The sequence below is a fragment of the Actinomyces radicidentis genome (assembly GCF_001553565.1).
Classification (GTDB): Bacteria; Actinomycetota; Actinomycetes; order Actinomycetales; family Actinomycetaceae; genus Actinomyces; species Actinomyces radicidentis.
Map to the genome: position 1 here is coordinate 2412715 of NZ_CP014228.1, position 57671 is coordinate 2470385.

At 72.2% G+C, this 57671-nt stretch carries 39 protein-coding genes and 8 pseudogenes (1 of these 47 running past the window's edge); 32 read left to right on the forward strand and 15 right to left on the reverse strand.

Features of this window, described 5'->3' with window-relative positions:
- Positions 1 to 112: 112 nt before the first annotated feature.
- From AXF14_RS10295 to AXF14_RS10310, 5 genes and pseudogenes are all read right to left on the reverse strand, one after another.
- A complete protein-coding gene (locus AXF14_RS10295; protein ID WP_067943012.1) occupies positions 113 to 1738 on the reverse strand; it encodes a cation:proton antiporter family protein in 1626 nt (541 codons plus the stop codon).
- Positions 1739 to 1810: 72 nt separating this feature from the next.
- The gene (locus AXF14_RS10300) at positions 1811 to 3493 is read right to left on the reverse strand and encodes a cation:proton antiporter family protein (protein ID WP_084355512.1); all 1683 of its coding nucleotides are present in this window, start codon (positions 3491 to 3493) and stop codon (positions 1811 to 1813) included.
- Positions 3494 to 3775: 282 nt separating this feature from the next.
- Positions 3776 to 6403: a DEAD/DEAH box helicase gene (locus tag AXF14_RS10305; protein ID WP_067943013.1), complete on the reverse strand. Its 2628-nt coding sequence runs from the start codon at positions 6401 to 6403 to the stop codon at positions 3776 to 3778.
- 391 nt (positions 6404 to 6794) lie between these two features.
- Positions 6795 to 7097 (reverse strand): annotated as a pseudogene (locus AXF14_RS14535) (integrase core domain-containing protein); the annotation flags it as partial.
- Between the two features lie 4 nt (positions 7098 to 7101).
- A pseudogene (locus AXF14_RS10310) lies at positions 7102 to 8079 on the reverse strand (IS30 family transposase); the annotation flags it as partial.
- Between the two features lie 54 nt (positions 8080 to 8133).
- Here AXF14_RS10310 and AXF14_RS10315 point away from each other — a divergent pair.
- A pseudogene (locus AXF14_RS10315) lies at positions 8134 to 9482 on the forward strand (IS256 family transposase).
- A 32-nt stretch (positions 9483 to 9514) separates the two neighbouring features.
- Here the strand turns inward: AXF14_RS10315 and AXF14_RS14540 are convergent.
- From AXF14_RS14540 to AXF14_RS10335, 4 genes and pseudogenes are all read right to left on the reverse strand, one after another.
- A pseudogene (locus AXF14_RS14540) lies at positions 9515 to 9898 on the reverse strand (helix-turn-helix domain-containing protein); the annotation flags it as partial.
- Complete coding sequence (locus AXF14_RS10325) at positions 9898 to 10629, reverse strand: IS3 family transposase (protein ID WP_067943018.1); 732 nt, start codon at positions 10627 to 10629, stop codon at positions 9898 to 9900. The pseudogene AXF14_RS14540 and the gene AXF14_RS10325, both read right to left, overlap by 1 nt.
- A 42-nt stretch (positions 10630 to 10671) precedes the next feature.
- Complete coding sequence (locus tag AXF14_RS10330) at positions 10672 to 11070, reverse strand: transposase (RefSeq protein ID WP_084355515.1); 399 nt, start codon at positions 11068 to 11070, stop codon at positions 10672 to 10674.
- A pseudogene (locus AXF14_RS10335) lies at positions 11036 to 11494 on the reverse strand (ISL3 family transposase); the annotation flags it as partial. The pseudogene AXF14_RS10335 and the gene AXF14_RS10330, both read right to left, overlap by 35 nt.
- 24 nt (positions 11495 to 11518) lie before the next feature.
- On the opposite strand from AXF14_RS10335, the gene AXF14_RS13755 reads away from it, so the two are divergent.
- Positions 11519 to 11743 carry a hypothetical protein gene (locus AXF14_RS13755; RefSeq protein ID WP_150118473.1) on the forward strand — a complete coding sequence of 75 codons (225 nt, stop codon included), beginning with the start codon at positions 11519 to 11521 and terminating at the stop codon, positions 11741 to 11743.
- 25 nt (positions 11744 to 11768) lie between these two features.
- On the opposite strand, the gene AXF14_RS13335 is transcribed toward AXF14_RS13755, so the two are convergent.
- Complete coding sequence (locus AXF14_RS13335; protein WP_084355516.1) at positions 11769 to 13469, reverse strand: ABC transporter ATP-binding protein; 1701 nt, start codon at positions 13467 to 13469, stop codon at positions 11769 to 11771.
- Positions 13470 to 13621: 152 nt separating this feature from the next.
- On the opposite strand from AXF14_RS13335, the pseudogene AXF14_RS10340 reads away from it, so the two are divergent.
- From AXF14_RS10340 to AXF14_RS13345, 4 genes and pseudogenes are all read left to right on the forward strand, one after another.
- Positions 13622 to 14809, forward strand: a pseudogene (locus AXF14_RS10340) (ISL3 family transposase); the annotation flags it as partial.
- A gap of 300 nt (positions 14810 to 15109) precedes the next feature.
- Positions 15110 to 16183: an IS110 family RNA-guided transposase gene (locus AXF14_RS10345; RefSeq protein ID WP_067938828.1), complete on the forward strand. Its 1074-nt coding sequence runs from the start codon at positions 15110 to 15112 to the stop codon at positions 16181 to 16183.
- 324 nt (positions 16184 to 16507) lie between these two features.
- The gene (locus tag AXF14_RS10350; RefSeq protein WP_236756285.1) at positions 16508 to 17860 is read left to right on the forward strand and encodes an IS30 family transposase; all 1353 of its coding nucleotides are present in this window, start codon (positions 16508 to 16510) and stop codon (positions 17858 to 17860) included.
- Positions 17861 to 17895: 35 nt separating this feature from the next.
- Positions 17896 to 18201, forward strand: a pseudogene (locus AXF14_RS13345) (integrase core domain-containing protein); the annotation flags it as partial.
- Between the two features lie 91 nt (positions 18202 to 18292).
- Here AXF14_RS13345 and AXF14_RS10360 read toward each other — a convergent pair.
- From AXF14_RS10360 to AXF14_RS10370, 3 genes are all read right to left on the reverse strand, one after another.
- Complete coding sequence (locus tag AXF14_RS10360; protein WP_067944328.1) at positions 18293 to 19180, reverse strand: ABC transporter ATP-binding protein; 888 nt, start codon at positions 19178 to 19180, stop codon at positions 18293 to 18295.
- 5 nt (positions 19181 to 19185) lie between these two features.
- Positions 19186 to 20241, reverse strand: coding sequence for an ABC transporter permease (locus AXF14_RS10365; protein WP_236755560.1), 1056 nt, complete (start codon positions 20239 to 20241; stop codon positions 19186 to 19188).
- A gap of 102 nt (positions 20242 to 20343) precedes the next feature.
- The gene (locus AXF14_RS10370) at positions 20344 to 21498 is read right to left on the reverse strand and encodes an ABC transporter substrate-binding protein (protein WP_067943025.1); all 1155 of its coding nucleotides are present in this window, start codon (positions 21496 to 21498) and stop codon (positions 20344 to 20346) included.
- Positions 21499 to 22239: 741 nt separating this feature from the next.
- Between AXF14_RS10370 and AXF14_RS13760 the strand changes: the two genes are divergently transcribed.
- From AXF14_RS13760 to aspS, 3 genes are all read left to right on the forward strand, one after another.
- The gene (locus tag AXF14_RS13760) at positions 22240 to 25443 is read left to right on the forward strand and encodes a hypothetical protein (protein ID WP_150118477.1); all 3204 of its coding nucleotides are present in this window, start codon (positions 22240 to 22242) and stop codon (positions 25441 to 25443) included.
- 40 nt (positions 25444 to 25483) lie between these two features.
- A complete protein-coding gene (locus AXF14_RS10380) occupies positions 25484 to 26245 on the forward strand; it encodes a hypothetical protein (protein ID WP_067943026.1) in 762 nt (253 codons plus the stop codon).
- A gap of 192 nt (positions 26246 to 26437) precedes the next feature.
- Positions 26438 to 28270, forward strand: a complete 1833-nt coding sequence (gene aspS, locus AXF14_RS10385; protein ID WP_067943028.1) for an aspartate--tRNA ligase — start codon at positions 26438 to 26440, stop codon at positions 28268 to 28270.
- 94 nt (positions 28271 to 28364) lie between these two features.
- On the opposite strand, the gene AXF14_RS10390 is transcribed toward aspS, so the two are convergent.
- Complete coding sequence (locus AXF14_RS10390; RefSeq protein WP_067943029.1) at positions 28365 to 28688, reverse strand: hypothetical protein; 324 nt, start codon at positions 28686 to 28688, stop codon at positions 28365 to 28367.
- Between the two features lie 374 nt (positions 28689 to 29062).
- Between AXF14_RS10390 and AXF14_RS10395 the strand changes: the two genes are divergently transcribed.
- Positions 29063 to 29680: an L-threonylcarbamoyladenylate synthase gene (locus tag AXF14_RS10395; protein ID WP_067943031.1), complete on the forward strand. Its 618-nt coding sequence runs from the start codon at positions 29063 to 29065 to the stop codon at positions 29678 to 29680.
- Between the two features lie 154 nt (positions 29681 to 29834).
- On the forward strand, positions 29835 to 30683 hold the full coding sequence (locus AXF14_RS10400; protein WP_236755562.1) for an SDR family oxidoreductase: 849 nt from the start codon (positions 29835 to 29837) through the stop codon (positions 30681 to 30683).
- Here the strand turns inward: AXF14_RS10400 and AXF14_RS10405 are convergent.
- Positions 30665 to 32947: an MMPL family transporter gene (locus tag AXF14_RS10405; RefSeq protein ID WP_067943033.1), complete on the reverse strand. Its 2283-nt coding sequence runs from the start codon at positions 32945 to 32947 to the stop codon at positions 30665 to 30667. The genes AXF14_RS10400 and AXF14_RS10405 overlap by 19 nt on opposite strands.
- 83 nt (positions 32948 to 33030) lie before the next feature.
- On the opposite strand from AXF14_RS10405, the gene AXF14_RS10410 reads away from it, so the two are divergent.
- The 21 genes and pseudogenes from AXF14_RS10410 to gmk form a co-directional block, all read left to right on the forward strand.
- Positions 33031 to 34464, forward strand: coding sequence for a replication-associated recombination protein A (locus AXF14_RS10410; RefSeq protein ID WP_067943034.1), 1434 nt, complete (start codon positions 33031 to 33033; stop codon positions 34462 to 34464).
- Positions 34461 to 35375, forward strand: coding sequence for a sulfite exporter TauE/SafE family protein (locus tag AXF14_RS10415; protein WP_067943036.1), 915 nt, complete (start codon positions 34461 to 34463; stop codon positions 35373 to 35375). The genes AXF14_RS10410 and AXF14_RS10415 overlap by 4 nt, the downstream gene beginning before the upstream one ends.
- A 211-nt stretch (positions 35376 to 35586) precedes the next feature.
- On the forward strand, positions 35587 to 36210 hold the full coding sequence (gene rpsD / locus AXF14_RS10420; protein ID WP_067943037.1) for a 30S ribosomal protein S4: 624 nt from the start codon (positions 35587 to 35589) through the stop codon (positions 36208 to 36210).
- A 163-nt stretch (positions 36211 to 36373) separates the two neighbouring features.
- Positions 36374 to 39088 carry an alanine--tRNA ligase gene (gene alaS, locus AXF14_RS10425; RefSeq protein ID WP_067943039.1) on the forward strand — a complete coding sequence of 905 codons (2715 nt, stop codon included), beginning with the start codon at positions 36374 to 36376 and terminating at the stop codon, positions 39086 to 39088.
- 10 nt (positions 39089 to 39098) lie between these two features.
- Entirely contained in the window at positions 39099 to 39575 is a 477-nt protein-coding gene (gene ruvX, locus AXF14_RS10430; protein WP_067943041.1) for a Holliday junction resolvase RuvX, read from the forward strand.
- The gene (gene mltG, locus AXF14_RS10435) at positions 39572 to 40819 is read left to right on the forward strand and encodes an endolytic transglycosylase MltG (protein ID WP_067943043.1); all 1248 of its coding nucleotides are present in this window, start codon (positions 39572 to 39574) and stop codon (positions 40817 to 40819) included. The genes ruvX and mltG overlap by 4 nt, the downstream gene beginning before the upstream one ends.
- Positions 40820 to 40826: 7 nt before the next feature.
- Positions 40827 to 41813 carry a shikimate dehydrogenase family protein gene (locus AXF14_RS10440; RefSeq protein WP_067943045.1) on the forward strand — a complete coding sequence of 329 codons (987 nt, stop codon included), beginning with the start codon at positions 40827 to 40829 and terminating at the stop codon, positions 41811 to 41813.
- A gap of 63 nt (positions 41814 to 41876) precedes the next feature.
- Entirely contained in the window at positions 41877 to 43097 is a 1221-nt protein-coding gene (aroC, locus tag AXF14_RS10445) for a chorismate synthase (protein ID WP_067943047.1), read from the forward strand.
- 28 nt (positions 43098 to 43125) lie between these two features.
- The gene (aroB, locus tag AXF14_RS10450) at positions 43126 to 45054 is read left to right on the forward strand and encodes a 3-dehydroquinate synthase (protein ID WP_067943049.1); all 1929 of its coding nucleotides are present in this window, start codon (positions 43126 to 43128) and stop codon (positions 45052 to 45054) included.
- Positions 45051 to 45590 carry a shikimate kinase gene (locus AXF14_RS10455; protein WP_236755565.1) on the forward strand — a complete coding sequence of 180 codons (540 nt, stop codon included), beginning with the start codon at positions 45051 to 45053 and terminating at the stop codon, positions 45588 to 45590. Before aroB ends, AXF14_RS10455 begins: the two co-directional genes overlap by 4 nt.
- 156 nt (positions 45591 to 45746) lie before the next feature.
- Entirely contained in the window at positions 45747 to 46310 is a 564-nt protein-coding gene (gene efp / locus AXF14_RS10460; RefSeq protein WP_067943050.1) for an elongation factor P, read from the forward strand.
- 382 nt (positions 46311 to 46692) lie between these two features.
- Positions 46693 to 47049 (forward strand): annotated as a pseudogene (gene nusB / locus AXF14_RS14800) (transcription antitermination factor NusB); the annotation flags it as partial.
- Positions 47050 to 47195: 146 nt separating this feature from the next.
- Positions 47196 to 48125 (forward strand): SDR family oxidoreductase, encoded by a 930-nt coding sequence (locus AXF14_RS10470; RefSeq protein WP_067943052.1) that lies wholly within the window; start codon positions 47196 to 47198, stop codon positions 48123 to 48125.
- A gap of 158 nt (positions 48126 to 48283) precedes the next feature.
- Positions 48284 to 48907 (forward strand): bifunctional pyr operon transcriptional regulator/uracil phosphoribosyltransferase PyrR, encoded by a 624-nt coding sequence (gene pyrR / locus AXF14_RS10475; RefSeq protein WP_067943054.1) that lies wholly within the window; start codon positions 48284 to 48286, stop codon positions 48905 to 48907.
- Positions 48904 to 49896: an aspartate carbamoyltransferase catalytic subunit gene (locus tag AXF14_RS10480; protein ID WP_067943056.1), complete on the forward strand. Its 993-nt coding sequence runs from the start codon at positions 48904 to 48906 to the stop codon at positions 49894 to 49896. The genes pyrR and AXF14_RS10480 overlap by 4 nt, the downstream gene beginning before the upstream one ends.
- On the forward strand, positions 49893 to 51212 hold the full coding sequence (locus AXF14_RS10485) for a dihydroorotase (RefSeq protein WP_067943057.1): 1320 nt from the start codon (positions 49893 to 49895) through the stop codon (positions 51210 to 51212). Before AXF14_RS10480 ends, AXF14_RS10485 begins: the two co-directional genes overlap by 4 nt.
- A gap of 5 nt (positions 51213 to 51217) precedes the next feature.
- Positions 51218 to 52507 (forward strand): glutamine-hydrolyzing carbamoyl-phosphate synthase small subunit, encoded by a 1290-nt coding sequence (carA, locus tag AXF14_RS10490; RefSeq protein ID WP_084355518.1) that lies wholly within the window; start codon positions 51218 to 51220, stop codon positions 52505 to 52507.
- A 1-nt stretch (position 52508) separates the two neighbouring features.
- Positions 52509 to 55898: a carbamoyl-phosphate synthase large subunit gene (carB, locus tag AXF14_RS10495; protein ID WP_067943059.1), complete on the forward strand. Its 3390-nt coding sequence runs from the start codon at positions 52509 to 52511 to the stop codon at positions 55896 to 55898.
- Positions 55895 to 56794, forward strand: coding sequence for an orotidine-5'-phosphate decarboxylase (gene pyrF, locus AXF14_RS10500; RefSeq protein ID WP_067943061.1), 900 nt, complete (start codon positions 55895 to 55897; stop codon positions 56792 to 56794). The genes carB and pyrF overlap by 4 nt, the downstream gene beginning before the upstream one ends.
- A 193-nt stretch (positions 56795 to 56987) precedes the next feature.
- Complete coding sequence (mihF, locus tag AXF14_RS10505) at positions 56988 to 57299, forward strand: integration host factor, actinobacterial type (protein WP_067943062.1); 312 nt, start codon at positions 56988 to 56990, stop codon at positions 57297 to 57299.
- A 67-nt stretch (positions 57300 to 57366) separates the two neighbouring features.
- A protein-coding gene (gene gmk, locus AXF14_RS10510; RefSeq protein WP_067943064.1) for a guanylate kinase crosses the window boundary here: on the forward strand, positions 57367 to 57671 show its 5' portion. The gene runs 274 nt beyond the window's last position; only the first 305 of its 579 coding nucleotides appear in the window; the start codon lies at positions 57367 to 57369; its stop codon lies off the right edge, out of view.

A 57671-nucleotide genomic window follows, 5' to 3' on the forward strand; every position in this document is an offset into this window, starting at 1 on the left:
GTCACCGTCATCGTCATTCCCTCGCTCTATCCGACGATCCGGTACCTCCGTCGGCGCCGTGGTGACGCCACGGAGGCATCGCGCTGAGAAGCCGGGAGCCGACGCGAGGCGCTCAGCCGGCCGCGCTGAGCGGCGGGCGGGAGCCCGCGCCGGCCGTGCGGCCGTGGGCTGCCTCGGCCAGCGCCTCGCCGACGCCGTCGTAGAGGTTGACGACGGCGTCGACGCCGCGGGCGTGCATCTGGGCGGCCTCGTCGTTGAAGCGGGCGACCGCCAGCACCTCGCCGGCGAATCCGTGGTGCTCGATCCAGTCCAGGACGGCGAGGTTCGCGCCCGGCTCGGACATGGCGAGCACGGCCGTGCGCACCTCCCCGGAGCCGAGCCGCGCCCAGAAGTCCGTGTCCGTCGCGTCGCCCTCGACGACGTTGAGCCCCAGGCCCGTGAGACGCTCGACCTTGTCCGCGTCGGAGTCGACGCCCATGACAGGGATCGTCTCCGGGCGCTCGGGCTCCAGGTCGGCCAGGAGCCGGCGGTAGGTGGCGCGCCCGACGCGCCCCATCCCGAAGACGACGGCGCGCACGCCGGCGAGGTCGACGGGCGCCTCCGCCGGGTGGAGGGCGTCCTCGCCGTGGTCCGGCAGGGCGTGGGACACCGTTCGGACGAGGCCACTGGCCCGCTTGTTGACGACCGAGGCGACGACGAAGGACAGCGCCACCGCCAGGGACAGCGACTGCAGCCACTCGGGCCCGAGCACGCCCTGCCCCACGCCGACGCCCGCGACGACGAGGGCCAGCTCGGAGTAGGAGGCGACGGCGAGACCGGTGAGCACGGCGCTGCGGTGGCGCAGCCGCATGAGCCACAGGACCCCCGTGTAGGCGGCCGAGCGCAGCGGCAGGAGCACCACGAGGACGAGCGCCATGACGACGGGGCCCGGCCCCGGCAGCCCGGCCGTCCCGATGGAGACGAAGAAGGCGACGAGGAAGAGCTCCTGCACCGGACGGAAGGAGGCGGCGAGCTCGGCGGCCGAGGGGTGCGAGGCGAGCAGGGCCCCGACGACGAGCGCGCCGAGCGTCCCCGGCAGCCCCACCAGCTCGAAGAGCTCGTAGCCCGGCATGAGCGCGAGCGTGATCCCCAGCAGCATGAGCACCTCGCGGTGCTGGACCCGGCGCAGCAGCCAGCCGACGGCGCGGGCCGCCGGGACGAGGAGGAGGAGGGCGAGGGCCCAGGGGCTCGGCGCCTGACCGGAGATGAGGACCAGCAGGACGATGGAGGTGGTGTCCTGGAGGATCGAGGTGCCCACGGCGACGCGCCCGTAGAGGGCGGAGGCGTCGTCGCGGTCCTCGAGGATCTTCATGATGACGATCGTCGAGGAGGAGGCCAGCGCGAAGCCGACGAGCAGTGCGGCGCCCCATCCCGCCGTGGCGCCGACGGCGAGCCCGGCGACGAGGACGACGAGTCCGACGACGAGCGCGGTGATGGCGGTGATCACTGCCATCGTGACGGCGGCAGTGCCGGCGATGACCTTGCGGCCCAGCGTGCGCAGGTCGAGGTCGAGGCCGATGGAGAACAGGAGGAGGGCGGCGCCGAGGTCCCCGACGGTGGACAGCCAGGGCAGGGTCTCGACCCCGGTGGCGCCGAGGACGAAGCCGGCGGTGATGAAGCCGACGAGCGGCGGCAGGTGCAGGAGGGCGGCGAGGAAGCCGAGGAGGACGACGGTGACGAGGTGGAGGGCGAGGCTCATGCGCGGTCTCTCGTGGGGCTCGGGTGGGCGCCGGGCGGCGCGCTCGGGTCGGACGGGGACGGCCGCCGGGGCTCACACGGCCCGGCTCGTCACCGGTTCGGGCTCGGCCTCCGGCCTCGCGGGCGGATCGCCGGCGCCGGCCGCGGGCGCGTCCGCCCGGGACTCGTCCTCGACGGCGCGGGCGGCGTCGAGCGGGCCGAGGGACTCGACGGCCTGCGCGAGGGAGGCACCGACGCCGTCGTAGATGTTGATGACGGCGTCGACGCCGCCCGCGCGCATCTGGGCGGCCTCGTCGTCGTAGTGGGCGATGGCGAGGACCTGTCCCTCGAAGCTCGTGCGGTTGAGCCACTCGAGGACGCGGACGTTGGCGCCGGCCTCCGGCATGGCGAGGACGGCCTTGGTGGCGTGGACGGCGTCGAGGCGTTCCCAGAACTCCTGGTCGGTGGCGTCGGCCTCGAGCACGTTGAACCCGGACTTCTCCAGGGTCTCCACCTTGGAGTCGTCGTTGTCGATGCCGAGGACGCCGCGCTCCCCGTCCGCGTACAGGCGCGAGTAGGTGGCGCGTCCGACGCGCCCCATGCCGAAGATGACGGTGCGGACGCCGGAGAGGTCGAGCGGGCGCTCCTCGGGGTGCAGCCTCGAGGGGTTGCGTCGGGGGATGAGCCCGGTCATCCAGCGCACGAGCGCGGCCGGGTGCCGGTTGACGATGGCGGAGACGACGAAGGACAGCGCGAGCGCCAGAGAGACCGCGGCCGTCCACTCGTGCCCGAGGAAGCCGTGCTCGACGGCCACGGCGACGACGATGAGGGCGAACTCGCTGTAGGCCGTCATCGCCAGGCCGGCGAGCGCCGAGGTGCGGCGCCGCATGCCGAAGACGCGCACGGTGATCGTGTAGACGAGGCCGCGCAGCGGCAGGAGGAGCAGCAGGAAGGCGGCGAGCATGAAGGCGCCGGTCCCGGGGATGCCGTCCAGGCCGATGTTGAGGAAGAAGCCGACGAGGAGGAGCTCCTTGATGGTGAACAGGGCGCCGGAGAGCTCCTTGGCGGCGGGGTGCGAGGCGAGGAGGGCGCCCATGGTGAGGGCGCCGAGGTCGCCGTCGATGCCGACGAGGTCGAAGAGGAGGTAGCCGGGCAGGAGCGCCATCGAGATGCCGAAGATCGTGCGCATCTCGCGGTGGTCGATCCGGTCGAGGACCCAGCCGAGCACCTTGGACGCCGGCCACAGGAGCACGAGGGCGAGTGCCCACGGGCTCGGGACCTCCCCGGAGGTGAGGGTCATGTAGAGAACGGCCGCGATGTCATGGACGACGAGGACGCCGATGGCGATGCGGCCGTAGAGGGAGCTGGTGTCGTCGCGCTCCTCGAGGAGCTTGACGACGACGACCGTCGAGGAGAATGAGAGGGCGAAGCCGAGGATGGCGACGCCGGCGGGGGTGACGGTGTCCACCTGGAGGCCGAGGAAGAGCAGGCCGGCGATGATGACGCTGCCCAGGCCGCTCAGCACGGCCATGGTGATGAGCGCCGTCCCGGTGACCTCCTTGCGCGTGAGGACGCGCAGGTCGAGCTTGAGGCCGATGGTGAAGAGGAGGACGGCGACGCCCAGGTCGCCGAGGACGCCGACGTAGTCGAGGTTGGGGACGGGGGAGGCCCCGAGGACGAATCCTGCGAGGAGGAAGCCGACCAGCGGCGGCAGGCGCAGGACCGTGGCGGTGAACCCGAGGACGACGACGGCGAGCAGGTAGATGGCTGGTACCACGGGTCCCCTTACGTGCCGGGCTCGGCGTTGGGTGTCAGTGCGTTCTAGACTCCGAGAACACGGTGGTCACGGTGGATATTCCCGGATCGGTCGCTTCCGTCGCACGGGTCGTCGACGATGGCGCACGGGCGGCGTGATCGGGCGGGTGCGGGGAAGACGAGGGCCCCGTCCCACGAGGGGACGGGGCCGTGCGTCGCGGTTCTCCCAGAGTGCCGGGGACCGGAGGGTCACGCCGCGCCGACGCCGCTGCGCCGGAAGCGGGTCAGGAGCGCGAGCCGGTGGTCACCAGCGGTCGCCGCGGAAACCGCGGTCGCCACCGCGCCCGCCGTCGCGGCGGTTGCCGCCCCGGTAGCCGCCGCGGTCGTTCCGACGGTCCCCACGGCGGTCGTCGCGGTCACCGCGGAAGCCTCCGCGTCGGTCGTCGCGGTCGAAGCGCTTGCCGCCCCGGTAGCCGCCACGGTCGTCACGGCGCTCGCCACGGCGGTCGTCGCGGTCCCCGCGGTAGCCGCCCCGGCGGTCGTCACGTCGGTCGTCGCGGTCGAAGCGCTTGCCGCCCCGGTAGCCGCCACGGTCGTCACGGCGGTCCCCACGGTCACCGCGGAAGCCTCCGCGTCGGTCGCCGCGGTCGTCGTCGCGGTGCGGGCGGCCGGCGCGACGCTGCGAGAACTCGCTCGGCGCGTTGTCGTCGTTGGGGCCGTCCCAGCCGTGGCCCGGGCCCTCGTCCGGGCGGATGCGCAGCTCGCGGCCGCCGAAGGTCGCGTGACGCATCCGGTCGAGCTGGTCCTCGGTGAGGTCGGTGTGGATCGTGACGAGGGAGAAGGACTGGAGGATGTCGATCTTGCCGATGTCGGAGCCGGCGATACCGCCCTCGTTGGCGAGGGCGCCGACGATCGCGCCGGGCATGACGCGATCCCGGTGCCCGACCTCGACGCGGTACACGGTGCCGGGGCCCTCCGGGCGCGGTCGGCCGCCGCGGGCGGCGCCGGGCTTGCGGTCGCGGTCGTCACGGTCGCGCGAGCGCTCGCCGCGCCCGGGCTCGAAAGCGGCGGAGACGAAGGTTCCCTCGGCGTCGACGTTCTCCTCGCGGCGCACGCGCTGGCGCTTGCCGCCGTCCGCCTCGTCGTCGCGGCGGCGCGGGCCCTCGTCGCCGACGGCGAGGGCGAGGAGCGTCGCGGTGAGGTCCTCAACGCTCAGGCCGAGCTCCTCGCTCCGGGCGGTGACGAGCTCGGTGTACATGCCGAGGCGGCCGCGCTCGTGGCGGGCGGCGGCCTTCTCGAGGAGCCTGCCGGCGCGGTGGCGTGAGACGTCGGCGGGGGAGGGCAGGGTGATCTCCTCGAGGCGGGTGCCGGTGAGGCGCTCGATCTGGCGAAGCTTGCCCTTCTCCTTGGGGGTGAGGAAGGTGACGGCCTCGCCGTGGCGGCCGGCGCGGCCGGTGCGCCCGATGCGGTGGACGTAGGCCTCGGCCTCGCGCGGGACGTCGAAGTTGACGACGAGACCGATGCGGTCGACGTCGAGGCCACGGGCGGCGACGTCGGTGGCGACCAGGACGTCGAGGGTGCCCTGACGGAGGCGCTCGACGAGGCGCTCGCGCTCGCGCTGCGGGACGTCGCCGGAGATGGCGGCGGCCTGGATACCGCGGCCGGACAGCTCGATGGCGACGTCCTCGGCGGTGGACTTGGTGCGCACGAAGACGATGGCGGCCTCGGCGTCGGTGACGGCCAGGACGCGGGAGACGGCGCCGACCTTGTGGCGGAAGGGGACCACCGCGTAGGTCTGGTGGACCGTGTCGACGGTGGAGGACTGGCGGGAGACCTCGACCTGAACCGGGTCGGTCATGTGCTGACGGGCGACACGCTGGATGGCGGCCGGCATGGTCGCGGAGAACAGCGCGGTGCGGCGGTCCTCCGGCAGCGAGGCGGCGATGGTCTCGACGTCCTCGGCGAAGCCCATGCGGAGCATCTCGTCGGCCTCGTCCAGGACGAAGTAGCGGACGCTGCCCAGGCGCAGGGCGCCCTTCTCGATGAGGTCGATGACGCGGCCCGGGGTTCCGACGACGACCTGGGCGCCGCCCTTGAGGGCGCTGATCTGCGGGCCGTAGGGGGAGCCGCCGTAGACCGCGACGACGTCGAGGCCGCGGGAGCGGTGGGCCATGTCGGTGATGGCCTCGGCGCTCTGGAGGGCGAGCTCGCGGGTGGGGGCCAGGACGAGGGCCTGGACCTCGCCGTCGTGGGCGTCGACGGCGTCGAGGAGCGGCAGGCCGAAGGCGGCGGTCTTGCCGGTGCCGGTCTGGGCGACGCCGACGACGTCGCGGCCGAACAGGAGGGTCGGGATGGCCTCGCGCTGGATGTCGGTGGGCGTCGTGAAGCCCATGTCGGTGACGGCCTTGAGGAGGTCGGCGGGCAGGCCGAGGTCGGCGAAGGTGACCTCCTCGGGCTTCTTGGCCGCGGGGGCGCCCTCCTGGTCCTCGGAGTCGTCCTCGTCGTCGCCGTCGAGGAAGGGGGCGCGGCCGTCGACCTCGTCCTCGTCGACCTCGATGCCGTCGTCGGCGTCCTCGTCGTCCTCGTCCTCGGGGTCGGACTCGGGCAGGGCCAGCTCCGCGGCGGTGTCGACGTCGTCCTCCTCGTCCTCGTGGTCGACGTCCTCCGGGTCCTCGGGGGAGTCGGAGGAGGTCGGGGTCGCGAAGGAGGGCGCCGAGGGGGCGGAGGGGGCCGAGGCCGCGGAGTCGGGGGACTGCGAGATGCTGCGGTGCGGGGCGGCGAGCTCCTCGGGGCCGGCGGGCTCGGGCCCGTCCGTCTCGGACCCGGGGGCCTCAGGGCTCTCCGGGGCGGGAGCGCCCATGGCGTCGCTGAAGAGGTCGTCCAGGCCGAGGGGGCGGCCGGTGGGCGCACTGGTGACGTTGTTCGTGCTCATATCGGTGTTCTTCCCGTTCACGTCCCCACCGCGGGGGACTCACGCGGAGTGTGGGGACAGCTCGTTTGGCGGCCCTCTTGCCGCGCCGCACCCACCACACTCGCCCTGCACCGGGGCGTCCTCGCGGACGACGGCGGCTTACGGGCTTCACGCACAGACTCACGGGGTCGCTCCCGGCTCGTGCCGGTGACCCGGCGCCGACGCCGGAGCCCCGAACGGGGTTCACAGCACGGATCGCTCCGGGGTCCACCCTACGGGAGGCGGGTGCGCGGCGGTGCGAGCGTCCTCCTCATCCGCACGAGGTCACACGTGAACCTTGTCTCCTGGGTCTAGCCGCTTGACGAGGAGCATAGGGACTTGACCCGTCCCGGGTGTTGTGGAGGGTGCGTAGTCACGCGGCGGCCGGCTGGCTGCCGCTTTGTCGATCGTAGAGCGCCTCGACGATGGCCGGAGGCATGTCGTCGGGGTTGGCCCGATGCGGTCGCGTCGAGTTGTACCAGGACACCCACTGGGCGGTGGCTTTCTCCACCTCGTCGCGTCCGGGCCAGGTTCGACGCCAGATGACCTCCCGCTTGTAAGACTTGTTCAGCGCCTCAGCAGCGGCGTTGTCGTACGACGATCCGACCTTGTCGGTGGATGCTTCGATCCCCTCGGAGGCGAGCCTCTCGGAATACCGGATCGACAGGTACTGGGCGGATTCAAGGGGTGGTCGCAACACGTGTGTGTTGGAGGGAGTGTAGGTGATGGTTGAAGACCTCGTTGGGGTTCTTCCATCCCAGGATCTTTCGGGGCCTGTCATTCAGGGTGTGGGCGACGGCCTGGAGGTCCTGGGCGCTCCATCGTGATAGGTCCGTGCCCTTGGGGAAGTACTGGCGCAGGAGTCCGTTGGTGTTCTCGTTGCTGGGACGCTGCCACGGGCTGTGGGGGTCGGCGAAGTAGATCTTGGTGCCGGTGGCGGCGGTGAGGGCGGCGTGGGCGGCCATCTGCCCTCCCCGGTCCCAGGTGATGGTCTTGCGCATTTCCAGTGGGAGGTGGCTGAGTGCCTCCTCCAGGGCCGTGGCGACCGCGTCGGCGCTGTAGCCGGAGGGGCGGGACCTCACCCGCCCGGGCTCCTGATGGAGGTCCTCGCGCTCGGTACGCGGCAGGTGGACGAGGATCGTCATGCGGCTGACGCGCTCGACCAGCGTCGCGACGGCGGACCGGCCCGTGCCGATGATCAGGTCTCCCTCCCAGTGCCCGACGACGCTGCGGTCCGAGGCCTCCTGGGGACGCTGAGCGATGAGAGTGTCGGCAGTGACGTGCCCCTGGGGCTTGCTGCGTCGTCGCTGGCGAGGCTTGCGAAGCGCCCGCCCCGTGCGCAGGCACGCGGTCATCTCGCGCTCCAGAGCACCGCGTCCCTGGATGAACAGCGCCTGGTAGATCGCCTCGTGACTGATCCGCATCGACTCATCAGAGGGAAAGTCGACCTTGAGGCGGTTGCTGATCTGCTCCGGGCTCCACCCCCTGGACCACGGGCGGTCGGCCCTGCGCGGCTTGCCCCGCCCCTTCCAGCCCGGTACCTCCGGACCGCGCACGGCCTGCCCGTGCGCGTCGGTCACCCTGCCGGCCAGGGCGTCAACGACGTACTGGCCAAGACGCGGGTTGGAGGCCAGCTTCGTCTCCTTGGGGCGCCTGGCGGGCCTGTTCAATGGTTTGTGTAAGCCCTCCTGGAAGGACTGACACTGATGACCATGACGGACGAGAAGACGCCCTCGGGTGGCGCGGGTCGTGAGGCGGTCGAGGCGCTGGTGGCCTCCGGTGGCCTGGACGGCCTGTTCGAGCAGATCAACTCAGGGCAGGTCGCCCTGACCGGCTCGGACGGGCTGCTGCCGGCGCTGCTGAAGGAGACCCTGGAGCGGGGCCTGCAGGCCGAGCTGACCGACCACCTGGGCTACGACAAGGGCGAGCGAGCCCCGGCGGCGCGGGGCAACGCCCGCAACGGATCCAGCGTCAAGACGATGGACTCCGAGGTGGGCCCCTTCGAGATCGAGGTGCCTCGGGACCGTGCCGGCACCTTCACGCCCCGTCTGGTGCGCAAGGGTCAGCGGCGTATGGACGGCCTGGATGGCATGATCATCAGCCTGTACGCCGGGGGTATGACGGTGCGCGAGATCCGCCACCACCTGGAGTCCACCCTCGGGGCGGGGGCTGTCGGCGGGGACGATCAGCAACATCACCGACGCGGTCGCTGACGCCGTCCTGGAGTGGCAGATGCGGCCGTTGGAGGAGTTCTACCCGGTGATCTACCTCGACGCGATCCGCGTCAAGATCCGTGACCAGGGGCGCGTGTCCAACAGGGCGGCCCACATCGCCGTCGGGGTCGACATGGAGGGCGTTAAGCACGTCCTGGGGATCTGGGTGCAGGCCGACGAGGGCGCCTCCTTGAAGGGCGGCGCGTGTGCGCCCGGGCTCGGGGCCGCGGCATCCAGGACGTCCTGATCGTGTGCTGCGACGGGCTGACGGGCCTTGCCGAAGCGGTCGAGGCGACGTGGCCCGACTCGATGGTGCAGACCTGCGTGGTGCACCTGATCCGCTCCTCGATGAGGTTCGTGTCCTACGGGGACCGCAAGAAGGTCGCAGCCGCCCTCAAGCCCGTCTACACCGCCTCCAGCGCCGATGCCGCCGCGGCGGCCCTGGACCGGGTCCGCGGCCTCACCGCTGGGGACCCGCTACCCCGACACGGTCGGGGTGCGGGAGAGGGCCTGGGAGCGGTTCACGCCGTTCCTGGCCCTCCCTCCGGCCCTGCGGCGCGTCATCTACACGACCAACTCGATCGAGTCGCTGAACTACCAGCTGCGCAAGGTCACCAAGAACCGCGGACACTTCCCCTCCGACGCCGCAGCCGTGAAGCTGTTGTGGCCGGCAGGTGTGCAACATCGAGGACAAGCGAGCCGCTGAGAGGACCAAGGAGACCGGCCTGACTGCCGAGCAGCGCCGCAGCCGAGGACGACTCATCCAAGGACAGGCCACCAACGGCTGGAAGCAGGCCCTCGCCCAGCTCACCGCCGCCTACCCCAACCGAATCAACCCCTACCTCTGACAACCCCACTTACACAAAAACATTGACAGGCTCCGCCTGGCGGCCTGCTCGGCCTTCCACTGGGCCACGCTGGCCCTGTACACCACCGCCCCGCCGCGGGTAGCGGCGTTCCGACGCAGCTCACGACTCACCGTCGCCGCGCTGCGGCCGATCGCACGAGCGATGCTGCGCACGCCCTCGCCCTTGGCGTGAAGGACGGCGATCTCCTCTCGCTCGTCAAGGCTCAGGTATCGGCCGGCGGGCTCGGCCAACGACATCGGTGCCATCCCGCCACCTTGGCGGAACCATCGGGCCCCCACGGCCGCCGACACGCCGACGGCCTGCGCAGCCTGCTCACTGGAGAACCCCTCAGCCACCAGGCGCCAGAAGTCGCGGCACGCGACCCTGGACACCGGCGGTCGCCCCGGAGAACGCATCACCTCACGAACCGCACGATCCGCCCGCCACTGCCGACGCCGACCCTGATCCTCAACCACCGACAACCCCTCCGATCCTCGCAGTGTTGCGACCACCCCTTGAATCCGCCCTGCACCCCACGGTCGGAGTGGTGGACGAGGCCAGCAAGATCAGCGCCGTCCTTGTGGCGTTGCCAGATGCCCATGTTCAGGGCGTCCAGGGCGAGGTCGGTGCGCACGGGCTGGCGGGTGGTCTGCCAGCCCACGATGCGACGCGAGTTCACGTCCGTGACAAAGGCGACGTACACCCACCCCGAGAAGGTACGCACGTAGGAGGGGGTACCTCCCGCTTGCGGGGGAATGTCGGCGACCCACAGCTCATTGGGCTGGAATGCCGAGAAGTGGCGGTCCACCAGGTCCGCGGGGCACTGCTCACGCGGTGCGGAGCGCGTCGTGTGAGGCGTCTTGGCTCGCCGGGTGCCCCGCAGCCCCAGGCTCCGCATGAGGCGCTCGACCGTGCAACGGGTCACGTTTCCCTGCCCGTGCCTCTCGGCGACCAGGGACCGGTTCAGCATGACCTGCATCTTGCGGGCCCCGAACGCCGAGTAGTTCTCAGCATGAACGGCACGGATCTCGTCCTTGAGGACCTCGTCGCGCCTGGCGCGTGGTGAGGGCGGGCGGGTCCTTGCCGCGTCGACGGTGGAGGGGGCGATCTTGACGCCGGCGCTTGTCAGCGTGGAGCAGATCGGCACAGGCCCCGAACTCGTCCTTCTTGGACTCCACGTAGCGGCAGATCAGCGGGACGGGCGGCCTGGCTCCGCCGCGAAAAAAGCCGAGGCACTCTTCAGGATCGTGTTAGCCCTACGAAGCTCGCGGACCTCCAACGCCGGCTCCTTGATCCTCTCAGCCTCGCTCGTGGTGGTACCGGGGCGGGTGCCCTGGTCCACCTCGGCCTGTCGGACCCAGGTGCGCAGAGCCTCCGGGTGAATGACGAGCTCATCGGCGATCCTCTTGAGCGCTCCCTTAGACCTGGCCGGGTCCGCCAGAGCCTCCAGCGTCATCCTCGTCGCCCGCTCACGAAGCTCGATCGGGTACTTCCTTGAGTCCCATGCGCAGTAATCCTTCCTGTCATCACTGCCTCCATCAAACCCGGGGCGCAACAAACAGCCGGTGTCCTTCGGCCAGGACCGCATCGTTGGCGGTGTGCCACGCCACACCCAGCCCCTCGGCGACACGAGCCATGGACAGGTGGCCAACCACGATCCCAACCAGAGCCCAGGCCAGCCCGCCCCGGGAGATCCTCGCCCGCGGCTCAGCCGCCGCGGTGGTGTCCTGACGCCACACATGCGAGCACTCCGCGCACCGGTACCGACGCACCGTCACCAGCAGGGTGGTGGGACGCCACCCGAACGGCGCGTGCGCGAGCCGACGGACGACAGTGTCCCTGGCCACGCCCTGACAACCACACCGACGACACCAGTCGCCGGGTTCCACGACCCGACACTTCAAAACGGCGCGGTCTCGGTTGAGCAGCTGGCCGGTCACCTCCAGGCCGAGCTCGTCCAGCCGGGTGAAGGTAGTCAGGTCAGGGCAGGCGAAGGTAGTAGCGTCAGCCACGTCGAGGTCTTTCGGATGGGCGGTGTGAGAACTCCCATCATCGGAAGACCTCGACCCTCATCCAGCCAGCGACGCACGGACGACCTCTACACCCTCAACTGCGAAGAGCCGAAGAACCACATCGGCAACATCCAGCACGGCACCCCAGAACAAACATACACCGCATTCACCAACTACATCACCAGCCGCACCTTCGACTACAACTTCGAACACCTACCAACAACCCACCCAAACAACGATCTTGTTTAAAGCCAGCCATAGCACCCAAATTCGTTCATTTTCCAGCACCTTCCAAGGTTATGATCTGGTCAGCAGCCTCAGCAAGCGTAGAGCGATGCGTACTTAGAATTATTGTCATCTGCGAGGAAAACTTCTTGAGAACAGAAATCAGCCTGACCTCATTCGCAGAGTCCACCTGAGCCGTCGGTTCATCGAGGATCAGAATTCGGGGGCGCCGCAGTAGCGCCCTTGCAATCGCAATCCGCTGTCGCTCCCCTCCGGACAGGCTTACACCGTGGTCGTCGACGTGAGAGTCAAGTCCGTTGGGCAGACGGCCGATTGTCCTCCCCAATCCGAGGAGTGAAACCATCTCCGTCAAATGATCTTCGTTTGGAATATAGTGATGGACGCCATAAGTGAGATTCTCGCGAATGGTACCCCAAAAGATCGGAGCTTCTTGCTGCACGAATGCCGTAAGGCTGCTCGCTTCTGCGAAAGAGCGAGGATTGAGCAGTGCACCGTCTACACGCACCTCTCCTGCTTCCGGATCCTCAAGTCCACAAAGAATGTGTAGGAGAGTCGTCTTCCCACTTCCTGACGGCCCTCGTATCGCCGTGATTCCGCCCGGCGCAGCCTCCATGGAAAAATCCTTAAGGACAGGATGTTCCGATCCTGGGTATCTGAAACTGATATTCTGCACAGCAACTTTTACTGGCAATGCCGAGGTGAAGGCTGGGTTCGATACAGAATCGTCTTCGACAGCATCTGTCACTGCGGGCTCCTCGAGAACCTCGTTGATACGATGAAGAGCTCCCAGTCCTCGATGAATGGTGGTCATGGCTTGAAATCCGACGATCACGGGCGGGATGAGGGCGCCGAAGTACAAGACGAAGGAGACAAACTCTGCGAGGCCCAGCGCGCCGGATGCAACCCGAACACCTCCAAGGCCGAAGACGACAAGAAAGGCAAGGTTTGCCCCGAAAAGCAGGACAGGCGTAGTCATCGCGTCCCAGGTTGCAGCACGCAGTCCAGATCGCCATGCCCGCACGGCTCTCGCGACAAGACGATCTCTCTCTTTAGACCGCATACCGGAGGTGATCACCGTGATAAAGCCGCCGAGGACCCTATCAAGATCTGCTGACAGCTCCCCCACGTAGTGGTTGACTTCTTCAGTCTCTTTTGTAATCCTTGACAGGAACGTCCAGGATACAATCCCGGCGACCACGAAGATAGCAAGGCTTGCGGCAAACAGCACCGGATCAATTATGACCATCAGCACGATCGCCCCGAGGAACGTGAGAACTGCTCCTACAGCGTCAATCGTACCATCGCTAAAAATTGATCGGAGACTGTTGACGTCGTTGCCGGTCCGTGCGACAAGATCCCCGCGGCGAAATCTCCGATAGCTCGAAAGCCTCCAGAACAAGATGCTTCCTACAAGTCTCTTCCGCGCATCCAGTACTACATGCTCGCCGACCCGTAGAAGCACCCACGATTGCACACCGGAGACAATTACGTCTAATAGGAGCAAGACGCTTAGAATGCATAACGGAACTGTGAATCCGCTATCCTGCAAGGCGGCGTTGATGATCTGCATCATCGCGATTGGCTGCGCCACAGAGATGCTAGCGCCGACAACAGAAAGTGTGACCCCAGCGAAAACATTCAACCGATACGGTTTCAGGAAAAACCATAGTTCACGAGCGCGCGCCTGGGGTCCCAAGTCAGGGAGCCGGCTATCGGTTCGTGTTTCCACGGTGATTTTCTCCTCCTAGATGGGCGGTCAGATCTTATCCGGCTCTTCACGAACGAGGGTGTAGTCGGTTGAGCGCGTCGGTGGCCGGGTAGGGGTCGAGGTCTCCCGGATGATGGAAGTTCTTCACGCTCGCCATCCCGGAAGACCTCGACGTGCTCCACCCTACTTTCGTGACCCCTGACCCCACCGTGTTCTGCCGCCTCGACGAGCTCGGCCTCGTCGCCGTCGGCCAGCTGATCGAGCCGGATCGGGCCACGATCGAATGCCGCGTCGTCGAGGACGACCCGTGGTGTCGGAAGTGCGGTGTCGAGGGCGTGCCGCGGGACACGGTCACGCGTCGACTGGCGCACGAGCCGTTCGGGCACCGGCCGACGACCCTGCTGGTGCGGGTGCGCCGGTACCGGTGCGGACACTGCCGGCGCACGTGGCGCCAGGACATGACGCGGGCAGCGGCGCCGCGTGCGAAGATCTCCCGCGGCGGCCTGGAGTGGGCGCTGGGGGGCATCGTCATCGACCACCTCACCGTCACCGGCGTCGCCGCAGGTCTCGGGGTGTCCTGGAGTGCCGCGAACGCCGCCGTCCTCACGGAAGGCAAGCGGCGCCTGGTCGACGACCCCGCCCGGTTCGACGGGGTCACCACGATCGGTGTCGACGAGCACGTCTGGCGACACACGAGGCTGGGCGACAAGTACGTCACCGTGATCATCGACCTCACGCCCGCGAGGAACAAGACCGGGCCGGCCAGGCTGCTGGACATGGTCGAGGGCCGCTCCAAGGCGGTGTTCAAGCAGTGGCTCGCCGCCCGCCCTGCGGACTGGGCGAAGCGGATCGAGGTGGTCGCGATGGACGGCTTCGCCGGGTTCAAGACCGCTGCCGCCGAGGAACTCCCCGACGCCGTCCCCGTCATGGACCCGTTCCACGTGGTCCGCCTCGTCGGCGACGCGCTGGATGTCTGCCGGCGTCGGGTCCAGCAAGACACCACCGGTCACCGCGGGCTCAAGGGCGACCCGCTCTACAAGGCCCGCCGCACCCTGCACACCGGGGCGAGCCTGCTCACCGACCGGCAGCGGGCACGCCTGGACGCAGTGTTCGCAAGCGAGGAGCACGTCGAGGTCGAGGCGACCTGGGGCATCTACCAGCGCATCGTCGCGGCCTACCGGGAGCCCGACAAGAACAAAGCGAAGGCGATGATGCAGGAGGTGATCGCTGCGATCAGCAGCGGCGTTCCCGCGGCGCTCGTCGAGGTCCGCAAGCTCGGCCGGACCATGAAGCAGCGGGCGGGCGACATCCTCGCGTTCTTCGACCGCCCCGGCACCAGCAACGGTCCCACGGAGGCGATCTGTGAGTCTGGAATCGGCCGGTCTGGGACTGGCTGGTCATGATGGATGTCGGCCGTGTCGACCGGGGTGTGACTCTCGAAGCAATTGGCCCGCTTGCGGTGTCTTTCCGTTGAATTGTCCGCCCGGGTCGGCGCGGCCGGCGCCGTCCGGCCCACCTCGGTGGCCTCATCAGGAGACTGCCCGACCCCTGCGGGGTCGTGGCCCATCACAGATTCGCCCCGACGTGACCTCTTCCCGGACCGGTGCCGGCCGCTCAGCGACCGTGACCCTGTCGGTTTGAAGAGAGGAGCGTCGATCGCCATGGCTATCGTCGCGCATGCCCGCCCGTTCGTCATCGGCGTGGATACCCACGCCCGCAACCACGCCATCTCGATCCTGGCCTGCCCCACCGGTGAGATCGTCGATGAGGCCCAGTTCCCCGCCACCGCAGCGGGTCTGTCACGAGCCGTGTCCTGGGGCGGACGACGCACCGGCGGCGACGCCGGCGTGCTCTGGGTGATCGAGGGCACCGGAACCTACGGGGCACGCCTGGCGCGCGCCGCATCGGATGCTGGATACGCGGTCGTCGAGGCCCCGCGCATGAACGCCCGCGCGAACCGCGGCATCGGCAAGTCCGACCCGTTGGACGCCCGCCGCATCGCCGCCGCAGCGCTCCCGCTCCAGGACACGCAGCTGCGCGAACCGCGCGCTGACGACGGTATCCGCGCCGCCGTCAAGGTGCTGCTGGCATCTCGTGATCACATGAGCACCGAGCGCACCGCGACGATCAACGCGCTCACCGCGCTGCTGCGAGTGGTCGACCTCGGAATCGACGCCCGCCGCCCGCTCACCGCGACGCAGATCGTCACGATCGCGGCATGGAGAACACGCGACGAAAACCTCGCCACCGCTACAGCCCGAGGCGAAGCCACCCGTCTCGCCAAGCGCGTCGCCGCACTCGACACTGAACTCAAGGACATCACCAAGCGGATCACCGATCTCGTCCGCCAGAGCCCTGCAGGCACGCTCCTTGACCAGCCCGGAATCGGGCCGGTCACCGCCGCCGTCGCGTTGACCGCCTGGTCGCATCTGGGTCGCATCAGATCCGAGGCCGCGTTCGCCAGCCTCGCCGGTGTCAGCCCGATCCCCGCGTCCTCGGGCAACACCGTCCGGCACCGCATCAACCGCGGCGGTGACCGACGCCTGAACCGCGCCCTCCACATGGCCATCGTCACCCGCATGCGCATGGACCCCCGCACCCGCGCCTACGTCGAGCGCCGCACCGCCGAAGGACGCAGCCTCCGCGAGATTCGTCGCTGCCTCAAGCGATACCTCGCCCGTGAGATCTACCGACACCTCAACACCGCAGCCCGGGCCCAGCTCAAGACGACTTGACAGACATAGGAGATTCAACGGGCGACCCGAACACCTCCGCGGCTCCGCCCTCGGCTTCCGCAACCTCACCCACTACATCGCCAGATCCCTGCTCGAAGCCGGAGGGTTCAGACCCGCGCTACACCCTCGTTCGTGAAGAGCCGTGTTACGTCAACCAGCATGCACCCGTTCTATATCGCGACCGCATCACTCTCCACCCAACAACACGCCGGAAGGCGGATTCAAGGGGTGGTCGCAACACTGCGAGGATCGGAGGGGTTGTCGGTGGTTGAGGATCAGGGTCGGCGTCGGCAGTGGCGGGCGGATCGTGCGGTTCGTGAGGTGATGCGTTCTCCGGGGCGACCGCCGGTGTCCAGGGTCGCGTGCCGCGACTTCTGGCGCCTGGTGGCTGAGGGGTTCTCCAGTGAGCAGGCTGCGCAGGCCGTCGGCGTGTCGGCGGCCGTGGGGGCCCGATGGTTCCGCCAAGGTGGCGGGATGGCACCGATGTCGTTGGCCGAGCCCGCCGGCCGATACCTGAGCCTTGACGAGCGAGAGGAGATCGCCGTCCTTCACGCCAAGGGCGAGGGCGTGCGCAGCATCGCTCGTGCGATCGGCCGCAGCGCGGCGACGGTGAGTCGTGAGCTGCGTCGGAACGCCGCTACCCGCGGCGGGGCGGTGGTGTACAGGGCCAGCGTGGCCCAGTGGAAGGCCGAGCAGGCCGCCAGGCGCCCCAAGGAGACGAAGCTGGCCTCCAACCCGCGTCTTGGCCAGTACGTCGTTGACGCCCTGGCCGGCAGGGTGACCGACGCGCACGGGCAGGCCGTGCGCGGTCCGGAGGTACCGGGCTGGAAGGGGCGGGGCAAGCCGCGCAGGGCCGACCGCCCGTGGTCCAGGGGGTGGAGCCCGGAGCAGATCAGCAACCGCCTCAAGGTCGACTTTCCCTCTGATGAGTCGATGCGGATCAGTCACGAGGCGATCTACCAGGCGCTGTTCATCCAGGGACGCGGTGCTCTGGAGCGCGAGATGACCGCGTGCCTGCGCACGGGGCGGGCGCTTCGCAAGCCTCGCCAGCGACGACACAGCAAGCCCCAGGGGCACGTCACTGCCGACACTCTCATCGCTCAGCGTCCCCAGGAGGCCTCGGACCGCAGCGTCGTCGGGCACTGGGAGGGAGACCTGATCATCGGCACGGGCCGGTCCGCCGTCGCGACGCTGGTCGAGCGCGTCAGCCGCATGACGATCCTCGTCCACCTGCCGCGTACCGAGCGCGAGGACCTCCATCAGGAGCCCGGGCGGGTGAGGTCCCGCCCCTCCGGCTACAGCGCCGACGCGGTCGCCACGGCCCTGGAGGAGGCACTCAGCCACCTCCCACTGGAAATGCGCAAGACCATCACCTGGGACCGGGGAGGGCAGATGGCCGCCCACGCCGCCCTCACCGCCGCCACCGGCACCAAGATCTACTTCGCCGACCCCCACAGCCCGTGGCAGCGTCCCAGCAACGAGAACACCAACGGACTCCTGCGCCAGTACTTCCCCAAGGGCACGGACCTATCACGATGGAGCGCCCAGGACCTCCAGGCCGTCGCCCACACCCTGAATGACAGGCCCCGAAAGATCCTGGGCTGGAAGAACCCCAACGAGGTCTTCAACCATCACCTACACTCCCTCCAACACACACGTGTTGCGACCACCCCTTGAATCCGCCGAATACGGTTTTGTTTAAAGCCAGCCATACCGACAACAGCGCCAGCTACCGGGCCGGGGCCTTCACCCGCACCGTGGAGGGGCTGGCCAGCCGTCACCAGCGGATCCGGCCCTACACGCCGCACCACAACGGCAAGGCCGAGCGCAACAACCGGATCATGGCCGAAGAGTGCCTCTACACCCGCGAGCTCACCTCACAGACCCAACGCCGCAAGGCGATCGCCGTGGTCAACACCCACGACAACTACTATCGCCCCCACCCCGCCTGCCGAGACCAGTCACCCGCCACCCGAGTCCCCACCACCATCAACAACCTCACGATCCCATACATCTAGCGGCGCTGACGGCCAGGTCGGCGGCGTCACCGGGCCCGTCGGGGTGATCGGGCTGGGCCCCGACGGCTCGGGCTCGCGTCCCCGGCGCCGCTCAGCGGCCCAGCAGGTGCAGGATCCGGCGCCGCAGGCGCAGGAACTCGGCGCCGCCCTCGTCGCCGCGCACCTCCGGCGGAACCACGACGTCCTCGAGGACGTGCGCCGGGCGCTCGGAGAGCACGACCACCCGGTCGGAGAGCCGGAGCGCCTCGTCGACGTCGTGGGTGACGAGGACGGCGGTGAAGCCCTGCGAGCGCCACAGGCGGGCGATCTCGTCCTGGAGCTGGAGCCGGGTGAGGGCGTCGAGCTTGCCGAAGGGCTCGTCGAGCAGAAACAGTCGGGGGCGGTTGACGAGGGCCCGGGCGAGGGCGGCGCGCTGCGCCATGCCGCCGGAGAGCGTCGAGGGGTAGGAGTCGGCGAAGTCGCGCAGGCCCACGAGCTCCAGGGCCGCGGTGATGCGGCGCTCGTCCTTCTCGAGGCGGCCGCGGGCCTGCGGGCCCAGGGCGACGTTCTCGCGGACGGTCCGCCACGGCAGGAGGGTCGAGTCCTGGAAGGCCATGGCCCGTTCGGGGGCCGGGCCGGTGACGGGCTCTCCGTCGACGAGGACCCGCCCGTGGCGCGGTGCGTCCAGGCCGGCGAGGAGCCGCAGGATCGTCGACTTGCCGCAGCCGGACTGGCCGACGAGGGAGATGAACTCGCCGGGCTCGATGCTGAGGTCGATGCCGTCGAGCACGTCGAGGGTGTCGGGCTTGGCGAGCTCGGCCTCGTGGCGGGCGCGCGCGGCGGGGGAGACGAGGCGGATCGCGGACTGCACCCACCCGTGGTCGAGGTCGTGGCTCAGCGGGAACGAGTGCGAGACGGCCTCGAGGCGGACGGCCGCCCCGCGCGGGGCGGTCGGGCGCGCCGGGGCCGTGCCGGGGACGGAGGAGGTCGGGCCAGTCATGGGGGTCACCACCGGACGAGGTCCTGCTGCCAGGCGAGCAGGGAGGAGCGGAGCTTGAACAGGAGCACCATGAGGGCGCGGCAGAACACGATGAGGACGACGAGCCCGACGTACATCCTCGGGTAGTCGGCCCAGCCCTTGACCCAGTTGATGTACCAGGCCAGGCCGCGGTCGACGCCGACCAGCTCGGCGGTCATGAGGGCGGCGAGCGATGTGCCCAGGCCCGTGAAGAGACCGGTGAGGACGTCGGGCAGGGCCGCCGGGATCGCGAGGCGGCGGATGAGGAAGGACTGGTCGGCGCCCAGGGTGCGGGCGACGTCGATGTAGGTGCGGGGCACGGCGCGGACGCCGGCGCGCGTCATCGTCGCCATCGGGAACCAGGCGCCGAAGGCGACGATGAAGGCGGCTCCCAGGTAGGTGGTCGGCAGGACGAGGACGGCGAGCGGCAGGAGGGCCGCAGCCGGCACCGGGCCGATGGTCTGGAGGAGCGGGTGGAGCCAGTAGTCGGCGCGGCGCGACCAGCCCATGAGGAGACCGGTGACGAAGCCGGCGACGGAGCCGATCGCGTAGCCGGTGAGGAAGAGCAGGGCGGAGGACCCCAGGCACGACAGGAGGAGGCGCCAGTCCTCGCCGAGCCCCGCGAGCAGTACCTCCGGGGCCGCGAAGTACGGCGGGTGGAGCAGGTTCGACTTCACGGTCGTCAGCTGCCACGCGATGAACCAGGCTCCTCCGAAGAGGATCCAGGGCAGCCGGTGCGCGAGTGCGGCCGCGGCGTCGGACGCCGGGCGCGCGACGGCGGCGCCGACCCAGGCGGCCAGCCCGACGGTGAGGACGCCGACGACGGAGAGCAGAGGCCCGTGCGGCGCGGTGAGGGCGCCGTCGGCGTCGGGCAGGAGGGCGACGACGGCGAGGTAGACGACCCAGACGGCGAGTGCGGCACCGCCCCGGGTGAGGATCATCGGGCGCGCGCTCGCGCTCGCGGCAGGGGCCGCGGACGGGCGTGCGGGAGGCGCGGGCTCGTTGCCCGTCGTCGGTGCTGGAGAGGCGGCTTGCTGTGTCACGGTGCTTCGTTCTCCCGGTGGGTCGGGGGGCCAGGTGGTGCGCGTGGGTGCGCTGCGCGCGGCGGGCTCCGTGCCGGTCACGGGGCCCGCCGCCCGGGGCGGTCAGCGCGTGATGCCGAGGTCGACGTAGACCTTGTCCGCCAGGGTCTTCGCGTCGATCGACGAGCTGATGAAGCCCGTCTTCTTGAACTCGCCGATCCCCGGCTCGATCGCCTTGCGGAAGTCGACGGCGGACGCGGTCCAGCCGTAGGTCTTGAGCACCTTGAGAACCGTCGCCTCGTCCGTGGCGACGTAGTCGTTGTCCACCTCGGTCTTCGCCATCTCGGCGAGATGGTCGTCGCCGGCGGCCAGCCAGTCGGAGCCCTTGAACCACGCCTCGGTGAGGGCCTTCGCCTCGGCCCGGTGCTCCTTGACGAAGGTGCCGTTGAGAGCGACGGAGCAGCAGAACGCGGCGTCGTCGTTGTTGGCGAGCTCGTGGGCGGTCCCCTTGAGGACGGGGAGGAGCGCGCCCGGGTCGGAGCCGGTGATGGCGTCGACCGTTCCGTCGGCGAGCGCGGTGCCGAGGGAGTCCTGGTCGACCGTCGTCCAGGTGATCTGGCCGGCCTTCGGGTCCGGGTCGATCCCGGCGTCCGTGAGCCCGATGGAGAAGTAGGCGAAGGCGGAGGACGCGAGCGAGGGCACGCCGATCTTCTTGCCCTTGAGGTCGGCCAGGGAGGTGATGGGCGAGTCGTTCCCGACGACCATCCGGAGGCACCCGGAGTGGAACCCTCCGGCGAGCCTGGCGTCCAGGCCGTTGTAGATCGGCTCGAGCCAGGAGAAGAAGATGCCGGGCGCACCGGTGTACTTGCCGGAGCCGACGGCATCCTTGGCGTCCTCGGTCAGCTGGGTGCGGACCAGCTTGACGTTGAGGTTGGCGTCGTCGAAGTAGCCCTGGTGGTAGGCGGCGTAGAGGGGCGCGGCGCAGATGTCGCCGCCGATGACGAGCTTGATCTCCTCGGCGGCGCCGGTGACGCCGTCGGCGCCCTTGTTGGAGCGGGTCGCCCACCAGCCGCCGCCGACGGCGAGGGCGGCGACGGCCACGCCTCCGCCGATGAGGAGGTTGCGGCGGCTCGTGCCCTTGCGGGCGGGGGCCGTGTCCTCGGCGTCGTCCGCCGCGAGGATGTCGGCGGCGTTCTCGCTCGTCACCTCGTCGTTCGCGGGGACGGCCTGCTGCTCGGGCTGCTGGGAGGGGGTGGTGTGGTCGTTGGGGGTGGGCATGAGGGCTCCTCGCGGGGTGCGTGGGTGGGAGGTGGGGGGCGTCCCAGGGGGATCGGGGGAGGGGGCTGCCAGGCTCGGGGCGGTGGACGGAGCGAGGAGGTCCCGGGGCGCGCGCCGGCGCGGGCCGGCTCTCACCGGCTGCGGGGACCTCAGAGGCTGTCGGGCGGCGTCATCGCCTGCGGGACGGGGTCACCGGGCCTGACAGCGGCAACACGCCATGACGTCGCACAAGGCCACGAGCACGAGGGTGCCGCGGGCGGTGCTGGACGTGGATGCGCCGGTTGCCATGGCACGGACGGTATCCCCGGCGGGCGCTCGCGGGACCGGGCCGTTCGTCACGATGACGGGACGGGCCGCGCTCCGGCGCCCGGACTCGCGCCGCGCACTTGCGGGTTTTCCGCAGAATGACGCCGTGACAAAACAGAGACCTTCGTGATCGTGAGGGTGGTCACGATGGCGGAAGGCGTCCACGATGCGACCCTTTCGGCGGTCTCACGCCGATGCGTCGTACTCAGAGGTGGTTCGCATCGCGCTGACAGGTTCTTTGCCAGGACCGCGAGAAGCGCAAGATCCCCGCAAGCCCCGGCCCACCGCCCGATCGGGACGATACGATCCATTTGCGACGGAATACTGCGCGTCCGCGGCCAAGGCCGCGCGGCCCGTCGCAGTGAGCCGCACTGACGTCCCCCGAGCGCCGCCCGCGCGGATCAGATCCCCACGACCGGCCGCCTCAGGACTCCCTTGACCGCACAGAACGCTCGCGACCTCGGTTCGCGACGCTCCCGTCGCGCCTCGTCGGTGCGACGGGCGCTGGCCGTGCCCGCGGTCGCCGGGATCGTGCTGTCGAGCTCGGTCATGGGCAGTGCCGCACTCGCCACGGAGGCCACCGCTCCCGCCCAGGACGCCGGCGCCGCCACGACCGCCGAGCCGACCCGGGCCGCCGCCTCCGCCGGCCCCGCGACCGGTGAGCGGACGGCGCCCGCCGTCGACGCGACCGCTCCCGCCCAGGGTGCCGTGGAGACCCCCTCGCCCGCGGCCGCCGAGCCGCGGGCCACGACGGGCGCCGACGTGCCCACCGCCCAGCCCTCCAGCACCCCGGCCCAGGACGGCGCCACCGAGGCGACCAGCACTCCGACGGCCCAGGCGAGCGGGGCCGCGTCGGCAGCGCCGAGCGCCGCGCCCGAGGCGACGACTCCCGCCCCCGCCGTGACGCCCGGGACCGGGACGACCGCCTCCGGCGCCTCCTACGACACCGCCTCATCGACCGTGCGGCCCCTGCTGTCCTTCAAGGGCTGGCGCGACGCCGACGGCGAGCTCCTCGACTCCTCCGACGGCGTGCCGGTCGAGATCGCCCTCGTCGACGCCGACGGCAACGCCCAGACCGCGACGATCCTCCTCAAGTTCGTCGACGGCGTCTCCGCCTACGGCCTCCCCCTGTGGCCCTTCACCAAGAACATGGACCCCCACGAGGGCGACTACACGATCCGCTACCGGGTCAAGGGCGCTGAGGCCTGGACCGACGCCGGCACGGTCCACCTCACCGTCTCCCTGCCCGCCGCCGGGAGCAGCGCGACGCTCGTCGGCACCGGCACGGGCCTCACGGGCACCGGCTGGAGCTTCGACGGCAGGACGAACATCGGCGGCGTCTTCAAGGTCGCCGTCCGCCTCACCGACGCCCAGCGGCGCACCCACGACGTCGACGCCCCCGCCTCCTTCACCTCCGGCACCTTCACCATCAGCCCGGAGCAGCTGGCGACGGTCGCGCCCTCCGGCGGAGTCGTCTCCGTCCAGGCGCTGAGCGGCTCCGAGGTCGTCGGGGACGCCGTGACGGTCGCCCCCAGGGCCTCAGTCGCGGCCGCCACGGTCACCGTGGACGGCCGCCTCGCCCTCGAGGTCGCCGACTGGCGCTCCCTCGACGGAGCCGCCCTGCGCGGGCCCTCGCTCACGCTCAACGCCCTCGATCCCGAGACGGGCGAGGTCCTGCGCAGCTACGACCTCGGCCAGAGCGTCGTCCTGCCGTCCTCCGGCGCGAGCAGCTACGACCTGGACGTCGCCGGCATCCTGGCCCGCGCGGGCCTCGAGGGCGACGGCTCGCCGCTCGGCACCGGCAGCTACTCGCTCACGCTCGCGAACGAGGACGGCTGGACGGCGACCACCGACGCCTTCACCGTCACCGCGGGTCTGCCGACAGACGCGCCCACGGAGGATCCGACGAGCGAGCCCTCCACCGAGCCCACCGCGACCCCGACGGCTGAGCCGACGACGCAGCCCGCGAACAAGCCGACCGCCTCGCCCAGCGCCACGGCTGAGCCCTCCGCTCAGCCGACCACGGAGCCCACGACCGAGCCGACGACCGCACCCACCGCGGACGCCGAGGTCGTCACCGCCACCAGGGCTGGCGTCGGGACCCTGCAGCGCATCGGTCAGGCCGGAGCCAAGGACGGCCCCTACGCGGACGGCGAGGTCGCCACCTCCGCGGAGGGCAAGATCCAGCTCACCTTCGGCGGCTGGACCACGGCAGACGGCAGCCCCCTCGCCGCCGGCTCGACCACCACCGTCGAGGTGCGCCTCGTCGCGGCCGACGGCACCGGCTCCCGCCCCGTCACGATCGAGATCACCGTCCCCGATGCCGGCTCCGACGCCTCCAAGTGGGTCCAGCTCTGGACCCTCACGAAGGGGCTCGCCCCCTCGGGCGCCGCCACCTACACGATCCAGTACCGGGCTCCCGGCCAGTCGGACTCCGACTGGCGCGACCTCGGCCCCGTCACCATGAGCGTCTCCGCCGCGACCCCCGGCGCGAAGGCCTCCGTGTCCGTCTCAGCGGACGGCACGACGGTCACCGGCACCGGCTGGACCTTCAACGACTCGACCACCGGCGCCGTCCCCGGCCTCACTGAGGGCGGCGACCTCTACGCCGTCACCCTCACCGGGTCCTGGGGAACGAGCCCCGCCGGCGTGCCGCTCCTCGCGCCCTTCACGAACGGCTCCTTCACCACCTCCGTCAGCGCCATCGCGGCGGCCCTCAAGGCCGCCGGCGTGGCCGCCGGGACCTACGACGTCTCCCTCGGCGCCGGGGAGCCCGTCAGCGTCACCGTGCCCGCCGACGCCCAGCCCGGGCCGGTGCCCACCCCGGTCGCCACCGACCAGCCCGTCGAGCCGATCACGCCCGTGGACCCCAGCACGCCCTCCCCGGGCGCCACGGACCAGCCGATCACGCCCGTCGACCCGGCCCAGCCCGGCCAGGACGCTCAGAACGGTGCGGCCGGCGGCCGCGACGTCGTCGTCACCCCCGGCGAGGACGTCACCCCGGTCCGGCCCGCCACGGATCCCGTGCCCTCCAACCCAGGCTCCGACGACGCCGCCTCCCGCGCCCTGCGCGACGCCGCCGAGCGCCTCGCCGAGGGCCGCACCCCGACGACGACGGCGGTGGACGCGGCCGCGGCGGCCGAGGCCGCCCGCACCGTCCGGCCCGCCTCGAGCCCGGTCTCGCCGGTCGCCGACGCCTCCGCCCTCACCGTCGCCAACGCCGGCTCGCTCTCCGGCGGCCGCGAGGGCGACATCGTCCAGCTCATCCTGCCCAGCTCGAAGGCGCAGGCGGGCGACTGGGTCTCCGTCTTCCTCTTCCCCGGGGGCACGACGAGCGGCTGGGCGCAGGTCGACTCGGACAACTCCGTCTCGATCGACGTCTCCGCGCTCGGCGCGGGCACCTACCAGCTGGCCGTCGCCGACCGCGACAACGCGCTCCTCGGCTGGGCGCAGCTCGAGATCTCCGGCACCCGGGCGACGACGGACCCCGACGCGGGGATCATCGCCGTGGACGGGACCCGCGGGGCCCTCCTCGGTCCGAGCGACTGGATGCTCATCTCCGCCGGCGGCCTGCTCATGATCGGCGCCGCGTCCTTCGTCGTGCTGGCCAATCCGGCCCGCGTCTCACCGCGTCGCTGACCTGTGAGAGGATCGCGGATGCATCACGGAAGGAGGGGCTGTGCAGCACCGCTCGCGGTCGCACGCTCGCGCCCAGGCGCCTGACGCCGGGGCGGACCGCCGGTCCCTCCGCACCCTGGCGCTGCTCCAGGCGGGCGCCGTCGTGCTGTGCGCCTCCGCCGTGACCCCCGCCGAGGCCCTCCCCGCGGACACCACCACCGGCCCCTCGACCACCGGGACCGCCTCCACCGTGAGCCCCTCGACGATCGCCGTCGGGGGCACCTTGACGTACACGCTGTCGGGCTTCCCCAAGGAGTCCACCGTCCAGGTCCTCGTCGACGACGGCGACCTCGACAGCCAGGACCCCGTCGTCTCCGAGGTGCCCGTGGACGAGGACGGCACCACCTCCGGGCACATCGAGCTCCCCGGGTACGTGGACGAGGGCACCCACTGGCTGCGCTTCCGCGTCTCGGCCGGTGAGGACGTCCCCACCTCGCAGGTGCGCACCGCGGACTACACGAACAAGAGCCCCTACTTCACCGTCGCCGGCGTCACCATCATCGGCGGCGGCGACTCCGCGGCCGCCTCGCAGCCGACCGCGACCGGGGTCCCGACCGTGCCCGCGCCGACCTCGACGGCGACCCCGGCGGCCGCCGCCGGCGGTGCGGACGCGTCGAGCGGCGAGTCGGAGCCGCACGGCTTCCCCGTCATCGGGGCCTCCTTCCTCGGCCTCGGCATCATCATGGTCGGCCTCGCCGGCTTCGTCGTGCGCAACCGCCGGCGCCTCGCCGCGCACGAGCGCGCCCTCGCCGAGGAGGGCTGAGGCCCGGCGCCGTACGGGGGCCGTCGGCGGCGCGGGAGCGCCGTCCCGCGCGTGTTGACCCGTCACCCCGCCCGATCCGGGCTCGGGCCGCCGAGGCGCGCGGCGATAGGATCGCGGCGGCGCCCGCCCGTCTCGCGGTGCGCCTCGCCGGGCACCGGAACCAGTGCCCCCAGCTGGAAGGAACACAGCATCGTGCTGCGAACCCGCAACGCAGGCTCCCTGCGCGCCGCCGACATCGGCACCACCGTCACCCTCACGGGCTGGGTGGACCGCCGCCGCGACCACGGAGGCGTCGCCTTCATCGACCTCCGCGACGCCTCGGGCATCGCCCAGGTCGTCATCCGCGAGGAGGTCGCCCACGACCTGCGCGCCGAGTACGTCCTCAAGGTCACCGGCGAGGTCACCGCCCGCCCCGAGGGCAACGCCAACCCGAACCTCCCCACGGGCGAGATCGAGGTCGTCGTCTCGGACGTCGAGATCCTCAACCCCGCCGCCCCGCTGCCCTTCCAGGTCTCCGACCACGCCGAGGACGCCGGCCAGGTCGGCGAGGAGACGCGCCTCAAGTACCGCTACCTCGACCTGCGCCGCTCGAGCATGCAGCACGCCATCCGTCTGCGCTCCAAGGTCTCCCAGGCCGCGCGCCGCGTCCTCGACTCCCACGACTTCGTCGAGATCGAGACCCCGACGCTCACCCGCTCGACCCCGGAGGGCGCCCGCGACTTCCTCGTCCCGGCCCGCCTCGCCCCCGGTTCCTGGTACGCCCTGCCGCAGAGCCCCCAGCTGTTCAAGCAGCTCCTCATGGTCGCCGGCATGGAGCGCTACTACCAGATCGCCCGCTGCTACCGCGACGAGGACTTCCGCGCCGACCGCCAGCCCGAGTTCACCCAGCTCGACGTCGAGATGTCCTTCGTCGGGCAGGACGACGTCATCGCCGTCGCCGAGGACGTCCTCAAGGAGGTCTGGGCCCTCATCGGCTACGACCTGCCCACGCCGATCCCGCGCATGACCTACAAGGACGCGATGGAGAAGTACGGCTCGGACAAGCCGGACCTCCGCTTCGGCCTCGAGCTCGTCGACCTCACCGAGTACTTCAAGGACACGACCTTCCGCGTGTTCCAGAACGAGTACGTCGGCGCCGTCGTCATGCCCGGCGGCGCCTCGCAGTCCCGCCGCACCTTCGACGCCTGGCAGGACTGGGCCAAGTCCCGCGGTGCCAAGGGCCTCGCCTACGTCACCATCGCCGACGACGGCACCCTCGGCGGCCCCGTCGCCAAGAACATCACCGACGCCGAGCGCGAGGGCCTCGCCGCCGCCACGGGCGCCAACCCCGGCGACGCGATCTTCTTCGCGGCCGGCAAGGTCGACGCCTCCCGCGCCCTGCTCGGCGCCGCCCGCCTTGAGGTCGGCAAGCGCTGCGGCCTCATCGACGACGACGCCTGGGCCTTCACCTGGGTCGTCGACGCCCCGCTGTTCAAGCCGTCCGCCGAGGCCAAGGCCGAGGGCGACGTCGCCCTGGGCAAGTCCGCCTGGACCGCCGTCCACCACGCCTTCACCTCCCCGAAGCCGGAGTGGCTCGACTCGTTCGACGAGGACCCGGGCAACGCCCTGGCCTACGCCTACGACATCGTCTGCAACGGCAACGAGATCGGCGGCGGCTCGATCCGTATCCACTCCCACGACGTCCAGGAGCGCGTCTTCAAGGTCATGGGCATCGGCGAGGAGGAGGCCCAGGAGAAGTTCGGCTTCCTGCTCGACGCCTTCCAGTTCGGCGCCCCGCCGCACGGCGGCATCGCCTTCGGCTGGGACCGCATCGTCTCCCTGCTCACCAGGGCCGAGTCCATCCGCGACGTCATCGCCTTCCCGAAGTCCGGCGGCGGCTACGACCCGCTCACCGAGGCGCCCGCCCCGATCACCCCGGAGCAGCGCAAGGAGGCCGGCGTGGACGCCGATCCCGAGGACAAGGGCGCTGAGAAGGCGGAGAAGAAGGCTGCCAAGGCCGCTGAGAAGGCCGAGAAGAAGGCCTGACACCGAGCCTGGGGCGCTCAGACGAACGGCGGCCCGCTCCACGTGGAGCGGGCCGCCGTTCGTCGTCGCGACCGGGGCGCGACGGAGCGGGGCCTCAGGCCGCGTGGTGGCAGGTGGGGCAGGTGCAGTCCTCGCAGGCGCAGGACGAGCAGCTGTCCGAGCAGTGCTCGCAGGAGCACGCCGCGTGGTTGCACGTCGGACAGGTGCAGCCCTCGCACTCGCAGACGGCGCAGACGTCGTCGCAGTCACCGCACTGGCAGGTGGTGCACTCGTCGTAGTGGCCGTTGTCCTCGTGGTGGGCGTGGCCGTCGTGGATGTAGTCCACGTGGTCGCCGTGGATGACGGCTCGGTGGCCGCAGCTCGGGCCGTGGGTGTGGTGGTGGGTCTCGGCGGGGCGGTGCTCGATCGTGGCGGTCATGGGGTGCTCCTGGCTCGTGATGGCGTCCGTGCGTCCTCCGCACGGATCGATGACCCCCGAAGAATAATTCTGAAAATGGTTTTCCGGCAAACATGGGAATGCTTCTCGACCGCTTTTCAAAAATGATTCTCAATGCATTTTCGTCATGAATACCGTTCTCGTCGGCCACCGCCGTCCGAACCCGTCTCGCGCTCGGAGCGCGCGGTCCGCCGCGCTCGTCCGGAACCCGGCCCTCCCGAGGCGGCGCTCGTGATGAACGGCTTCACCGTCGGGACCACCGGCGCCCACCGCCCGGGCGTCGGGAGCGACGTCGAGCACCGGCCGCTCGCCGGCGCCGCGCCCCGCGCGAGCGGCGCCGGGCGCACAATGGAGCCATGTCGCGCTACGTCGAGCTCCACCCCGCCAACCCGCAGGCCCGCCGCGTCGAGAAGATCGTCGAGGAGATCCGCTCCGGCGGCATCGTCGCCTACCCGACCGACTCCGGCTACGCCCTCGGCTGCGCCCCCGGCAACAAGGAGGGCCTCGACCGCATCCGGGCCATCCGCCAGCTCGACGACAAGCACAACTTCACCTTCATGTGCGCCGACTTCGCCCAGGCCGGCCCCATCGCCATCGTCGGCAACAACGCCTTCCGCCTCATCAAGCGCCTCACCCCCGGCCCCTGGACCTTCATCCTCAAGGGGACCAAGGAGGTGCCCCGCATGACCCTCAACGCCAAGAAGCACACCCTGGGCGTGCGCATCCCGGAGAACCCCATCACCCAGGCCCTCGTCGCGGGCTTCGGGGCGCCCCTGCTCTCCTCGACCTTCATCCGTCCCGGCAACGACCAGCCCGAGACCAACGGGTGGGAGATCGAGGACTTCCTCGGCCACCTCATCGACGTCGTCATCGAGGGCCCCGTCGGCTCCACCGAGCCCACCACCGTCGTCGACCTCACGAGCGACGTCCCCGAGGTGCTGCGCGAGGGCGCCGGCGACCCGGACCTCCTCTGAGGCCTCGCCGAGCGGACGCGGGGCCGCGCTCCGTCCGGGCCCGGGCGGGGCGCACCGGATTGCCCTGACAGCGTGAGCCCTGGCGCCGCTCGCCGAGGCGGTAGGACGGTGGCACCACGGGCGGGGGAGATCCTCGGCCGCGAGAGGAGGCACCATGAGGATCGCCGTCATCGGAGCCACCGGGACCGCCGGACGCCCCACCGTCCGCCACTCCGAGGCCGCCAGCCACGACGTCCGCGCCCTGTGCCGCGCTACCGGCGTCGACCTGCTCACCGGTGACGGACTCGCCGAGGCCTTCGACGCCGTCATCTCCGCCGCGACGCCCGTCCCCACCGACGCCCCCGACGTCATCGAGGCGCTCACCGCCGTCACCGAGCGGATCGTCCGCGCCGCCGAGGGCGCAGGCGTGCGCCACCTCGTCGACCTGTCCATCGCCGGGATCGACGACCCCGGCCTCGCCGGCTTCGACTACTACCGCGACAAGCTCGCCGAGGAGGGCGTCATCGCCGACTCCTCCGTCCCCGGCTCGATCGTCCGCTCGGCCCAGTGGTACGAGTTCGCCCTCAACCCGGCGGCGGTCGAGGAGGACGAGGATGAGGTCCGCGTCCAGGACTGGTACGTCCAGCCGCTCGCCGTCGACGCCGTCGGCGCGGCGCTCGTCGCCGCTGCCGAGGCCGAGCCGCGCGACGTCGCCCTCGGCAGCGGCGACGAGCCGCTCCACCTGCCCGACCCTCACCGCCCGCCTGCTCGCGGCGACCGGCGACGCGCGCCGCGTCGTGCCCGTCCCGCCGGTGCTGCCGGCTCTGGGCTCGGGAGTCCTCCTGGCTGCGCCCGGGGCCGAGATCCTCGGCCCCACGGCGGCGGACTGGGTCGAGGAGCAGTCCGCTCAGTGGGCCTGAGGCCCGCCCTCGAGGAGTCCGGTGCCCCGGCCGCGCCCGGGCTCCACCTGGGCGTCGGCCGGGGCTCTCCGCGGACCGGAGCGCCTCAGTGCTCGATCCGGTAGCGCTCGTAGACCCGCCGCAGGGGAGCGGGCGCCCACCAGTTCCAGCTGCCCAGCAGAGTCATCGTCGCCGGGACGAGCAGCATGCGGACGACGGTGGCGTCGAGCGCGACGATGATCGCCATCGCCACGCCGATCTCCTTGACCGCGAGGAGGTCCCCGGCGACGAAGCCGAGGAACACCGTCACCATGATGAGCGCCGCCGAGGTCACCACGCGGCCCGAGCGCTGCAGACCGCGCTCCACGGCGGTGTCGTTGTCGCAGCCGGAGTCCCAGTACTCCTTGATACGGGCCAGGAGGAAGACCTCGTAGTCCATGGCGAGGCCGAAGCCCACCCCGACCGCGGTGATGACGACGTAGCTCTCCAGGCCCCCCACCGAGGTGAAGCCGAGCGTGCCCTCCAGGTGCCCCTCCTGGAAGACCCAGGTGAGCGCGCCCATCGAGGCCGCCAGGGAGATCGAGTTGATGATGAGCGCCTTGAGCGGGACGAGCACCGAGCCGGTCATGAGGAAGAGCAGGACGAAGGTCGCCAGCACGATCGTGCCGAGCACCCACGGCAGGCCGTGCTCGATCGCGAGGCGGAAGTCGAGCTGGGTGGCGGCCTGGCCGGTCACCCACCGGTCCGCGGGGGCGCTCACGTCCCGGACGGAGGCCACGGCGTCCTCCGCCTCGCTGCTCGACGGGCCGCCGGCGAGGTCGAGGTAGACGACCGTGTAGCTGCCGGCGGTCGCCGTCGAGAGGACCGAGTCGACGCCGTCGGCCTGCGCGACGCGCCCGACGTAGTCGGTGACCCGCTGACCGGTCCCCGCGATGACGAGGGTCGCGTCCGGCTGCGCGGCGGCCGGGTAGTCCTCCTCGAGGACCCGCAGGTAGTCGCGCTGGTCCGAGTGCGGCGGCAGCATCTCCGTCGTCGAGGACAGCATGTGCAGGTGGCGCACCGGCGCCGCCAGGACGACGAGCAGGACGAGGCAGGCGACCAGCACCAGCCACGGCACGCGGTGCACGGCGTGCGCCAGTCGGGAGAAGACGCCCTCCTCGCTCGTCACGTCGCCCATCCGGCGCTGGAGCGAGCCGAGCAGCGGCACGCGGGACAGGACCGAGGGGCGTCGCAGGCGGTCCCCGAGCAGGACGAGCACCGCGGGGACGAGGGTCACGGCTGCGGCGACCGTGATGAGGACCACGGCGACGCCCGCGAGCCCGATCGAGTGCAGGACGCTCGTGCCCATGAGCAGCAGCCCCAGCATCCCGATGGCGACCGTGAGCGCCGAGAACATGACGGTGCGCCCCGTCGTCATGATCGTCGTCCTCATCGCCGTCGCGACGACCGGACGGCGACGGCGGCGCCGTCCCCCGCTGACCTCGGGGGAGGCGTCGGCGGAGTCGAGGCGGGCCAGCTCCTCCCGGTAGCGGGACGTGATGAGCAGCCCGTAGTCGATCGACAGGCCCAGCCCGATGACCGTGACGATGCTGACGACGAAGGACTGCAGGTCCATGACGTACGTCAGTCCGTACAGGACGCCGAGGGAGCCGGCGATCGCCGCCAGCGCCCCGATGAGCGGCATCCCCGCGGCGAGGAAGCCGCCGAAGACGAGGACCATGATGAGCAGGGAGAGCGGGAGCGAGATGAGCTCGCCGGTGACGAGGTCCTTCTCGACCTGGTCGGTCACGGCGGAGGCGAGGAGCGAGTCGTCGGAGACCGTGCCGCGCGCCTGGGGGGCGACGTCGTGCAGGGCGGCGGGGACGGCGCGCAGGCGGTCCTCGACCTTGCCGACGAGCTCGTCGAGCTGCTCGTGGTACTGGTCGTCGTCCGCGGAGGCGACCTCGTCCCCGTTGGGGTCGACGGTGACGACGACGAGGAAGCCGTCCTGGTCCTTGGAGGCGAGCACCTGCGCTGCGGGCTCGGTGAGGCCGCCGGGGATGACGAAGGGGTCGAGGACGGAGCCCTCGCCGAGGAGGTCGTTGAGGGCGGTGTGCGTGGGCTCGAGGTTCTTCGTGATGCCCTCGACGACCGCGGGGTCGGACAGGTCCGTGCCCGTGACCTGGAGGGTGACGGTCTCCCCGTCGCCGGCGAGGGTGTCGAGGAGCTCCTGGCCCTCCGCGGACTCCGTGCCGTCGACGCCGACGGTGCCGCCCTCGAGCCGGTCGAAGAGGGCCTTGCCCCCGAGGCCGGTGAGGGTCAGCGTCAGCAGGAGCGCCGCGAGGACCACCCAGGCCCCGACGACGACCCAGGCGTCCTTGACGACCCTGTTGGCGAGATGCTCCAGCACGCGCTCATTCTTGCATCCCGGGTGCGACGGTCGGCGCCGGCCCGGCTGCGTGGCACCCCTGCCGTGGCGATAGTCTCGGCGGCATGGATCTCTTCGAGGCGGCGGGCACCGACGACGTCGGTCTGCCCGTGGACGCCCACGCGCCGCTGGCCGTGCGCATGCGCCCCCGCACCCTCGACGAGGTCCTCGGCCAGTCCCACCTCCTCGCCCCCGGCTCGCCCCTGCGGCGCCTCGTCGAGCCCGCCCGTCCTGGCGCGGGCCGCGGCGCCGGCGTCTCCTCCGTCGTCCTGTGGGGACCGCCCGGCACCGGGAAGACGACGCTCGCCTACCTCGTGGCACGCGGCTCCGGGCGCCGCTTCGTCGAGCTCTCCGCCGTGACCGCCGGCGTCAAGGACGTGCGCGCCGTCGTCGAGGACGCGCGCCGCCGGCTGGCCGCCTCGGGGGAGGAGACCGTCCTCTTCGTCGACGAGGTCCACCGCTTCTCCCGCTCGCAGCAGGACGCACTCCTGCCCAGCGTCGAGAACCGCTGGGTGACCCTCGTGGCCGCGACGACCGAGAACCCGAGCTTCTCCGTGGTCTCCCCGCTCCTGTCCCGCTCCCTGCTCCTCACCCTCCACCCGCTCGCCGCCGACGACGTGCGCGCCCTCATCGACCGGGCCGTCACCGACGAGCGGGGCCTGGCCGGAGCGGTCACCATCGACGAGGACGCGCGCGAGCAGGTCATCCGCATGGCCGGCTCCGACGCCCGCAAGTCCCTCACCGTCCTCGAGGCTGCCGCCGGGGCGGTCCTCGCCGCCCGCCGCCCCGCGGCCCTCGCCCCGGACGACGACGGCGCCCCGGACGCCGACGGGGCGCAGGACCCGCAGGCGCCCCGCGCCGTCCCCGCCATCACCCTCGCGGACGTCGAGCAGGCCGCCGACGTCGCCGCCGTCCGCTACGACCGGCAGGGGGACCAGCACTACGACGTCGTCTCGGCCTTCATCAAGTCCATGCGCGGCTCCGACCCCGACGCCACCCTCCACTACCTCGCCCGCATGATGGCCGCGGGGGAGGACCCCCGCTACATCGCCCGCCGCATCACCATCCACGCCGCCGAGGACGTCGGTCTCGCCGACCCCGCCGTCCTCCAGACCGCCGTCGCCGCCCAGCAGGCCGTCGCCCTCATCGGCATGCCCGAGGCCCAGCTGGTCCTGGCCGAGGCCGCCCTCGCCGTCGCCACCGCGCCCAAGTCCAACGCCGTCACCACCGCCATCGGCGCCGCCATGAAGGACGTCGCCGCCGGCCGTGGGGGAGCGGTCCCGCCCCACCTGCGCGACGCCCACTACGCCGGCGCCGAGAAGCTCGGCCACGGCACTGACTACCTCTACCCCCACGACTTCCCCCACGCCGTCGTCGCCCAGCAGTACCTCCCCGACGAGCTCGACGGCGCCCGCTACTACGAGCCCACCGCCAACGGATTCGAGAAGCAGATCTCGGCCCGCCTCGACGCGGTGCGCCGGATCACGGAGCAGCAGTGAGCCATCCCGCCCCCACCAGCCCGAGCGACCCCGGGGCCGCCGAGCCGGACGGAGTCCGGGACCCCACCGGCCGCGGCCGCCTCACGACCTCCCTCCTCGTCCTCGTCACGGGCCTGGCCGCCGGCTTCCTCTCCGGCCTCTTCGGCGTCGGCGGCGGCCTCGTCATCGTCCCCGCCCTCATGAGCGTGCGCGGCATGTCCCAGCGCCGCGCCGCGGCCACCTCGCTCGCCGCGATCGTGCTCACGGCCGCCGTCGGCACGAGCTCCTACGCGCTGCGCGGCGAGGTCTCCCTCGTCGCCGCCGTCCTCCTCGTCCTGGGGTCCTTCGTCGGCGCCCAGATCGGCACGTGGCTCCTGCGCCGCCTCCCCGCCAGGGTCCTGCCCTGGATCTTCGTCGCCTTCGCCGTCTTCGTCATCGTCTCCCAGCAGCTCCAGGTCCCAGTGCGCGAGGCCGGGCTCGTCCTCGACCCCGTCCGCGGCGTCGGCCTCGTCGCCGTCGGCCTCCTCGCCGGGATCCTCTCCGGACTCGTCGGCGTCGGCGGCGGCAGCGTCATCGTGCCGGGCCTCGAGCTCATCGTCGGCGTCGGGGACCTCCTGGCGCGCGGCACCTCGCTCCTCGTCATGATCCCGACGGCGATCATGGGCACCTGGTCCAACGCCCGCCACGGCGTCGTCGACCTGCGCGCCGGCCTCATCGTCGGCGTCGGCGCCGCGGTCGCCGCACCGCTCGGCACCATGACGGCCGCGGCGATCAGCCCCGCGACCGGCAGCCTCCTGTTCAGCCTCTTCCTCGTCTGCGTCGTCCTCAACACCCTGCGCAAGGAACAGCAGCGCCGGCGCCGCGAGCGGAGCGCCGTCGAGTCCGCCCTTGACGGCGTGCCCTCCGACGGCCGGGACGGTCGTCGGCCCTGAGGATCGCCTCACATCGGGGCGTCGCGGCGTGCGCGGGCCGGCCGCGGTCCGCTAGGGTCTCAGGGCTGCCGTCCGGGGCCCCGCTCCCCGCCCGGCACTCCTGGGGTCCCGGCCCACCGCGCCGCAGCTGCGGCACGTCACGAGGCTGACCCCGCGCCGCAGGCACCCGCCCGCGACGTGCGAACAACTCCGACAGGAAGAAGAGACGAGCATGAGCTCCTCCCGCTCCCGCCGCCAGGTGCGCCTCTCGCGCGCCCTCGGCATCCCGCTGACCCCCAAGGCCGTCCGCTACTTCGAGAAGCGCCCCTACGGCCCCGGCGAGCACGGCCGCGCCCGCCGCCGCACCGAGTCGGACTACGCCGTCCGCCTCAAGGAGAAGCAGCGCCTGCGCGCCCAGTACGGCATCCGCGAGGCCCAGCTCCAGCGCGTGTTCGAGGAGGCCCGTCGCGAGAAGGGCCTGACCGGTGAGTCCCTCGTCGAGCTCCTCGAGATGCGCCTCGACGCCCTCGTCCTGCGCTCCGGCTTCGCCCGCACCATCGCCCAGGCCCGCCAGGACGTCGTGCACCGCCACATCCTCGTCGACGGCAAGGTCGTCGACCGCCCCTCCTTCCGCGTCAAGCCCGGCCAGACCATCCAGGTCCGCCCGCGCTCCCAGGTGATGGTCCCCTTCCAGATCGCCGCCGCCGGCGCCCACCGCGACGTCCTCCCGGCCGTCCCGGACTACCTCTCCGTCGAGCTCGAGAAGCTCCAGGCCACCCTGGTCCGCCGCCCCAAGCGCGACGAGGTCCCCGTGAACTGCGACGTCCAGATGGTCGTCGAGTACTACTCCCGCTGATCGCGCCCGGCGCGACAGCCCCGGGACGCCCCGAACCGGTCTCCGGTTCGGGGCGTCCCCGCCTTCCGGGGTAGTCTTACCCCGGTCCACCTGACCCACGCCGCGTCCGAGAGCCCGCCGCAGGCCGGACGCGCACCACGAGCACGAACAGGACGAGGAACCGATGCGCACCTCAGAGATCCGCAGCCGCTGGCTGGACTACTTCGCCGCGAACGGCCACGAGATCCGCCCCTCGGTCCCGCTCATCTCCCCGGACCCCTCCATCCTGTTCACCGTCGCCGGCATGGTGCCCTTCATCCCCTACATCCTGGGCACCGAGGAGGCGCCGTGGCCCCGCGCCGCGAGCGTGCAGAAGTGCATCCGCACCAACGACATCGACAACGTCGGCAACACGACCCGCCACGGCACGTTCTTCCAGATGAACGGCAACTTCTCCTTCGGGGACTACTTCAAGGAGGGCGCCATCGGCTACGCCTGGGACCTCCTCACCGGCCCCGTGGCCGAGGGCAAGTACGGCCTCGACGGCGACCGCCTCTGGATGACGGTCTGGGAGAAGGACGAGGTCGCCTGGAACTACCTCACCAAGGAGATCGGCGTCCCGGAGAGCCACGTCCAGAAGCTCCCCTTCGCCGAGATCTCGTGGTCCACCGGCCAGCCGGGTCCGGCCGGCGCCTGCTGCGAGATCCACTACGACCGCGGCCCCGCGTACGGGCCCGACGGCGGCCCCGTCGCCGACGTCCAGGGCGACCGCTTCATCGAGATCTGGAACCTGGTCTTCGACGAGTTCATCCGCGGCGAGGGCGTCGGCCACGACTTCGAGCTCGTCGGCAAGCTCGACAAGACCGCCATCGACACCGGTGCGGGCCTCGAGCGACTCGCCTTCATCATGCAGGACAAGCCGAACATGTACGAGACGGACGAGGTCTGGCCCGTCATCGCCGCGGCCCAGGAGCTCTCCGGCAGGAAGTACGGCCTCGGCGCGGCCGGTCCCTCCGCCGGCGCCGCCTACGACGACGACGTCCGCATGCGCGTCGTCGCCGACCACGTCCGCTCCTCCCTCATGCTCATCGGCGACGGCGTGCGCCCGGGCAACGACGGCCGAGGCTACGTCCTGCGCCGCCTCATCCGCCGCGCCGTGCGCTCCATGCGCCTCCTCGGCGTCGACGAGGCCACCATGCCCACGCTCCTGACGACCTCCAAGGACGTCATGAAGCTCTCGTACCCCGAGCTCGAGACCAACTGGGACCAGATCTTCCAGGTCGCCTACGGCGAGGAGGAGGCCTTCCGCCGCACGCTGGCCGCTGGCACCACCATCCTCGACACCGCCGTCGCCGACGCCAAGCAGAAGGCGGCCAAGGCCGGCCGCAAGGCGGTCGTCCCCGGCGCCGAGGCATTCACCCTCCACGACACCTACGGCTTCCCCATCGACCTCACCCTCGAGATGGCCGCCGAGCAGGGCGTCGCCGTCGACGAGGACGCTTTCCGCACGCTCATGAACGAGCAGAAGGAGCGCGCCCGCGCCGACGCCCGGTCCAAGAAGACCGGCCACGCCGACATCCGCGCCTTCCAGGAGATCGAGAGGACGATGGGAGGCGGCTCCACCTTCCTCGGTTACACCGAGACCGCCGCCGACGCCACCGTCACCGGCATCCTCATCGACGGCGTCCCGAGCCCCGTCGCCACCGCCCCCGCCGAGGTCGAGATCGTCCTCGACCGCACCCCCTTCTACGCCGAGATGGGCGGCCAGCTCGCCGACCAGGGCGTCATCCGCCTCGCCGACGGCGGCGTCATCGAGGTCTCCGACGTCCAGGCCCCCATCAAGGGCCTGTCCGTCCACCGCGGCACCCTCACCGAGGGCACCGCCGCCGTGGGGGAGAAGGCCTTCGCCGAGATCGACGCCGTGCGCCGCCTCGCCATCGCCCGCGCCCACACCGGTACGCACATGGTCTACGCGGGCCTGCGCAACGTGGTCTCCGAGCACGCTGACCAGGCCGGGTCCGAGAACTCGCCCTCGCGCCTGCGCTTCGACTTCCGCCACAACAGCGCCCTCACCGGCGCCCAGGTCGACGACATCGAGTCCCTCGTCAACGAGAAGCTCGCCGAGGACCTCACCGTCCGCACCGACGTCATGAGCATCGAGGACGCCCACAGGACCGGCGCCATCGCGCTCTTCGGCGAGAAGTACGGCAAGGAGGTCCGCGTCGTCACCATCGGCGACGGCTTCGACGTCGAGTTCTGCGGCGGCACCCACGTGCCCTCCACCGGGCACATCGGCCGCGTCGCCGTCCTGGGGGAGTCCTCCATCGGCTCCGGCGTGCGGCGCATCGACGCCCTCGTCGGCGACGGCGCCTACGGCTTCCAGGCCAAGGAGCACGCCCTCGTCTCCCAGATCTCGACCCTGGTCGGCGCCCGCGCCGACGAGCTCCCCGAGCGCATTGAGGGCCTCATGGCCCGCCTCAAGGACGCCGAGAAGAAGCTGGCGGCCGCCGAGCAGGCCCAGATCATGGGCCGCGCCTCCCAGATCGTCGACGGCGCCGTGCGCGCCGGCGAGGTCCTCCTCGCCTCGGCCGAGCTGGGCGCCGTCGGCAACGCCGACGCCCTGCGCACCCTCGCCCTCGACGTCCGCTCCCGCCTCGGGGAGTCCGAGCCCGCCGTCGTCGCCGTCGCCGGCGTCGCGAACGAGCGCCCCCTCGTCGTCGTGGCCACCAACCAGGCCGCCCGGGACAAGGGCGTCAAGGCCGGCGACCTCGTCCGACTCGCCGCCAAGACCCTCGGCGGCGGCGGTGGCGGCAAGCCCGACCTCGCCCAGGGCGGCGGCCAGGACGCCTCCGCCGTCCCCGCGGCCCTGCAGGCCGTGGGCCGCGAGCTGGGCGCCTGACGGGCCGAGCGTGAGGCCCGGGACCCGGCTCGCCTTCGACGTCGGCAAGGCCCGCGTCGGCGTCGCCCGCTGCGACGCCGAGGCGATCCTCGCCGTCCCCGTCGTCACGCTGCGGCGCGACCGTTACGGCGCCGACCTCGAGGAGGCCGCCGAGCTCGTCGCCGAGCACGACGCGATGGAGGTCGTCGTCGGGCTCCCCAGGCACATGGGCGGGGGCTCCTCCTCGTCCACCAAGGACGCCCGCCGATGGGCGCGCGAGCTCGCCGGGATGATCACCCCGGTGCGCGTCCGGCTCGTCGACGAGCGCCTCACCACCGTCACGGCCCACCAGGCGCTCCACGCCTCGGGCCGCCACGAGAAGGACTTCCGCGGCGTCGTCGACCAGGCGGCCGCCGTCGTCATCCTCAACCAGGCCCTCGAGGCCGAGCGAGCCACCGGGCGCCCCGCCGGTGAGCCCGTCGCACCGACCCAGGGAGGCAGACCATGAGCAGCGACGACCTCTTCGGCACCGAGCCCGAGGACGAGGCCACCGCGGCCGCCGACGACGGCGGCCTCGAGTCCGTGCTCGTCGGCGACGAGGACGCCGCCGAGGACCGGCGCGCCCGTCGCCGCCGCCGCGTGCGCGCCCGCATCATCTCCTTCCTCGTCCTCGCCCTCGTCCTCGCGGGCGTCGCCTACGTCGGCATGCGCGCCCTCGGCTCCGTCCGCGACGTCGCGGCCGAGCAGACGCAGGTCTCCGACTACACCGGCACCGGCGAGGACGACGTCGTCGTCACGATCCCCGACGGCGCCTCCGGATCCGACATCGGCCAGGTCCTCAAGGACGCCGACGTCGTCGTCTCCGTCGGCGCCTTCACCGACGCCTACAACGCCAACGCCCACTCCGGGAACATCCAGGCCGGCACCTACAGCCTCAAGACCCACATGTCGGCCGCCAACGCCGTCGCCGCCCTGCTCGACCCCGCCTCCAAGTCGGACCACACCCTCACCATCCCCGAGGGCTCCACCAAGGCCCAGGTCAAGGAGCGCCTCGTCAGCGTCGGGGGCTTCACCTCGGCCGAGGTCGACGCCGCCTTCAAGGACACCGACGGGATCGGCCTGCCCGACGCCGCGGGCGGCGACGTCGAGGGCTGGCTCGCCCCGTCGAGCTACGACGTCCCCGAGGACGCCGACGCGACCGACGTGGTCGCCTCGATGGTCGCCAAGACCGTGAGCACGCTGAAGTCCCTCGGCATCGACGAGAAGGACTGGGAGAAGGACCTCACCGAGGCCTCGATCGTCGAGCGCGAGGTGTCCTCCTCGACCTACTACGGCCAGGTCGCCCGCGTCATCGAGAACCGGCTCACGCAGAAGGACGCCGAGACCAAGGGCTACCTCCAGATGGACTCCACGGTCCTCTACGGCCTCGGCCGCACCGGGGGCATCCCGAGCAGCGACGAGATCGCCGACAAGTCCAACAAGTACAACACCTACCAGCACGCCGGACTCACCCCGACCCCGATCGGCAGCCCCTCCCAGGAGGCCCTCTCCGCGGTCGCCGACCCGCCGGAGGGCGACTGGCTCTACTTCGTCACCGTGGACCTCGAGAGCGGGGAGACGCTCTTCGCGACGAGCCTCGACGAGCAGAAGAAGAACACGGAGAAGCTGACCGAGTACTGCAAGAAGAACGCCGACGTCTGCTCCGGCTCCACGGCCTCCGCCGACCCGAGCGACGCGGCGACGAAGGGCTGAGGCGGACGTGACGAGCAGCGACGCACCCGTCCGCTTCCGGGCCGGCGTCATCGGCCACCCGGCCGCCCACTCACTCTCACCGGTGCTCCACCGCGCTGCCTACGTCTCGCTCGGGCTGACCGACTGGGAGTACGACCTGCGCGACGTCGAGCCCGCGGGGCTCTCCGAGGTCCTCGCCGAGCTCGCGGCGCCCGCCGGCGACGGCCCGGTCCGCACCGGCCTGTCCGTGACGATGCCGCACAAGCAGGCGATGCTCCCGCGGCTCGACGCCGTCGACCCCCTCGCCTCCATGGTGGGCGCCGCGAACACCGTGGTCGCGCAGCGCTCCGGCCGGGGACCCGCCCTTCTGACAGGCTTCAACACCGACGTCGCCGGCATCGTCGAGTCGCTCCGCGAGACCATGCCCGAGCCGCCGGCGGTCGCCGGCACCGGCTTCGGGCACGCCGACGAGCAGGGCGTCCCCGCGGGGCGCACCGGCCGCCGCGCCGTCGTCATCGGCTCCGGCGCCACCGCCTGCTCCGCCCTCGCGGCCCTCACGGAGCTCGGCGCCACCGACGTCACCGTCGCCGCCCGCCGTCATGCCGGTCCCGGCCGCGCCATGACCGCGGCCCACCGCATGGGCCTCGAGATCGCCACGATCACCTGGCGGCCCGGCGAGGCGGTTTCCGACGAGGAGGTCGCCGAGGCCGTCGCCGACGCCGACCTCGTCGTCTCCACCCTGCCCTCCCACGCCGCCGACACCCTGGGAGCGCCCGTCTCCCGCGCCCTCGAGCGCAACGGCGGCGCCCGGCCCGGCGCCGCGGCCCTCGACGTCGTCTACGCCCCCTGGCCCACCCGGCTCGGCGCCGCCCTCACCGGCGGCGGCGTCGCCGTCGCCCCCGGCTGGCTCATGCTCCTCCACCAGGCCGTTCCCCAGGTCGCCCTCATGACCGGGCACCGTCCGGAGACCGGCCCGATGCGCGAGGCCGTCCTCGCCGCCCTCGCCGAGCGCTGAGCCTCCCGCGACGCGGGCCGGGCGCCGCCCGGGACGACGCCGGGCCTGTGGGATGATCGCCCCATGCTTCGATGGATGACCGCCGGCGAGTCGCACGGCGAGGCCTTGACCGCGCTCATCGAGGGCGTCCCCGCCGGCGTCGACATCACCAGCGAGGACATCCGCTCCGCCCTCGCCCGCCGCCGACTCGGCCACGGGCGCGGCGCCCGCCAGAAGTTCGAGCAGGACCAGCTCGCCGTCCTCGGCGGCATCCGGCACGGCTCCACCATCGGCAGCCCCATCGCCCTCCGGATCGGCAACTCCGAGTGGCCCAAGTGGCGCGACGTCATGAGCGCCGACCCCGTCGACCCCGCCGCCCTCCTCAAGGACGCCGGCACCGGCGACGAGCGCGAGATCGCCCGCAACCGGCCGCTCACGAAGCCCCGCCCCGGGCACGCCGACCTCCCCGGGCTCCTCAAGTACGACCTGGCCGACGCGCGCCCCGTCCTCGAGCGCGCCAGCGCCCGCGAGACCGCCGCCCGCGTCGCCCTCGGCGCCGTCGCGGAGGCCCTCCTCGACCAGGTCGCCGGCATCCGCCTCGTCTCCCACGTCGTGCGCGTCGGCTCCGTCGCCCTGCCCGACGACGCGCCTCGCCCCGTCCCCGACGATGAGGCCCGCCTCTCCGCGGACCCGTGCCGCTGCACCGACCCCGACGTCTCCGCAGCGATGGTCACCGAGATCGACGCCGCCAAGAAGGACGGCGACACCCTCGGCGGCGTCGTCGAGGTCATCGCCGCCGGCGTCCCCATCGGCCTGGGCACCCACGTCGACTCCAGCCGACGGCTCGACGCCCGCCTCGCCGCCGCGCTCATGGGCATCCAGGCCGTCAAGGGCGTCGAGATCGGCGACGGCTTCGCCGAGGCGGCCCGACGCGGCTCCCAGGCCCATGACGAGATCCTCGCCGTGCGCGACGGCGCCGTCACCCGCGCCAGCAACCGCGCCGGCGGCGTCGAGGGCGGCACCTCCAACGGCTCGCCCGTCGTCGTCCGGGCCGCCATCAAGCCCATCTCCACCGTCCCGCGCGCTCTGCGCACCGTCGACCTCGCCACCGGGGAGGAGGCCACCGGCCTCCACCAGCGCTCCGACACGACCGCCGTCGTCCCCGGCGCCGTCATCGCCGAGGCCATGGTCGCGCTCGTCCTGGCCGACGCGCTCCTGGAGAAGACCGGCGGCGACTCCGTCGCCGAGGCACGACGCAACCTCGAGGCCTACCGCGCCCGCCTCGCGGAGCGGACCCAGTGGTGAGCGCGGGAACCGACTGAGGAGAACGCCCGTGTCCAGCCACCGCCCCGCACCCCGTGTCGCCGTCGCCGACGCCGACCTGCCCCTCGTCCTCGTCGGCCTGCCCGGTGCCGGCAAGACGACCGTCGCGCGCCTCCTCGCCTCCGCGCTCGGCGTCCAGGTCACCGACACCGACGCGGAGATCCGCCGCCGGTCCCGCATGACCATCCCGGAGATCTTCGCCAGCGAGGGGGAGGACGGCTTCCGCGACCGCGAGACCCGGGCGCTGCGCGCCGTGCTCGAGTCCGAGGCGGGCGCCCAGGGCGTCATCGCGCTCGGCGGAGGAGCGATCCTCCGCGCGGAGAACCGGGCCATGCTCGCCCCGCGCACGGTCGTGCACCTCTCAGCGACCCCCGAGACGGCCGCGTCCCACGTCGGCGACGGCACCGGACGTCCCCTCGTGTCCCCGGGAACCGACCCCGGCGCCGACTCCGACGCCGCCGAGGCCGCCGCGGAGCACCCCGCCGGCGGGCCCGCCGACCCTGGGGCCGGGCGCGCCGCCGTCCTGGCCCGCATGGAGGCCCTCCACCAGCAGCGCTCCCCGCTGTACGCGGAGGTCGCCGACGTCGTCGTGCCGACGGACGGGCTCACCCCCGAGCAGGTTGCCGCGCTCGTCCTCGTCGCCCTCGGAGCCGACGCGCCCGACACGGCACGCGCCCTGTCAGCGGCGGGCGCCGCCGCCCACCGCATCCACGCCGCCGGCACCGCGGGGAAGGACCCTGCGAGCGCCCCCGCCGCCATCGAGGGGACTGAGGACCCAGTCCTCGTCCCGCCCTCCCGGTCCCTCCGGCCCGACCCCGACGGCCGACTGCGCATCGGCGTGCCCGGAGCCCGTCCCTACGACGTCGTCATCGGGCACGGGCTCGCCGACGAGGTCCTCGCCGGCGTGCGCGCCGCCAAGGGTGCCGGTGCGGGCGGGGTCGCCGTCGTCCACGCCGCCGAGCTCGCCGGAACCACGGACGGCTACCTCGCCGCCCTGCGCGAGGCCGGTCTGCGCGTCGAGGACGTCGTCGTCCCCGGCGGCGAGGCCTCCAAGACCACCGCCGTGCTCGACACGATCTGGGAGGCCCTCGGCGCCATGCGCATGGGCCGCGACGGCTGCGTCGTCGCCGTCGGCGGAGGGGCGACCACCGACCTCGCGGGCTTCGCCGCGGCCACCTGGCTGCGCGGCGTGCCCGTCGTCCAGGTCCCCACGACGCTCCTCGCCATGGTCGACGCCGCCGTCGGAGGCAAGACCGGTATCGACACCGCCCACGGCAAGAACCTCGTCGGCGCCTTCCACGCCCCGACGGCCGTCGTCTGCGACCTCGACGCCCTCGAGACCCTGCCCGCCGACGAGCTGCGCGCTGGCCTCGGCGAGGTCGTCAAGTGCGGCCTCATCGCCGACCCCGTCATCCTCGACCGCGTCCTGTCCGACGCGGACGACGCCGCCGCCCTCACCCGCTGGGACGCCCCCGTCCTCGCCGAGCTCGTCGCCCGCGCCGTGGCCGTCAAGGCCGCCGTCGTGGGCGAGGACCTCACCGAGGCGGGCCTGCGCGAGATCCTCAACTACGGGCACACCTACGCCCACGCCGTCGAGACGGTCTCCGGGTACGCCTGGCGGCACGGCGAGGCCGTCGCCGTCGGCTGCGTCTTCGCCGCCGAGGTCGCCCACCGTCTGGGCCGCCTCGACGCCGACGTCGTCGCGCTCCACCGCGAGGCCTTCGCTGCCGCGGGCCTGCGCACCTCCTTCCCCGAGGGCGCGGGCCGTTTCGAGGACGTGCTCGAGGTCATGCGCTCTGACAAGAAGGTCCGCGCCGGCGTCATCCGCATGGTCCTGCTCGACGAGGTCGCCGTCCCCGCACGGGGCGTCGAGCCCGGCGTCGAGGTGCTGCGCGCCGCTCACGAGTCCGTCACCGCCGAGAAGGGAGCCGCCGCGTGATCACGGCCGCCTGCGACCTCACCGCCTCCGTCGTCCTCGTCGGGGTGCCCGGCGCCGGCTGCTCGAGCGTCTCCGAGGCTCTCGGCGGGCTCACCGGGGCGCCCGTGGCCGACCTCGCCGCCATCGTCGCCGAGGAGCTCGGCACCGCCCCCGAGCTCGCCCTCGTGGCCGTGCCCGAGGCCCGCTACCGCGAGGTCGAGAGCGCGACGGCCCTCGCGCTGCTGTCCGAGGCGACGGCGCGCCCCGGTGTCGTCGCCCTCGGCTCCGGGTGCCTGGCGGACGAGGACGTCGTCGCCGCCCTCGACGAGGTCCGTGGAGCGGACGGACGGGTCGTCGCCCTCACCGCGAGCACGCGCCGGCTGTCCACCCGCAACGGGCTGGACGCGCCGCGCTCGGTCGGGCTGGGCAACGTGCACCACGAGTTCGTCCAGGCCCTCCACGCCCGCGAGGCCCGGTGCCGGGAGGTCGCCGACGCCGTCGTCGACACGAGCGAGACGACGCCCGCCGAGGCGGCTCAGGCGGTCCTGGGGGCCTGAGGGGTCGGGACGCGCGCCCGGGTGCCCCGCGCCGCCGCGGCCCCGGCTCCGCCGTGACCGACCTCGCCCGCCGCCGCCCGGGGCGCGCGGTCGCCGCGCGGTAGACTCGCGAGGTCCCAAGACTTGCAAGTCCCCCCAACAGTGAGGAATCCGCTCGTGGCAACGACGAACGACCTGAAGAACGGCCTGGTTCTCAACATCGAGGGCCAGCTGTGGCAGGTGGTCGAGTTCCAGCACGTCAAGCCGGGCAAGGGCCCCGCCTTCGTGCGCACCAAGCTGAAGAACGTCCTGTCCGGCAAGACCGTGGACAAGACCTTCAACGCCGGCCTCAAGATCGAGACCGCGACCGTCGACCGCCGCGACATGCAGTACTCCTACAAGGACGGCGACGACTTCGTGTTCATGGACATGAGCACCTACGAGCAGACCTACGTTTCCGCCGCCACGGTCGGCGACGCCGCCAAGTACATGCTCGAGGGCCAGGACGTCATCGTCGCCTTCCACGAGGAGAACGTCCTCTTCGTCGAGCTCCCCGCCGCCGTCGTCCTCACCGTCTCCCACACGGAGCCGGGCCTCCAGGGCGACCGCTCCAGCGCCGGCACCAAGCCCGCGACGCTCGAGACCGGCACCGAGATCCAGGTCCCGCTCTTCCTCAACGAGGGCGACAAGGTCAAGGTCGACACCCGCTCGGGCAGCTACATCTCCCGCGTCACCGACTGACGCGCCCCACCGCATGAGCGACACCGAGAACGCCGCCCAGGCCGGGAGCCCCGCCGTCGACACCGACGGCGGGGCCTCCCGCGCCAAGGGCGCTCAGGTCAAGCACACGGTCACGGCCCGCACCAAGGCCCGTCGCCGCGCCGTCGAGATCCTCTTCGAGGCCGACCAGCGAGGTCTTCTGCGCGTCAACAACGCGGAGACCGCGGAGGACGCTCGCGACGACCGCGAGGGCGACGACCGCGACTCCCGGCCCGGTTGGGACCGCGACTTCCGCTCCCGCGAGGAGCGCGAGCGCGAGATCGAGGACCGGATGAACCGCGAGGACTGGTACCTCGTCGAGGACGCGGACGACACCGCGCTGTCCGAGCCCGACGACGAGCGCGAGCCCGCCGAGCGCCTGCGCGAGTTCGCCGCCGAGCGAGCCGTGCACTCCGCGAACCACACCGAGGCCCCCGCCTACGCCCGGGAGGTCCTCACCGGCGTCGCCGACCACCTCGCCGAGGTCGACGACACCATCGAGACCTACGCGCAGGGCTGGACGCTCTCCCGCATGCCCGCCGTGGACCGGGCCATCGCCCGCGTCGCCACGTGGGAGATCGTCTGGAACGACGACGTCGACGCGCCCGTGGCCGTTGACGAGGCCATGACGCTCGCCCGGATGCTCTCCACCGACGAGTCCCCGCGCTACCTCAACGGCCTCCTCGGCCGCATCGGCGACCTCGCCGACACCCTGCGCTGAGCGGACCGGGACCGAGCCGCGGGTCCGAAGAGCCCCGACGACGCCGTCGTTCTCCCTCCGGGGACGACGGCGTCGTCGCTCGCCGGCCCGGTCCGGTCGGCGAGCCCCGGGTGCGGTGGCGCCCGTCACGGGGGCACGATGCCCTCATGACCACGAACTCCTCGAGCCCCGTCGTCGTCGGCGTCACAGGCGCCACCGGCCGCGTCGGCGGCGCCGTCGCCGGGCTCCTCCGCCACGCGCACGTCCACCAGCGACTCATCGTGCGCGACCCCTCCCGCGCGCCCCTGTGGGCCCGCCTCGACCAGGAGCTCACGGCGGTCCGGTCCGACGAGGCCGCTCCCGCAGCACTCCCGACCGCCACCGTGGCCGTCGCCGAGTACGGCGACCTCGCCGCCGCCCGTGCCGCCCTCGAGGGCGTCCGCGTCCTCCTCATGGTCTCCGCCGCCGAGTCCGAGGACCGCCTCGAGCAGCACCGGACGCTCATCGACGCCGCACGCCTCGCCGGCGTCGAGCACGTCGTCTACACGAGCTTCCTCGGCGCGGCCCCCGACGCCACCTTCACCCTCGCGCGCGACCACTGGGCCACGGAGGAGCACCTGCGCCGCTCGGGCATGACCTGGACGATGCTGCGCGACTCCTTCTACCTGGACTTCCTGCCCGACCTCGCCGTCGACGGCGTCATCGCCGGGCCCGCGGGGGAGGGGCGCGTCGGCGCCGTCGCCCGCGCCGACGTCGCGCGGGCCGCCTCGGCCGTCCTCCTCGACGTCGTCACCGGCTCCTCCCGGCACGACGGCGCCACCTACGAGCTCACCGGTCCCGCGGCCCTCACCCTCGCCGAGGCCGCGCACACGATCTCCGAGGTCACCGGCATCCCCACCGCCTACCGCGAGGAGAGCGTCGAGGAGGCCTACGCCTCGCGCACCTCGTACGACGCACCGCAGTGGCAGCTCGACGCCTGGGTGTCGACGTACACCGCCATCGCCTCAGGTGAGCTGGCGGCGGTCACCGACGACGTCCGCCGCCTCACCAGCCGAGCCCCTCTCTCGCTCGAGCAGCTCCTCCGGGGCGATTCCTGATGAACTGCATACATATGCACCTACATGCGTGAAGTTGCTCACGAGTGCGTCCACGACGGCGGCCCCGGTGCCCGTGCCCTGAGCGGAGGCGCTACCATCGGGGCCGTCAGACATCCTTGAAGCCCGTCCCGTGAGGCGGGGAAGGAGGTCCACGCACCGTGGCCGAACCGCAGCCCACCGGGAAGCAGATCCTCGGAGCCCCCGAGATCGCACGCTCCCTCTTCCGCATCGCGCACGAGATCATCGAGCGCAACCGAGGACTGGACGACGTCGTCCTCCTCGGCATCCCCTCGGCCGGTGTGCCGCTTGCCCAGCGCCTGAGCGAGGCCCTCGCCCACGCCGCCGCCGAGGACGCCCGCCTCGCCGGGATCCCCGGGCCCGAGCGCGTCCCCGTCGGAACGCTCGACATCACGATGTACCGCGACGACCTCGGCCGCCACCCGATTCGCGTCCCCCAGCCGACCCGGATCCCGGGGGAGACCCTCGAGGGCAGGACGGTCATCCTCGTCGACGACGTCCTCTACTCCGGCCGCACCATCCGCGCCGCCCTCGACGCCCTCGGCTCCATCGGACGCGCCGACGCCGTCCAGCTCGCCGTCCTCGTCGACCGCGGCCACCGCGAGCTCCCCATCCGCGCCGACTACGTCGGCAAGAACCTGCCGACCGCCCGCACCGAGAAGGTCGTCGTCTCCCTCACCGAGCTCGGCGCCGCCGACGACGCCGTCACCATCCAGGCGAGCGCCTTCGCCGCCGCCGAGGCCGACGAGGAGGCCACCCGATGAAGCACCTGCTCTCCGCCAAGGACCTGAGCCGCCAGGACGCCCTCCAGCTCCTCGACACCGCCGAGGCCATGGCCGCCACCCAGCGCCACGCCGTCAAGAAGCTCCCGACGCTGCGCGGCAAGACCGTCGTCAACCTCTTCTTCGAGGACTCGACCCGCACCCGCCTCTCCTTCGAGGCGGCCGCCAAGCGCCTGAGCGCCGACGTCATCAACTTCTCCGCCAAGGGCTCCAGCGTCTCCAAGGGCGAGTCCCTCAAGGACACCGCCCAGACGATCATGGCCATGGGCGCCGACGCGGTCGTCGTCCGGCACAGCGCCGACGGCGCCGCCCACCTCCTCGCCCACGCGGGCTGGATCGACGTCCCCGTCCTCAACGCCGGCGACGGCAAGCACCAGCACCCCACCCAGGCGCTCCTCGACGCCATGACCCTGCGCCGCTGGTACGTCCCCGGCCAGCCCGCCGGCGCCGCCGACGGGTCCCCCGCCCCGGCCGGCCGCGACCTGGAGGGGGCCGAGGTCGTCATCGTCGGCGACGTCCTCCACTCCCGCGTCGCCCGCTCCAACGTCGACCTGCTCACCACCCTCGGCGCGCACGTCACCCTCGTCGCCCCGCCCACGCTCCTGCCCGTCGGCATGGAGTCCTGGACCTGCGACGTCTCCTACGACCTGGACGAGACCATCGCGGCCGTCCGCCCGGACGCCGTCATGATGCTGCGCGTCCAGCGCGAGCGCATGAGCGCCGCCGGCGGCGGCTTCTTCCCGAGCCCCGCCGAGTACTCCCACGCCTACGGCCTCAACCTCGCACGCCGCGAGGCCATGCCCGAGCACGCCATCGTCATGCACCCCGGCCCGATGAACCGCGGCCTGGAGATCACCGCCGAGGCCGCCGACGACCCGCGCTCGCGCGTCATCGAGCAGGTCGGCAACGGCGTCTCCGTCCGCATGGCCGCCCTCTACCTCCTCCTCGCCGACGAAGGGAACCAGCTGTGACCTCCCACCTCCTCACCGGAGTCCGCCCCTACGGCGAGGACGCCGTCGACATCCTCGTCACCGACGGCGTCATCGCCGCCGTCGGCGCCGACGGCGCCGACCAGGCGCCCGAGGACGTCGTCCGTCACGACCTCGCCGGACTCGTGGCCCTGCCCGGCCTCGTCGACCTGCACACCCACCTGCGCGAGCCCGGCGGCGAGTCCGCCGAGACGGTCCTGTCCGGCACACGCGCCGCCGCCGCCGGCGGCTACACGGCCGTGTTCGCCATGGCCAACACCGACCCCGTCCAGGACAACGCCGGCGTCGTCGAGCAGGTCCTGCGCCTGGGGCACGAGGCCGGCTACGTCGACGTCCACCCCATCGGCGCCGTCAGCCAGGGGCGCAAGGGCGAGCACCTCTCCGAGATGGGCGCCATGGCGCAGTCCGCCGCCCACGTGCGCGTCTTCTCCGACGACGGCTCCTGCGTCTCCGACCCCGTCCTCATGCGCCGGGCCCTGGAGTACGTCAAGGCCTTCGACGGCGTCATCGCCCAGCACGCCCAGGACCCCCGCCTCACCGAGGGCGCCCAGATGCACGAGGGCGCCGTCTCCGCGGAGCTCGGCCTGCGCGGCTGGCCCGCCGTCGCCGAGGAGTCGGTCATCGCCCGCGACGTCCTCCTCGCCGAGCACGTCGGGTCCCGCCTCCACGTCTGCCACGTCTCCACCGCCGGCAGCGTCGACATCATCCGCTGGGCCAAGGGCCGCGGCATCGACGTCACTGCCGAGGTCACCCCCCACCACCTCCTCCTCACCGACGAGATGGCGCGCACCTACTCGCCCCTGTACAAGGTCAACCCGCCGCTGCGCACCGCGGACGACGTCGAGGCCCTGCGCGAGGCGCTCGCCGACGGCACCATCGACGTCATCGGCACCGACCACGCGCCCCACCCGCTGGAGTCCAAGGACTGCGAGTGGCAGGCCGGCGCCTTCGGCATGACCGGGCTCGAGACGGCCCTGTCCGTCCTCATCGAGACGATGGTCGCCCCCGGCCGCATGAGCTGGCGCGACCTCGCCCGGGTCATGTCCACCGCCCCCGCCCTCATCGGCCGCGCCGCCGACCAGGGCCAGGGCCTCGAGGTCGGCGCCCCGGCCAACATCGCCGTCGTCGACCCCGAGGTGCGCCGCACCGTGGACCCGCGGGCCCAGTGGACGCACTCGACCAACACCCCGTACGCGGGGATGGAGCTGCCCGGCAAGGTGGTCGCCACCTTCCTGCACGGGCGGCCCACCGTCCTGGACGGCGAGCCCGTCGCCCACCCGACCGACCAGGAGGACTGAGTCGCATGACCTCCCCCGCCAGCACCACCGAGGGTCCCACGGCCCGTTCCACGAGCGCGCGGGGGACCGCGCTGCTCGTCCTCGAGGACGGCTACGTCCTGCGCGGACGCGCCTACGGCGCCACGGGGCGGACGGTCGGTGAGATCGTCTTCAACACCGGCATGACCGGCTACCAGGAGACCCTCACCGACCCGTCCTACCACCGCCAGATCGTCGTTCAGACGGCACCGCACATCGGCAACACAGGCGTCAACGACGAGGACCCCGAGTCCGCCCGCATCTGGGTGGCCGGCTACGTCGTCCGCGACCCCGCCCGCCGCGCCTCCTCCTGGCGCGCCCGCCGCGAGCTGGAGGACGATCTCGCCGCCTCCGACGTCGTCGGGATCTGCGAGGTCGACACCCGCGCGCTCACCCGTCACCTGCGCGAGAGGGGCGCCATGCGCGCCGGCATCTTCTCCGGTGACGCCCTGCCCGCCGGGGCCGCCGACGCCGCAGGGCCCTCCCAGGCCGCCGTCGACGTCTGCCTCGGCACCGTCCGCGCCGAGCCGGAGATGACCGGCCAGGCCCTCGCCGCCGAGGTCTCCACCCCCGAGGGCTACGTCGTCGAGCCCTCCGGCGAGTACGAGGGCCGCGAGCCGGTCGCCGTCGTCGCCGCCATCGACCTCGGCATCAAGGCCCGCACCCCCTGGCAGCTCGCCGAGCGCGGCGTGCGCGTCCACGTCCTGCCCCAGTCGGCCACCTTCGACGAGGTGCTCGCCCTGAGCCCCGACGGCGTCTTCTTCTCCAACGGCCCGGGCGACCCCGGCACCGCCACGAGCGAGGTCGAGCTGCTGCGCGGCGTCCTCGACGCCCGGATCCCCTTCTTCGGGATCTGCCTCGGCAACCAGATCCTCGGCCGGGCCCTGGGCTACGGGACCTACAAGCTCGCCTACGGCCACCGCGGCGTCAACCAGCCGGTCCTCGACCGCGCCACCGGCCGCGTCGAGATCACCGCCCACAACCACGGCTTCGCCGTCGACGCCCCCGCCGACGCGCCGTCGGTCGCCCCCTACGACGACGGCCGCTACGGACGCGTCGAGGTCTCCCACACGGACCTCAACGACGGCGTCGTCGAGGGCCTGCGCGCCCTCGACCTGCCCGCCTTCTCCGTCCAGTACCACCCCGAGGCCGCCGCCGGCCCCCACGACGGCGAGCACCTCTTCGACCGCTTCATCCGCCTCATGCGCGAGAACCGCGAGGCCACCGCGACCGACCCGACCGCCGCGCCCACCGCGCCGGCGGGGGAGGAGAACTGACATGCCCCTGCGGAACGACATCGGCTCCGTCCTCGTCATCGGCTCCGGCCCCATCGTCATCGGCCAGGCCTGCGAGTTCGACTACTCCGGCACCCAGGCCTGCCGCGTCCTGCGCTCCGAGGGCATCCGCGTCATCCTCGTCAACTCCAACCCGGCGACGATCATGACCGACCCCGACGTCGCCGACGCCACCTACATCGAGCCCATCACCACCGAGGTCCTCACCTCCATCATCGCCAAGGAGCGCCCCGACGCCCTCCTGCCGACCCTCGGCGGGCAGACCGCTCTCAACGCTGCCATGAGCCTCGTCGAGGCGGGCGTCCTCGAGCGATACGACGTCGAGCTCATCGGCGCCAACGCCGACGCGATCAACGCGGGCGAGGACCGGGACGAGTTCAAGAAGGTCGTCGAGCGCTGCGGCGCCGAGGTGGCCCGCTCCGTCATCTGCCACTCCATGGCCGACTGCCACGCCGGCGTCGCCGAGCTCGGCGGCTACCCCGTCGTCGTGCGTCCCTCCTTCACCATGGGCGGCCTCGGCTCCGGCATCGCCTTCGACGAGGCCGACCTCGAGCGCATCGCGGGCTCCGGCCTCGCCGCCTCCCGAACCACCGAGGTCCTCCTCGAGGAGTCCATCCTCGGCTGGAAGGAGTACGAGCTCGAGCTCATGCGCGACAAGGCGGACAACGTCGTCGTCGTGTGCACCATCGAGAACCTCGACCCCGTCGGCGTCCACACCGGCGACTCCATCACCGTCGCCCCCTCGCTCACCCTCACCGACCGCGAGATGCAGCGCCTGCGCGACATCGGCATCGCCGTCATCCGCGAGGTCGGCGTCGACACCGGCGGCTGCAACATCCAGTTCGCCATCGACCCGTCCAGCGGCCGCATCATCGTCATCGAGATGAACCCGCGCGTCTCGCGCTCCTCCGCCCTGGCCTCCAAGGCCACGGGCTTCCCGATCGCCAAGATCGCCGCGCGCCTCGCCGTCGGCTACACCCTCGACGAGATCCCCAACGACATCACGGGCTCCACGCCCGCCTCCTTCGAGCCCACGCTCGACTACGTCGTCGTCAAGGTCCCGCGCTTCGCCTTCGAGAAGTTCCGCGGCGCGGACCCGCTGCTCACCACCACGATGAAGTCCGTCGGCGAGGCCATGGCCATCGGGCGGTCCTTCACCGAGGCCCTCCAGAAGGCCATGCGCTCCATCGACAAGAAGGGCACCGTCTTCTCCTGGGCCGGGGACAAGCCCGACGCCGAGGAGACCGCCGCGCTCCTGGAGTCGGTCCGGACGCCCACCGAGCACCGCATCCTCGACGTCCAGCGCGCCATCCGCGGCGGCGCCACCGTCGAGCAGCTGTTCGAGGCCACCAGGATCGACCCCTGGTTCCTCGACCAGATGGTCCTGCTCCAGGAGGTCGCCGAGGAGGTCCAGGAGGCCCCGGCCCTCACCGCCGAGCTCCTCGCCACCGCCAAGCGCCACGGCTTCTCCGACCAGCAGATCGGCGACCTGCGCTCCCTCTCCGAGGACACCGTCCGCGAGGTCCGCCACGCCTTCGGGCTGCGCCCGGTCTACAAGACCGTCGACACCTGCGCCGCCGAGTTCGCCGCGCGCACGCCCTACCACTACTCGTCCTACGACATGGAGACCGAGGTCGCCCTGCGCGAGCGCGAGGCCGTCATCATCCTGGGCTCCGGCCCCAACCGCATCGGCCAGGGCATCGAGTTCGACTACTCCTGCGTCCACGCCACCATGGCGCTCGCCGAGCAGTACGAGACCGTCATGGTCAACTGCAACCCGGAGACCGTCTCCACCGACTACGACGTCTCCGACCGCCTGTACTTCGAGCCCCTGACCTTCGAGGACGTCATGGAGGTCTACGACGCCGAGCGCGCCGCCGGCCCCGTCGCCGGCGTCGTCGTCCAGCTCGGTGGCCAGACCCCGCTGTCACTGGCCCGCCGCCTCAAGGCCGCGGGCGTCCCGGTCCTCGGCACCAGCCCCGAGGCCATCGACGCCGCGGAGGACCGTCAGGTCTTCGGCGTCGTCCTCGAGCAGGCGGGCCTGCCCGCCCCCGAGCACGGCACCGCCCTCACCGACGACCAGTCCCACGCCGCCGCCGAGGGCATCGGCTACCCCGTCCTCGTCCGCCCCAGCTACGTGCTCGGCGGCCGCGGCATGGAGATCGTCTACGACCGCGACGGCCTCACCGACTACCTCGCCCGCGCCGGCGCGGAGCCCGGCGGCGCCTACGCCAACGGCCCGCTCCTCATCGACCGCTTCCTCGACGACGCCATCGAGATCGACGTCGACGCCCTCTACGACGGCGCCGAGCTCTTCCTCGGCGGCGTCATGGAGCACATCGAGGAGGCCGGCATCCACTCGGGCGACTCCGCCTGCGTCCTGCCGCCGATGACCCTCTCGGACACGGAGATCGCCCGCATCCGCCGCTCGACCGAGGCGATCGCCGCGGGCGTCGGGGTGCGCGGCCTCATCAACATCCAGTACGCGCTCATGAGCGACACGCTCTACGTCATCGAGGCGAACCCGCGCGCGAGCCGCACGGTCCCCTTCGTCTCCAAGGCGACCGGCGTCCAGCTCGCCAAGGCCGCCGCCCGTCTCATGGCGGGGGAGTCCATCGTCGAGCTCAGGGCCGCCGGCGTCCTGCCCGAGGAGGACGCCTCCGTCTCCGACCCCTTCGACCCGATCGCGGTCAAGGAGGCCGTCCTGCCCTTCAAGCGCTTCCGCACGGGCACCGGCCAGGTCGTCGACACGATCCTCGGCCCCGAGATGCGCTCGACGGGCGAGGTCATGGGATACGACGTCGACTTCCCGCGCGCCTTCGCCAAGTCCCAGGCCGGTGCCTACGGCGGCCTGCCCACCGGCGGCACCGTCTTCGTCTCCGTCGCCGACCGCGACAAGCGAGCCATCGTCATGCCCGTCGCCCGGCTCGCCGAGCTCGGCTTCGGGATCCTCGCCACCAGCGGCACCGCGCAGGTCCTGCGCCGCAACGGCATCCCCGCCACCGCGGTCCGCAAGATCTCCGAGGGCGCCGGCGCCAACGGCGAGGAGACGATCGCCGGGCTCATCGCCTCCGGCACCGTCGACATGGTCGTCAACACCCCCAAGGGCCAGGGCGCCCGCGCCGACGGCTACGCGATCCGAGAGGCCACGACGAGCGCCGACAAGCCCATCATCACCACGGTCCAGGAGCTCCAGGCCGCCGTCCAGGCGATCGAGGCCCAGCTGCACGGCGGCTTCGCCGTGCGCAGCCTCCAGGAGCACGACGCCGACCGCGTCGAGCGCGCCGAGTCCGGCGTCCTGTCCGGCGACTGGATCATCACCGACGCCGAGAGCGTCCGCACCATCACCACCATCGAGAGCGAGCACGCATGAGCGACGGCCTCACCAACGAGGTCCGCGAGGACCTGCCCGGCACCCTGCCCTTCGGGGCCCGTCTGGCCGAGGCCATGGACGAGCGCGGCCCCCTGTGCGTCGGCATCGACCCGCACGGGGCGCTCCTGGAGTCCTGGGGCCTGCCGGACACGCCGGCCGGCCTGCGCGACTTCGCCCTGCGCGTCGTCGACGCCGTCGGCGGGCGCGTCGCCGCGGTCAAGCCCCAGTCGGCGTTCTTCGAGCGGCACGGCTCCGCCGGCGTCGCCGTCCTCGAGGAGACCCTCGCGGCCGTGCGCGAGGCGGGGACCCTGTCCATCCTCGACGTCAAGCGCGGCGACATCGGCTCCACCATGGGCGGCTACGCCCAGGCCTACCTCGCCGACGGCGCCCCGCTCGCCGCCGACGCCATCACCGTCTCGCCCTACCTCGGCTACGGCTCGCTCGCCCCGGCGCTCGACCTGGCCGCGCAGACCGGCCGCGGCGTCTTCGTCCTCGCGCTCACCTCGAATCCGGAGGGGGCCTCGGTGCAGCACGCGGTGGGGGAGTCGGAGCGCTCCGTCGCGCGCTCCGTCGTCGAGGGCGCGGCCGGCTCCAACGCGGTCGCGCGCGCGGCCGGGACGCTCGGCAGCGTCGGCCTCGTCGTCGGCGCCACGATCGGCGACGCCGTCGACCGGCTCGGGATCGACCTGGCCGCGGCCAACGCGCCCCTGCTCGCCCCCGGCGTCGGCGCCCAGGGCGCCGGGGCCGCCGAGCTCGAGGCCGTCTTCGGGGCGGCCCGCCGCAACGTCCTCGCGTCGACCTCCAGGGGCGTGCTGCGCGCCGGCCCGGACGCGGCGGACCTGCGCGAGGCCGCGAGGACCGCGACGGACCAGGCGGCGCGCGCGCTGCGCGCCTGACGAGCGACCCGCACTAGCACGCCAGGTGCGACCCTCGCCACACCGCGAGGCCCTGAGCAGCGGGGTCGCCTCCGGAAACCGTCGGAGACGACCCCGCTGCGGCGCCCACGCCGGGCGTTCGGCCCCCGAAGGCCGGGTTCGCACCGTATCCTTGCCTCGTCCGACGATTGTCTATCGACGAAGGAGACCGGCCATGGCGCTGCCTGTGCTCACCCAGGAGCAGCGAGCCGACGCCCTCGCCCGGGCCGCACGGGCCCGCACCCGCCGCGCCGAGGTCAAGGTGTCCCTCAAGAACGGCTCCATGCGCCTGTCGGAGTTCCTCGACGCCGCGAAGGACGACGAGGTCCTCGGCAAGATGAAGGTCGTCTCCCTCCTCCAGTCCATGCCCCGCGTCGGCGCCACCACCGCCGGCGCCGTCATGGCCGAGGTCGGCATCTCCTCCTCCCGCCGCGTCCGCGGCCTGGGCGCCCACCAGCGCGCCGAGCTCGTCCGCCGCTTCGGCTGAGCGTGAGCCTCGCGACGGTGCCCCTCCCCGTCTTCGTCAGCGCCGCCGCGTGAGCGATGATCGGGTCATGAGCGCGCCCACCCCGTCCCGAGCCCCCCGCCTCACCGTCGTCGCCGGTCCCACCGCCGTCGGCAAGGGGACGATCGTGGCCGAGCTGCGCCGCCGCCACCCCGAGCTCTTCATCTCCGTCTCCGCGACCACCCGCTTGCCCCGCCCCGGCGAGGTCGACGGGGTGCACTACCACTTCGTCTCCGACGAGCAGTTCGACCGCCTCGTCGCCGACGGCCAGATGCTCGAGTGGGCCCTCGTCCACGGCCAGAACCGCTACGGGACGCCCCGCGGCCCGGTCCAGGGCGAGCTCGACGCCGGGCG

What these genes read in the sequence shown, in the direction of transcription:
- AXF14_RS10400 (WP_236755562.1), top strand. Translation starts at nt 29,835, where the DNA reads ATGAGGATCGCCGTCATCGGAGCCACCGGGACCGCCGGACGCCCCACC.
- mihF (WP_067943062.1), top strand. Translation starts at nt 56,988, where the DNA reads ATGGCGCTGCCTGTGCTCACCCAGGAGCAGCGAGCCGACGCCCTCGCC.
- AXF14_RS10345 (WP_067938828.1), top strand. Translation starts at nt 15,110, where the DNA reads ATGGCTATCGTCGCGCATGCCCGCCCGTTCGTCATCGGCGTGGATACC.
- mltG (WP_067943043.1), top strand. Translation starts at nt 39,572, where the DNA reads ATGAGCAGCGACGACCTCTTCGGCACCGAGCCCGAGGACGAGGCCACC.
- carB (WP_067943059.1), top strand. Translation starts at nt 52,509, where the DNA reads ATGCCCCTGCGGAACGACATCGGCTCCGTCCTCGTCATCGGCTCCGGC.
- AXF14_RS10330 (WP_084355515.1), bottom strand. Translation starts at nt 11,070, where the DNA reads ATGCGGTCCTGGCCGAAGGACACCGGCTGTTTGTTGCGCCCCGGGTTT.
- alaS (WP_067943039.1), top strand. Translation starts at nt 36,374, where the DNA reads ATGCGCACCTCAGAGATCCGCAGCCGCTGGCTGGACTACTTCGCCGCG.
- AXF14_RS10370 (WP_067943025.1), bottom strand. Translation starts at nt 21,498, where the DNA reads ATGCCCACCCCCAACGACCACACCACCCCCTCCCAGCAGCCCGAGCAG.
- pyrF (WP_067943061.1), top strand. Translation starts at nt 55,895, where the DNA reads ATGAGCGACGGCCTCACCAACGAGGTCCGCGAGGACCTGCCCGGCACC.
- AXF14_RS10395 (WP_067943031.1), top strand. Translation starts at nt 29,063, where the DNA reads ATGTCGCGCTACGTCGAGCTCCACCCCGCCAACCCGCAGGCCCGCCGC.
- AXF14_RS10410 (WP_067943034.1), top strand. Translation starts at nt 33,031, where the DNA reads ATGGATCTCTTCGAGGCGGCGGGCACCGACGACGTCGGTCTGCCCGTG.
- AXF14_RS10305 (WP_067943013.1), bottom strand. Translation starts at nt 6,403, where the DNA reads ATGAGCACGAACAACGTCACCAGTGCGCCCACCGGCCGCCCCCTCGGC.
- rpsD (WP_067943037.1), top strand. Translation starts at nt 35,587, where the DNA reads ATGAGCTCCTCCCGCTCCCGCCGCCAGGTGCGCCTCTCGCGCGCCCTC.
- AXF14_RS10480 (WP_067943056.1), top strand. Translation starts at nt 48,904, where the DNA reads ATGAAGCACCTGCTCTCCGCCAAGGACCTGAGCCGCCAGGACGCCCTC.
- AXF14_RS10470 (WP_067943052.1), top strand. Translation starts at nt 47,196, where the DNA reads ATGACCACGAACTCCTCGAGCCCCGTCGTCGTCGGCGTCACAGGCGCC.
- AXF14_RS10360 (WP_067944328.1), bottom strand. Translation starts at nt 19,180, where the DNA reads ATGACTGGCCCGACCTCCTCCGTCCCCGGCACGGCCCCGGCGCGCCCG.
- carA (WP_084355518.1), top strand. Translation starts at nt 51,218, where the DNA reads ATGACCTCCCCCGCCAGCACCACCGAGGGTCCCACGGCCCGTTCCACG.
- AXF14_RS10390 (WP_067943029.1), bottom strand. Translation starts at nt 28,688, where the DNA reads ATGACCGCCACGATCGAGCACCGCCCCGCCGAGACCCACCACCACACC.
- aroC (WP_067943047.1), top strand. Translation starts at nt 41,877, where the DNA reads ATGCTTCGATGGATGACCGCCGGCGAGTCGCACGGCGAGGCCTTGACC.
- AXF14_RS10350 (WP_236756285.1), top strand. Translation starts at nt 16,508, where the DNA reads ATGCGTTCTCCGGGGCGACCGCCGGTGTCCAGGGTCGCGTGCCGCGAC.
- AXF14_RS10295 (WP_067943012.1), bottom strand. Translation starts at nt 1,738, where the DNA reads ATGAGCCTCGCCCTCCACCTCGTCACCGTCGTCCTCCTCGGCTTCCTC.